58 protein-coding genes and 2 riboswitches (2 of these 60 running past the window's edge) are annotated in these 55,052 nt (G+C 60.6%); of the genes, 27 read left to right on the top strand and 31 right to left on the bottom strand.

The window, feature by feature from the left end; genetic code table 11:
- The 3 genes from metW to AC1DYR_RS17080 form a co-directional block, all read right to left on the bottom strand.
- Positions 1-400, bottom strand: partial view of a methionine biosynthesis protein MetW gene (gene metW, locus AC1DYR_RS17090; RefSeq protein ID WP_477706155.1) — the 5' portion only. It extends 212 nt beyond the left edge of the window; the window shows 400 of its 612 coding nt (coding positions 1-400); the start codon lies at positions 398-400; the stop codon falls past the left edge of the window.
- Complete coding sequence (gene metX / locus AC1DYR_RS17085; RefSeq protein ID WP_477706154.1) at positions 397-1,557, bottom strand: homoserine O-succinyltransferase MetX; 1,161 nt, start codon at positions 1,555-1,557, stop codon at positions 397-399. Before metX ends, metW begins: the two co-directional genes overlap by 4 nt.
- 251 nt (positions 1,558-1,808) lie before the next feature.
- Positions 1,809-2,366, bottom strand: coding sequence for a TMEM165/GDT1 family protein (locus AC1DYR_RS17080; protein ID WP_477706153.1), 558 nt, complete (start codon positions 2,364-2,366; stop codon positions 1,809-1,811).
- A gap of 4 nt (positions 2,367-2,370) precedes the next feature.
- Positions 2,371-2,545, bottom strand: a riboswitch (yybP-ykoY riboswitch).
- 159 nt (positions 2,546-2,704) lie between these two features.
- Here AC1DYR_RS17080 and AC1DYR_RS17075 point away from each other — a divergent pair.
- Positions 2,705-3,907: an ammonium transporter gene (locus tag AC1DYR_RS17075; RefSeq protein ID WP_477706152.1), complete on the top strand. Its 1,203-nt coding sequence runs from the start codon at positions 2,705-2,707 to the stop codon at positions 3,905-3,907.
- A 45-nt stretch (positions 3,908-3,952) separates the two neighbouring features.
- On the opposite strand, the gene AC1DYR_RS17070 is transcribed toward AC1DYR_RS17075, so the two are convergent.
- The 5 genes from AC1DYR_RS17070 to AC1DYR_RS17050 all read right to left on the bottom strand — a co-directional run bounded on the left by AC1DYR_RS17070 (position 3,953) and on the right by AC1DYR_RS17050 (position 7,423).
- Positions 3,953-4,441, bottom strand: a complete 489-nt coding sequence (locus AC1DYR_RS17070) for a DoxX family protein (RefSeq protein WP_477706151.1) — start codon at positions 4,439-4,441, stop codon at positions 3,953-3,955.
- Positions 4,438-5,340, bottom strand: a complete 903-nt coding sequence (locus AC1DYR_RS17065) for an HvfC/BufC family peptide modification chaperone (protein ID WP_477706150.1) — start codon at positions 5,338-5,340, stop codon at positions 4,438-4,440. Before AC1DYR_RS17065 ends, AC1DYR_RS17070 begins: the two co-directional genes overlap by 4 nt.
- Positions 5,337-6,221 (bottom strand): MNIO family bufferin maturase, encoded by an 885-nt coding sequence (gene bufB, locus AC1DYR_RS17060; protein ID WP_477706149.1) that lies wholly within the window; start codon positions 6,219-6,221, stop codon positions 5,337-5,339. The genes AC1DYR_RS17065 and bufB overlap by 4 nt, the downstream gene beginning before the upstream one ends.
- A 91-nt stretch (positions 6,222-6,312) precedes the next feature.
- Positions 6,313-6,594 carry a BufA1 family periplasmic bufferin-type metallophore gene (locus AC1DYR_RS17055; RefSeq protein WP_477706148.1) on the bottom strand — a complete coding sequence of 94 codons (282 nt, stop codon included), beginning with the start codon at positions 6,592-6,594 and terminating at the stop codon, positions 6,313-6,315.
- Between the two features lie 172 nt (positions 6,595-6,766).
- A complete protein-coding gene (locus AC1DYR_RS17050) occupies positions 6,767-7,423 on the bottom strand; it encodes a peroxiredoxin family protein (protein ID WP_477706147.1) in 657 nt (218 codons plus the stop codon).
- A 51-nt stretch (positions 7,424-7,474) separates the two neighbouring features.
- Between AC1DYR_RS17050 and AC1DYR_RS17045 the strand changes: the two genes are divergently transcribed.
- From AC1DYR_RS17045 to AC1DYR_RS17035, 3 genes are all read left to right on the top strand, one after another.
- A complete protein-coding gene (locus tag AC1DYR_RS17045) occupies positions 7,475-8,041 on the top strand; it encodes a sigma-70 family RNA polymerase sigma factor (RefSeq protein ID WP_477706146.1) in 567 nt (188 codons plus the stop codon).
- Positions 8,042-8,058: 17 nt separating this feature from the next.
- Positions 8,059-8,310 (top strand): zf-HC2 domain-containing protein, encoded by a 252-nt coding sequence (locus tag AC1DYR_RS17040; RefSeq protein ID WP_477706145.1) that lies wholly within the window; start codon positions 8,059-8,061, stop codon positions 8,308-8,310.
- A 639-nt stretch (positions 8,311-8,949) separates the two neighbouring features.
- The gene (locus AC1DYR_RS17035; RefSeq protein WP_477706144.1) at positions 8,950-9,426 is read left to right on the top strand and encodes an RNA recognition motif domain-containing protein; all 477 of its coding nucleotides are present in this window, start codon (positions 8,950-8,952) and stop codon (positions 9,424-9,426) included.
- Between the two features lie 148 nt (positions 9,427-9,574).
- Here the strand turns inward: AC1DYR_RS17035 and AC1DYR_RS17030 are convergent, their stop codons facing one another.
- From AC1DYR_RS17030 to AC1DYR_RS17015, 4 genes are all read right to left on the bottom strand, one after another.
- Positions 9,575-10,351 carry an SDR family oxidoreductase gene (locus tag AC1DYR_RS17030; RefSeq protein ID WP_477706143.1) on the bottom strand — a complete coding sequence of 259 codons (777 nt, stop codon included), beginning with the start codon at positions 10,349-10,351 and terminating at the stop codon, positions 9,575-9,577.
- A gap of 31 nt (positions 10,352-10,382) precedes the next feature.
- Entirely contained in the window at positions 10,383-11,060 is a 678-nt protein-coding gene (gene lptC, locus AC1DYR_RS17025) for an LPS export ABC transporter periplasmic protein LptC (protein ID WP_477706205.1), read from the bottom strand.
- Positions 11,061-11,137: 77 nt separating this feature from the next.
- A complete protein-coding gene (locus AC1DYR_RS17020) occupies positions 11,138-11,734 on the bottom strand; it encodes a KdsC family phosphatase (RefSeq protein WP_477706142.1) in 597 nt (198 codons plus the stop codon).
- Between the two features lie 38 nt (positions 11,735-11,772).
- The gene (locus AC1DYR_RS17015; protein ID WP_477706141.1) at positions 11,773-12,765 is read right to left on the bottom strand and encodes a KpsF/GutQ family sugar-phosphate isomerase; all 993 of its coding nucleotides are present in this window, start codon (positions 12,763-12,765) and stop codon (positions 11,773-11,775) included.
- A 95-nt stretch (positions 12,766-12,860) separates the two neighbouring features.
- Here AC1DYR_RS17015 and AC1DYR_RS17010 point away from each other — a divergent pair, with 95 nt between their 5' ends.
- Both AC1DYR_RS17010 and AC1DYR_RS17005 read left to right on the top strand, forming a co-directional pair.
- Positions 12,861-14,855: a cation:proton antiporter domain-containing protein gene (locus AC1DYR_RS17010; protein WP_477706140.1), complete on the top strand. Its 1,995-nt coding sequence runs from the start codon at positions 12,861-12,863 to the stop codon at positions 14,853-14,855.
- A gap of 128 nt (positions 14,856-14,983) precedes the next feature.
- Positions 14,984-15,556: an adenine phosphoribosyltransferase gene (locus AC1DYR_RS17005; protein ID WP_477688217.1), complete on the top strand. Its 573-nt coding sequence runs from the start codon at positions 14,984-14,986 to the stop codon at positions 15,554-15,556.
- Positions 15,557-15,680: 124 nt separating this feature from the next.
- On the opposite strand, the gene AC1DYR_RS17000 is transcribed toward AC1DYR_RS17005, so the two are convergent.
- From AC1DYR_RS17000 to rpmH, 7 genes are all read right to left on the bottom strand, one after another.
- Entirely contained in the window at positions 15,681-16,451 is a 771-nt protein-coding gene (locus AC1DYR_RS17000) for a hypothetical protein (protein WP_477706139.1), read from the bottom strand.
- A 246-nt stretch (positions 16,452-16,697) separates the two neighbouring features.
- A complete protein-coding gene (locus tag AC1DYR_RS16995) occupies positions 16,698-17,189 on the bottom strand; it encodes a Crp/Fnr family transcriptional regulator (RefSeq protein ID WP_122954706.1) in 492 nt (163 codons plus the stop codon).
- Between the two features lie 185 nt (positions 17,190-17,374).
- Positions 17,375-18,787, bottom strand: coding sequence for a tRNA uridine-5-carboxymethylaminomethyl(34) synthesis GTPase MnmE (gene mnmE / locus AC1DYR_RS16990; protein ID WP_477706138.1), 1,413 nt, complete (start codon positions 18,785-18,787; stop codon positions 17,375-17,377).
- A 119-nt stretch (positions 18,788-18,906) separates the two neighbouring features.
- Complete coding sequence (gene yidC / locus AC1DYR_RS16985) at positions 18,907-20,628, bottom strand: membrane protein insertase YidC (protein ID WP_477706137.1); 1,722 nt, start codon at positions 20,626-20,628, stop codon at positions 18,907-18,909.
- On the bottom strand, positions 20,625-20,903 hold the full coding sequence (gene yidD / locus AC1DYR_RS16980) for a membrane protein insertion efficiency factor YidD (RefSeq protein ID WP_477706204.1): 279 nt from the start codon (positions 20,901-20,903) through the stop codon (positions 20,625-20,627). Before yidD ends, yidC begins: the two co-directional genes overlap by 4 nt.
- 35 nt (positions 20,904-20,938) lie before the next feature.
- On the bottom strand, positions 20,939-21,358 hold the full coding sequence (locus tag AC1DYR_RS16975) for a ribonuclease P protein component (protein WP_477706136.1): 420 nt from the start codon (positions 21,356-21,358) through the stop codon (positions 20,939-20,941).
- A gap of 51 nt (positions 21,359-21,409) precedes the next feature.
- On the bottom strand, positions 21,410-21,544 hold the full coding sequence (rpmH, locus tag AC1DYR_RS16970; protein ID WP_007862708.1) for a 50S ribosomal protein L34: 135 nt from the start codon (positions 21,542-21,544) through the stop codon (positions 21,410-21,412).
- Positions 21,545-21,968: 424 nt separating this feature from the next.
- Between rpmH and dnaA the strand changes: the two genes are divergently transcribed.
- The 14 genes from dnaA (at position 21,969) to AC1DYR_RS16900 (ending at position 36,694) form a co-directional block, all read left to right on the top strand.
- The gene (dnaA, locus tag AC1DYR_RS16965) at positions 21,969-23,363 is read left to right on the top strand and encodes a chromosomal replication initiator protein DnaA (protein WP_457281893.1); all 1,395 of its coding nucleotides are present in this window, start codon (positions 21,969-21,971) and stop codon (positions 23,361-23,363) included.
- A 318-nt stretch (positions 23,364-23,681) separates the two neighbouring features.
- Positions 23,682-24,788, top strand: coding sequence for a DNA polymerase III subunit beta (dnaN, locus tag AC1DYR_RS16960; protein WP_457281892.1), 1,107 nt, complete (start codon positions 23,682-23,684; stop codon positions 24,786-24,788).
- A gap of 114 nt (positions 24,789-24,902) precedes the next feature.
- The gene (gyrB, locus tag AC1DYR_RS16955) at positions 24,903-27,527 is read left to right on the top strand and encodes a DNA topoisomerase (ATP-hydrolyzing) subunit B (protein WP_477706135.1); all 2,625 of its coding nucleotides are present in this window, start codon (positions 24,903-24,905) and stop codon (positions 27,525-27,527) included.
- A gap of 27 nt (positions 27,528-27,554) precedes the next feature.
- Positions 27,555-27,812, top strand: coding sequence for a DUF3297 family protein (locus tag AC1DYR_RS16950; RefSeq protein ID WP_457281890.1), 258 nt, complete (start codon positions 27,555-27,557; stop codon positions 27,810-27,812).
- A gap of 121 nt (positions 27,813-27,933) precedes the next feature.
- Positions 27,934-28,545 (top strand): 3'-5' exonuclease, encoded by a 612-nt coding sequence (locus tag AC1DYR_RS16945; protein WP_477706134.1) that lies wholly within the window; start codon positions 27,934-27,936, stop codon positions 28,543-28,545.
- Between the two features lie 278 nt (positions 28,546-28,823).
- The gene (locus AC1DYR_RS16940; protein ID WP_477706133.1) at positions 28,824-29,867 is read left to right on the top strand and encodes a DNA cytosine methyltransferase; all 1,044 of its coding nucleotides are present in this window, start codon (positions 28,824-28,826) and stop codon (positions 29,865-29,867) included.
- A 10-nt stretch (positions 29,868-29,877) separates the two neighbouring features.
- The gene (locus tag AC1DYR_RS16935; protein ID WP_477706132.1) at positions 29,878-31,833 is read left to right on the top strand and encodes an ATP-binding protein; all 1,956 of its coding nucleotides are present in this window, start codon (positions 29,878-29,880) and stop codon (positions 31,831-31,833) included.
- Positions 31,830-33,050, top strand: coding sequence for a PP_RS20740 family protein (locus tag AC1DYR_RS16930; RefSeq protein WP_477706131.1), 1,221 nt, complete (start codon positions 31,830-31,832; stop codon positions 33,048-33,050). Before AC1DYR_RS16935 ends, AC1DYR_RS16930 begins: the two co-directional genes overlap by 4 nt.
- Positions 33,040-33,477, top strand: a complete 438-nt coding sequence (locus AC1DYR_RS16925) for a very short patch repair endonuclease (RefSeq protein WP_477706130.1) — start codon at positions 33,040-33,042, stop codon at positions 33,475-33,477. Before AC1DYR_RS16930 ends, AC1DYR_RS16925 begins: the two co-directional genes overlap by 11 nt.
- A gap of 124 nt (positions 33,478-33,601) precedes the next feature.
- Positions 33,602-34,432 carry a protein NO VEIN domain-containing protein gene (locus tag AC1DYR_RS16920; RefSeq protein ID WP_477706129.1) on the top strand — a complete coding sequence of 277 codons (831 nt, stop codon included), beginning with the start codon at positions 33,602-33,604 and terminating at the stop codon, positions 34,430-34,432.
- A gap of 101 nt (positions 34,433-34,533) precedes the next feature.
- Positions 34,534-34,914: a VOC family protein gene (locus tag AC1DYR_RS16915; protein ID WP_477706128.1), complete on the top strand. Its 381-nt coding sequence runs from the start codon at positions 34,534-34,536 to the stop codon at positions 34,912-34,914.
- Positions 34,915-35,149: 235 nt separating this feature from the next.
- Entirely contained in the window at positions 35,150-35,422 is a 273-nt protein-coding gene (locus AC1DYR_RS16910) for a hypothetical protein (RefSeq protein ID WP_477706208.1), read from the top strand.
- A 1-nt stretch (position 35,423) separates the two neighbouring features.
- Positions 35,424-36,233 (top strand): alpha/beta fold hydrolase, encoded by an 810-nt coding sequence (locus AC1DYR_RS16905; RefSeq protein ID WP_477706127.1) that lies wholly within the window; start codon positions 35,424-35,426, stop codon positions 36,231-36,233.
- A gap of 245 nt (positions 36,234-36,478) precedes the next feature.
- The gene (locus AC1DYR_RS16900) at positions 36,479-36,694 is read left to right on the top strand and encodes a hypothetical protein (RefSeq protein WP_477648569.1); all 216 of its coding nucleotides are present in this window, start codon (positions 36,479-36,481) and stop codon (positions 36,692-36,694) included.
- 25 nt (positions 36,695-36,719) lie between these two features.
- On the opposite strand, the gene AC1DYR_RS16895 is transcribed toward AC1DYR_RS16900, so the two are convergent.
- Both AC1DYR_RS16895 and AC1DYR_RS16890 read right to left on the bottom strand, forming a co-directional pair.
- On the bottom strand, positions 36,720-37,562 hold the full coding sequence (locus AC1DYR_RS16895; RefSeq protein WP_477706126.1) for an alpha/beta hydrolase: 843 nt from the start codon (positions 37,560-37,562) through the stop codon (positions 36,720-36,722).
- A 128-nt stretch (positions 37,563-37,690) separates the two neighbouring features.
- Positions 37,691-38,515, bottom strand: a complete 825-nt coding sequence (locus tag AC1DYR_RS16890; protein ID WP_477706125.1) for an alpha/beta fold hydrolase — start codon at positions 38,513-38,515, stop codon at positions 37,691-37,693.
- Between the two features lie 114 nt (positions 38,516-38,629).
- Here AC1DYR_RS16890 and AC1DYR_RS16885 point away from each other — a divergent pair, with 114 nt between their 5' ends.
- Positions 38,630-39,466, top strand: coding sequence for an inositol oxygenase family protein (locus tag AC1DYR_RS16885; RefSeq protein ID WP_477706124.1), 837 nt, complete (start codon positions 38,630-38,632; stop codon positions 39,464-39,466).
- Positions 39,467-39,561: 95 nt separating this feature from the next.
- Here the strand turns inward: AC1DYR_RS16885 and AC1DYR_RS16880 are convergent, their stop codons facing one another.
- From AC1DYR_RS16880 to minC, 4 genes are all read right to left on the bottom strand, one after another.
- Positions 39,562-41,268, bottom strand: coding sequence for an ABC1 kinase family protein (locus tag AC1DYR_RS16880; RefSeq protein ID WP_477706123.1), 1,707 nt, complete (start codon positions 41,266-41,268; stop codon positions 39,562-39,564).
- 83 nt (positions 41,269-41,351) lie between these two features.
- Complete coding sequence (gene minE, locus AC1DYR_RS16875; protein WP_477670417.1) at positions 41,352-41,648, bottom strand: cell division topological specificity factor MinE; 297 nt, start codon at positions 41,646-41,648, stop codon at positions 41,352-41,354.
- A gap of 4 nt (positions 41,649-41,652) precedes the next feature.
- Positions 41,653-42,471, bottom strand: coding sequence for a septum site-determining protein MinD (gene minD, locus AC1DYR_RS16870; protein WP_348046637.1), 819 nt, complete (start codon positions 42,469-42,471; stop codon positions 41,653-41,655).
- A 142-nt stretch (positions 42,472-42,613) separates the two neighbouring features.
- On the bottom strand, positions 42,614-43,417 hold the full coding sequence (gene minC, locus AC1DYR_RS16865; protein WP_477706122.1) for a septum site-determining protein MinC: 804 nt from the start codon (positions 43,415-43,417) through the stop codon (positions 42,614-42,616).
- A 271-nt stretch (positions 43,418-43,688) separates the two neighbouring features.
- Here minC and AC1DYR_RS16860 point away from each other — a divergent pair, with 271 nt between their 5' ends.
- From AC1DYR_RS16860 to AC1DYR_RS16850, 3 genes are all read left to right on the top strand, one after another.
- Positions 43,689-44,849 (top strand): metallophosphoesterase, encoded by a 1,161-nt coding sequence (locus AC1DYR_RS16860; RefSeq protein ID WP_477706121.1) that lies wholly within the window; start codon positions 43,689-43,691, stop codon positions 44,847-44,849.
- A 661-nt stretch (positions 44,850-45,510) separates the two neighbouring features.
- The gene (locus AC1DYR_RS16855; protein ID WP_477706120.1) at positions 45,511-45,933 is read left to right on the top strand and encodes a PPC domain-containing DNA-binding protein; all 423 of its coding nucleotides are present in this window, start codon (positions 45,511-45,513) and stop codon (positions 45,931-45,933) included.
- Between the two features lie 116 nt (positions 45,934-46,049).
- Positions 46,050-46,376, top strand: a complete 327-nt coding sequence (locus tag AC1DYR_RS16850) for a hypothetical protein (protein WP_477706119.1) — start codon at positions 46,050-46,052, stop codon at positions 46,374-46,376.
- 103 nt (positions 46,377-46,479) lie between these two features.
- Here the strand turns inward: AC1DYR_RS16850 and AC1DYR_RS16845 are convergent, their stop codons facing one another.
- From AC1DYR_RS16845 to AC1DYR_RS16830, 4 genes are all read right to left on the bottom strand, one after another.
- Positions 46,480-47,418, bottom strand: coding sequence for a TIGR03915 family putative DNA repair protein (locus AC1DYR_RS16845; protein WP_477706118.1), 939 nt, complete (start codon positions 47,416-47,418; stop codon positions 46,480-46,482).
- Positions 47,419-47,722: 304 nt separating this feature from the next.
- Positions 47,723-48,748 carry a lysylphosphatidylglycerol synthase domain-containing protein gene (locus AC1DYR_RS16840; RefSeq protein WP_477706117.1) on the bottom strand — a complete coding sequence of 342 codons (1,026 nt, stop codon included), beginning with the start codon at positions 48,746-48,748 and terminating at the stop codon, positions 47,723-47,725.
- 7 nt (positions 48,749-48,755) lie between these two features.
- Positions 48,756-50,027: a cardiolipin synthase ClsB gene (gene clsB, locus AC1DYR_RS16835; RefSeq protein ID WP_477706116.1), complete on the bottom strand. Its 1,272-nt coding sequence runs from the start codon at positions 50,025-50,027 to the stop codon at positions 48,756-48,758.
- A gap of 2 nt (positions 50,028-50,029) precedes the next feature.
- Positions 50,030-50,833, bottom strand: coding sequence for an endonuclease/exonuclease/phosphatase family protein (locus AC1DYR_RS16830; protein ID WP_477647033.1), 804 nt, complete (start codon positions 50,831-50,833; stop codon positions 50,030-50,032).
- Between the two features lie 433 nt (positions 50,834-51,266).
- Between AC1DYR_RS16830 and AC1DYR_RS16825 the strand changes: the two genes are divergently transcribed.
- Positions 51,267-51,569, top strand: coding sequence for a hypothetical protein (locus AC1DYR_RS16825; protein ID WP_477706115.1), 303 nt, complete (start codon positions 51,267-51,269; stop codon positions 51,567-51,569).
- Between the two features lie 84 nt (positions 51,570-51,653).
- Positions 51,654-52,121, top strand: coding sequence for a hypothetical protein (locus AC1DYR_RS16820; protein WP_477706114.1), 468 nt, complete (start codon positions 51,654-51,656; stop codon positions 52,119-52,121).
- Between the two features lie 97 nt (positions 52,122-52,218).
- Here the strand turns inward: AC1DYR_RS16820 and AC1DYR_RS16815 are convergent, their stop codons facing one another.
- Positions 52,219-53,289, bottom strand: coding sequence for a flavodoxin family protein (locus tag AC1DYR_RS16815; RefSeq protein ID WP_477706113.1), 1,071 nt, complete (start codon positions 53,287-53,289; stop codon positions 52,219-52,221).
- A 251-nt stretch (positions 53,290-53,540) separates the two neighbouring features.
- Positions 53,541-54,098 (bottom strand): Spy/CpxP family protein refolding chaperone, encoded by a 558-nt coding sequence (locus AC1DYR_RS16810; RefSeq protein ID WP_477647021.1) that lies wholly within the window; start codon positions 54,096-54,098, stop codon positions 53,541-53,543.
- Between the two features lie 306 nt (positions 54,099-54,404).
- Positions 54,405-54,528, top strand: a riboswitch (TPP riboswitch).
- Positions 54,529-54,617: 89 nt separating this feature from the next.
- On the opposite strand from AC1DYR_RS16810, the gene thiC reads away from it, so the two are divergent.
- Positions 54,618-55,052, top strand: partial view of a phosphomethylpyrimidine synthase ThiC gene (thiC, locus tag AC1DYR_RS16805; RefSeq protein ID WP_477706112.1) — the 5' portion only. 1,485 nt of this gene lie beyond the right edge of the window; 435 of the gene's 1,920 nt are visible here — the first part of the coding sequence; the start codon lies at positions 54,618-54,620; its stop codon lies off the right edge, out of view.

The following is a 55,052-nucleotide window of genomic DNA, read 5'->3' as shown; positions in this document are numbered from 1 at the left end:
CAACCGCCAGGCGGTTGGGCCAGTGGCCGAAGTTGGGAAACACGACGACGCCGGCGCGGCCCACACGCGCGGTTTCGCGCAGCATGGTTTCGGCGTTGTGCAGGTGCTGCAGGGTGTCGATCTGCAGCACCACGTCGAACGAGCTGTCGCCGAACAGCGCCAGGCCTTCTTCGAGGTTGAGCTGGATCACATTGACGCCGCGCGCCACGCAGGCCTGGACGTTGGCATCGTTGATTTCGACGCCGTAGCCCGAGCAGCCGCGCTGGCGGATCAGGTGGTCCAGCATTTCGCCGGTGCCGCAGCCCAGGTCGAGCACGCGGGAGCCGGGCGGCACCAGGCGGGCGATGGACAGCAGGTCGGCCGAAGGCTGCACATTGAGGTCAACAGTCGTCGGGTTCATACGGCCACCTTGCTCTGGAAGTAGGAACGCACCACACCGAGATAGCGCTCATCCTCCAGCAAAAAAGCATCGTGGCCGTGCGGGGCGTCGATTTCGGCGTAACTCACGTCGCGCTGATTGTCGAGCAAGGCCTTGACGATTTCGCGGCTGCGCGCGGGGGAAAAGCGCCAGTCGGTGGTGAAGCTCACAAGCAGGAACCTGGCTGTCACATGGGCCAGAGCCTGGGTGAGGTTGCCGCCGTGCGCCCAGGCCGGGTCGAAGTAGTCGAGCGCCCGCGTGATCAGCAAATAGGTATTGGCGTCGAAGTACTCGCTGAATTTGTCGCCCTGGTAGCGCAGGTAGCTTTCGATTTCGAACTCGATGTCCTGCGTCGTGTATTTATAGGGGGCATCGGCATTCACCGTCTCGGCTACCGCCTGCCGTAACTGACGGCCGAACTTCTCGTTCATCACGTCGTCGCTCAGGTAAGTGATGTGGCCGATCATGCGGGCGATGCGCAGGCCGCGTTTGGGCAACACGCCGTGGCGATAGAAGTGGCCGCCGTGAAAATCGGGATCGGTCACGATGGCGCGGCGGGCGACTTCGTTGAAGGCGATGTTCTCGGCTGTGAGGTTGGGCGCGCTGGCCACCACCACGGCGTGGCGCACGCGGTCGGGGTATTGCAGCGTCCAGGCCAGCGCTTGCATGCCGCCCAGGCTGCCGCCCATCACGGCGGCCAGGGTCTGGATGCCCAGGCGGTCCAGCAGGCGGGCCTGTGCGCTGACCCAGTCCTGCACCGTGACAACGGGGAAGTCGGCGCCGTAGAGCTCCTGCGTGTCGGGGTTGGGCTGCATGGGCCCGGTGGAGCCGAAGCAGGAGCCCAGGTTGTTGACGCCGATCACGAAAAAGCGGTCGGTGTCCACCGGCTTGCCGGGGCCGATCATGGTGTCCCACCAGCCTTCGGATTTGGCTATCGGCTGGCCCTGCGCATCGAGGTACACACCCGCCACATGGTGCGAGGCATTGAGCGCGTGGCAGATCAGCACTGCGTTGGATTTGTCGGCGTTGAGCTCACCGTAGGTCTCATAGCTCAGGTCATAGGCGCGTATTAACGCACCGCTCTGCAGCGGCAGCGCCTCGACGAAATGCATGCTGAGCGGGGTGGCAATAAGAGTCAAAAAATCACCTGCAGAAAACAAAAAGCCCGGCATCGCTAAAGCGAGTCCGGGTTTCTGGATGTCGTCTTTAGCTGTACTTTTTAAGCGCCCGCAAGCTGAGCAAATCGGCGCTAAAACTAGTATACCCCCACGCTCCCCCACTTCGTGTGGGTCGCTGCCCCCCGAGGGGGCCGCCCGCCTGTGGCCCGGCAAAGCCGGTTCCACGGCTCATGCTGGGTTGAAGAATTCAGTTGGCACAACGGTTGGGGAGCTTAGATAAACAGCGCCGCCAGTCCCAAGCCTGCAAAGATCAGCGCCGAGACTATGTGCACCGCACGCAGCGGCACGAGACGCGTGACGCGCTCGCCGAGCCAGACCACCGGCGCGTTCGCCAGCATCATGCCCAGGGTGGTGCCGGCGACCACGCTGACGATGGCGTCATAGCGCGCGGCCAGCATCACGGTGGCGATCTGCGTTTTGTCGCCCATTTCCGCCAGGAAGAACACCAGCACGGTGGTGAAGAACACGCCGTAGCGCGGCGGTTTTTCCTTCTCGTCTCCGTCAAGCTTGTCGGGCACCAGCATCCAGGCGGCCATGACCAGAAACGAAGCGCCAAGGATCCAGCGCAGCATTTGCGGACCGATCAGCGTGGTGAGCCAAGAGCCGGCGGCGCCAGCCAAGGCGTGGTTGACCAAGGTTGCGACCAGGATGCCGGCAACGATGGGCCAGGGCTTTTTAAAGCGGGCGGCAAGGATGAGCGCGAGGAGTTGCGTCTTGTCGCCCATTTCGGCGAGGGCGACGATGCCCGTGGAGACGAGGAAAGCTTCCATTCAAAAGACTCCGGCCGAAAACCCATGACTGCACGGCATCCCCGGCCTGAAGCGGAGGCTGTGCAGTCAAAGGTCTCGCGTGATCCGAAGACCGCTTGCACCATGTTCCGAAGGAACAAGTCTGTTGACGCAAGCCCCTTTCAGGATTGAAAGGCTGGCTACTCCCCAATGACAGCCTTCATTATATCGGCGGGCGTCCAAGCCCTTTCAGACTGAAATGGTGCACGCAACCATTCACTCGCACACTCGAGGCGCATTTCTTGCTTGTATTTGGTGCGATTACGGGAATTTCTCTGAAATCGCACCAATAAATAGCAATTTCATCTGAAGAGGAACTTATGGAAGCACTAAAACAGGGCTCGGATGCCTTGTTCATCCTGCTGGGCGGCATCTTGGTGCTCGCCATGCACGCCGGTTTTGCCTTTCTGGAACTGGGCACGGTTCGCAAAAAGAACCAGGTCAATGCCCTGGTCAAGATCCTGGTGGACTTCTCGGTGTCCACCGTGGCGTATTTTGTGGTGGGCTATGGCGTGGCTTACGGCACCCATTTCTTCGTCGGCGCAGAGCAGTTGGCAGCCAAAAACGGTTATGAACTGGTCAAGTTCTTCTTCTTGCTGACCTTTGCCGCAGCCATTCCGGCGATTATTTCGGGCGGCATCGCCGAGCGGGCGCGTTTTTACCCGCAGCTCATCGCGACCGCCGTCATCGTCGGTTTTGTCTACCCCTTCTTCGAGGGCATCGTCTGGAACCAGCACTTCGGCGTGCAGGGCTGGATCAAATCGCTGACGGGTGCGGAGTTTCATGATTTTGCGGGCTCCATCGTGGTTCACGCGGTGGGCGGCTGGCTCGCCTTGCCGGCAGTGATTTTGCTGGGCGCGCGCAGCAACCGCTACCGCAAGGATGGCGCAGTGTCGGCCCATCCGCCTTCGAACATTCCTTTTCTGGCCCTGGGTGCCTGGATCCTCACTGTGGGCTGGTTCGGCTTTAACGTGATGAGCGCACAGACCATCGACAAAATCTCCGGCCTGGTCGCCGTTAACTCCCTGATGGCCATGGTCGGCGGCACACTGGCCGCACTGGTGTTTGGCAAGAATGACCCGGGGTTTGTGCACAACGGGCCGCTGGCCGGATTGGTGGCGGTATGCGCAGGCTCAGACCTGATGCATCCGCTGGGCGCGCTGGTGACGGGCGGCATCGCCGGTGGCCTGTTCGTCGTGATGTTCACGCTGACACAGAACAAATGGAAGATTGATGACGTACTGGGCGTCTGGCCACTGCATGGCCTGTGCGGCCTGTGGGGTGGCATCGCTGCCGGCATCTTCGGCAACCAGGCCCTGGGGGGGCTGGGCGGTGTGAGCTTTGGTGCCCAGTTGCTGGGCAGCGCCATGGGCGTGGCCTGGGCGCTGCTAGCCGGCTTTACTGTCTATGGCGCCCTCAAGTCCACGATGGGCCTCAGGCTAAGTCAGGAAGAGGAATTTGAAGGTGCGGATCTGTCCGTCCACCGCATTGGCGCCACACCGGATCGCGAAGTCAACTGGTGAGAGGATGAAGCTGGGATGGAGCCCTGCGAGAGTCCTATTTCATTATTAATGTCCGCGTTGAAGGCGTTGTACCAACCAGCGGTCCAGCGACCATGGGCCCAGACCGTAAATGGCCAGCCCCGCCAGCAGCGAGCCCCAGAAAACATGCTGCTGCAGGGCGGCCGGCGCGATCTCGCTGAGCGAGATCACCGCCACGGCATTCACCACGAACAGCCCCAGGGGCGAAAACCGCCCTCCCAGGCCCAGCACGAGCAGAACCGGCAAGGCGATCTCGCCTGCAGTACCCATGGATGCGGCCAAAGCGGGCGGCAGCAAAGGGACTTTGTACTCGTCGGTGAAGAGGGCTACGGTGATTTCCCAGTCCCTCAGCTTGGTCAGGCCCGAGAGAAAAAACACCTGCGCGATGTAAAGCCGGGCCAACAAAGCCGCGAAAGGCTGAAGCGAATCCAGCATGCGGGTCAACAGGCGCCAGAGGCCCAGGCCACGCTGCCAGAGGCCTGCCGGGTTCGTGGGTGCGGTGTGGATGGTGTTCATGGATGTTTCCCTGAGTTGCTATGAAGGTTGGGAGGATTGGGCGCGGCCGGACGGGATGCCTGGGAAGGTGAATGGGCCAACCGATGCGCGCCCGTGACAAGGCCGTCTTGCACGGCCCGGCCCAGCCAGTGTTCGAAGCTGAACGCCGGCGCGGACTCCGGCGTGCCCGCCGACTCGCTTTTTAGTGCGCACCCCAGAGCAGAGTCCAGCGAGCTCCCGCACCGAAGCGCTTCCAGCAGCGCGTGCTCCGCTGCGGTGATGGTGCACACACGAGGCTTGAAACCCTGCCGCCAGACCAGCGCATACTCCGCCGCACCGGCACGCAGCAACGCGGCCGCCTCAGCCAACGCAGGCGCGCCCAGCAAATGGGCGTTGACAATGCTGGCCACCGGATACGCGCTGGCCAGCAGAAAAACACCGGCGTCCAGCGTCAAAGTGATCTCTGCGGGATCGGCGGAAGAAAGCAGGGTAAAAGCGTTTGGATCGGGCCGGGCATCGGCGGCCGTGGCTGCCTGGTGCAGCGCCCACTCAACGCGGGCGACGTCGCCCAGGTAGGGTTCGTCCGCCAGTTGCGGGGCGGCCTCCAGGAAAGCCGCGAGCGCATCGCCCCAGCAAGCCATGTCGCCCCGGCTGGAAGGATGGCGCAGCCAGAAATGCCGCGCCAGCGCCGCAAAACTCTCGCCCCCGATCAGCTGCGCCAGCACCGGATAGGCCGCGCCCAGCGCCCGTTCCGCCAACGCCAGCCCGTTGGCCTGGTAGGCCTGCAAACCCCGGCGCGCCAGCGGTGCATGAGCCCCTCCAGGCTGAAGGTGAGACCAGAGGCCGCTGTCGTCGCGCTCGCCCAGCAGGGCGTGCAGCAATGCTTGCTGTTGCAGGGCCAGCATGTCGATTCCGTTCATGCGCTCACCGCCTGCGGAGCGCCTGCCGTGATGCTTCGCGCGTGTGCGGCTTCCTCCAACAGCACCTGCAACGGCGGAATGTCGGTGTCCCATTCCACCAGCGCCGGCACGCTGCCAAAGCGCTGCCGGGCGTGGCGATAGATCTGCCAGACGTCGGCGCACACGCGGCTGCCGTGATCGTCGATCACGATGTCACCGCCATCATGATGGCCGGCCAGGTGAAGTTCACCCACGCAGCCGGGCGGAATCTGCTCCAGCCAATTCAGGCAAGCGGCCAATGGGTCGGCCTCGTTGCCGGCAAGGCGGGCGTTGAGCGCATTGACATAGATATTGTTCACGTCGACCAGCAGGCCACAACCCGTGCGCGCCACCAGCTCACGAAGAAATGTGGTCTCCTCGCGATCCGAACTGTTGAAGTGCAGATAGGCCGACAGGTTTTCCACCAGCAGCGGCCGTTTCAGCCGGTCCTGCACGCGCTGCACGTTGGCGCAGATCACGTCCAGCGCCGCATTGTTGAAGGCAAGGGGCAGCAGGTCCGCGGCGTGAAGCTCGCGGCCCGCCGACGCGCCTCGCGCAAAACAGGCATGGTCGGAAACGCGGATTGGCTCGATGCGTGCCACCAGGCGGGCCAGCTGATCGAGATGCCAGGCATCGATGCCGCAGACCGAACCCAGGGCCAGCCCGACACCGTGCAGGCTGACAGGATAGTGTTCACGCGCTTGACTCAGCACGGCCAGCGCGGCACCACCTTCCGCAAAAAAATTCTCGGAATGGACCTCGATGAAATCCACATCAGGCAAGGACTCCAGCAGCTCGCCGTAATGGGGGTGCCGCCAGCCGATCCCGCAGGTGGCAGTGCCCGTGTGATGTGAGGGGGACATGGTGAATGCTGTGCTGGTCTGGCGGGAGCGATCTAGAGGGGCTGCCGGCTACACGGCATGCCCCACCTTTTGCCTTGGCAAGGATGCGTGCTCAGCTCTTCTTTTCCATCGCCTTCATCTTGGCCTGCTCTGCGGTCATGCCCTTCATGCTGGCGCAAGTGCCCTTGGCAACATATTTCCATTCGTTGGCATCGGCGCCGACCTTGGACTGGCCGGCGCAAGAGTGCGTGCCGCTCAGGTTGGCGCAGTCGTTCTGCCCGGCGGTAGTGATGCCGTAGCACTTTTCTTTTTCCTGGGCGGCGGCGGGCGCTGCGACGAGCATGGTGGACAGCAGGGAGGCTGCAGCGGCGGCAATCATGGCGCGTTGGTTCATGGTGAAAGCTCCTGTTAATTCGTGAAGTGTGAAAGTTGAATAAAACAACCACGGCAGAATTTTTTTGTTTTTCTGTGTGGTTGCGAATTAGTCTGGCCCGCTCCGGTTTTCTTACGCGCGCCAAAAAAATTTTTATGCGCCGGACCGGATCGGTCGCCCACGCCTGCTTTTGCTACAGCAAATCGGCGATGCGATCCCAGGCTTCGGGAGGGATGCGGCCCACATAGCGCTCGACCACAGTACCTGTCTTGTCGACGAGAAATGCGGCCGGCAGCTGCACGGGCTTGCCGATGTTGTCTTTGTAGCCGCCGTCACCTGTCCAGAGCTGTACAAACCGCTGCTTCATGGGAACGGTGCGGGAAATGATGCGTTCGTAATCGAGGAAATCCTGCATGCGCGAGTCGGTGTTGACGGCGACAAGTTCAAAAGGTTTGCCTGCCCAACCCTCGTAGTTGTTTCGCAGCTCAGGCATCTTGTCGCGGCACACAGCGCAGCCGGTTGACCAGAACATCACCAGCACCACCTTGCCCTTCAGCGAAGCCAGCCTGAAGGGTGCGCCCTCAATCGTCTTGCCCTCGATCTGCGGCACAGCGGCGGGCACCATCGCGGGGGCAGGTGCGCTTGCGGCCCTGGCAGCTGCCGGGACTTGGGCGATGGCTGATGCAATTGACATCAGGGACGCAAGAGACAGGAGCAAGGCCCGCCCGTAAATTCCGTTGGGCTGGCGGCTGGCGGTTTGGGAAAACGTGTGTTCGGTCGGGCTCATGGCGATGTCCTTGGCGGTGGTGTATTGGGTAGTAGTCGCAGCCCAGCCACGGTCCTTACGCATTTCGTCCGATTTTTTCTGGCAAGGCGGCCGCGTGCGGCTAGACTTCCGGCCATGCCTACTTTTGAAGAGCAGCTGGTCGAACACCGGCTCTACCTCCTTCGTTTTGCGCGCCTGCAGCTGCGCAACGATGAATGGGCCGAGGACGCCGTGTCGGAAACACTGCTGGCGGCTTTGTCCAAGCCACAGTCTTTCGGCAACCGCTCGCAGCTCAAGACCTGGCTGGTCGGCATCCTCAAGCACAAGGTTATTGACCTGATCCGCAGCAATGCGCGCATGGTGGCCGTGCCGGACGCCCGCGGCGATGAAGAGGGTGACGAGCTCGACCGGCTGTCTTTCCAGGCCGACGGGCATTTCACAGAGCCGCCCAATGACTGGGGCAATCCGGACCAGACCCTGCAGCAGGTGCAGTTCTTCCAGGTGCTGGACGCATGCATGGAACGCCTGCCACCGGCATTGGGGCGGCTGTTCCTGATGCGTGAGTGGCTGGAGCTTTCCTCGCAGGAAGTCTGTAAGGAACTCTCACTGACACCGACCAATCTGTATGTCCAGTTGCATCGAGCCCGCCTGCGCCTGCAGGAGTGCCTGAATATCCACTGGTTTGGCAAACTCAGCACCTGATACGGCCGGCCCTTGACGTGAAACCCAACATTACCCTGTTAAGACGCACCTGCCGCGAGGCTGCGGCATTGCTGATCGCGCGGGAAGACCGCGCACTCCGTTTGCCCGACCATATTGCGCTCAAGCTGCATCTTCTGGCCTGCGACGCCTGCCCGAAGTTTGAGAACCAGATTCTGACCATGCGCGCCGCGATGAAGCAGTGGCGCAACTATTCGAATCTTGCCGAGGCTGGCTCCACCGAATTGCCGCCCGATATTCGTCCCAAATAACGCGCCGCCGAACGGGTGCAGTCGATCGCCACCTCATCGAATAAATATGGCTTCGGATTGAATCATTGCAATTTTTTGTAACTATTTTCTTTCCGCGCGCGCGTCAACTGTCCTGCCTATGGCTTTTAACGGACACATCTTCGCTTCCCGCATCAAGGCAGTCCGGAGAGAACTTACGACTCTGATTTCTTCGCGCCGGTAGCCTCTATTCATTGGTAAATCCATAAACAGTAGGCGCTAACTTATTAAGCAGGGCCGTAAATTCGGGCCACTAATAGAGCTTTATTGCTAAACACCCGCGCAGCTGGGGCGAAAACCTCATCCCGGGCTTTTTGTTGCGCCATCTTCAATAGAAGTGCTTTGGGTTACCCGTTGCGGCCTTCGAATCAGCGGGCAGGTCGATACAAAAATCGTAAACAAGCCCGGGAAGCCCCTGTTTATGCGGGCTTGCGAGGCCCAGGCAGTAACGCCAGCTGGTTGTCTTTTTGATAACTGACGCATAATATGCCGGTGCGAGTGTCACTATTCGCACACGTTAGGTGATCGGTCAGTTTCGCGCGCTACAGCGGTACGTATCAAGATTTGTTGTGCTTTCGGGACCCCATCGCTTTTGTTTTTGTGTTTTAGAGGAGTCCCTTCATGGGCAACAAACTTTACGTCGGCAACCTGCCGTACTCGGTCCGCGACGAAGACCTGCAACAATCTTTTGGCCAATTTGGCGCTGTCACCAGCGCTAAAGTCATGATGGAACGCGACACCGGTCGCTCCAAAGGCTTTGGCTTTGTCGAAATGGGCAGCGATGCAGAAGCCCAGGCAGCTATCAACGGCATGAACGGCCAGCCTCTGGGCGGCCGTAGCGTTGTCGTGAACGAAGCTCGTCCCATGGAGGCACGTCCTCCACGTAGCGGCGGCTTCGGCGGCGGCGGTGGTGGCGGCTACGGTGGTGGTGGTGGTGGCGGCGGCGATCGTTCCGGCGGTGGTGGCTACGGCGGTGGCGGCGGTGGTCGTTCCGGCGGCGGCGGTAGCGACGGCGGTTTCCGCAGCCCCTACGGCGGCGGCGGTAGCGGCGGTGGCCGTTCCGGTGGCGGCGGTGGTGGTGGACGCGGCGGCTACTAAGCCCTGCAGAACCCCATCTTCAGCCTCTGGTTGAAGAGCGCTTAAAAGGCTTCAAGACTTCGGTTTTGAAGCCTTTTTGCTTTACAGCGCCCAACTTACGGGCGCGAGCTCCTGTTTTGATAGCGCAGCGCGCAAAAACGCCCGGATCTCAGCTCTCGCCCTGGCGATGCTTGCGCGCGCGGCCAAACAAGGCCTTGTCGAACACCGCATTGGGCAGCAGGCGCAACAGCTTGGCCACCACACCCATTTGCCAGGGGATCACCCGGTAGCTGCACCCCGCCTGGATGGTGGCAAACGCTTTTTCGGCAAATACCTCGGCCTTCATCAGAAACGGCATGGCATAGCGGTTTTCGCGGGTAAGCGGCGTGTCGATGTAGCCCGGGCAAATCGTCACCACCTTCACGCCACTGGGGCGCAGTTCCCCGCGCAGGCTCTCACAATAGTTGATGACTGCAGCCTTGCTTGCGCAGTAGGCGCCATGGCCCGGAAGGCCGCGTATGCCGGCCACGCTGCCAATACCAACCAGTGTTCCTGTGCCTCGCGAAACCATGCCGGAGATGAACGGGTGAAAGGTGGCTGCAACACCGATATTGTTGGTCGCAAAAGTCCGGGCCATGACCTCAAGGTCGGCACGCACGGCAGAGTCCATGCCGATGCTGATACCGGCATTGGCAATCACCACATCGGGCACGCCCTGCGCCGCGATGCAAGCCTCGCCGGCGGACACAATGCTGTCGATGTCGGATACGTCTGCGCCGTAGACCTGGTAGCGGCTCGCACTGATGGCATGGGTCTCCGCCCAGGCCTGGACCTCGGCGGTTCTGCGGGCAGCCAGCGCCAGCCGATAGCCCGCAGAATAGAAACGCAGTGCCAATGCCTGCCCGATACCGCTGGAAGCACCGGTGATGAATACGAGTCTGGACATGGTGGGCAGTCGTTGATTGAAGAGCGTCGCGTTAGCGGGTCGCCGGTGCGTTGCTTGACGGATTGACAGCTGGTGCGGGCGTGAGAGTGGGCGTGAGAATGGGCAAGTTACCAGCACCTGCAGCGCTGGCCGCGGAACGCGGGACGAGAATGCCGCGGACACGTCCCTTGAGATCTGCCACCTGGTCGAGGTTGTCGTAGGCAAAGGTGTCACCGGTGAACTGGTCGGTGCCGCGAATCAGCAGCACCGGTTTGTGCGACTTCACGCGCTCGTCATTCAGGAAGGCATGAAGAAACTCTCCGCGAAATTCCATGCGCGGCGTTTCCTTTCCGTTCGCATCCTGGCTCGCCTCCCTGACCACCACCGCATTGCCCGTCAACTGCACTTCCGATCCATCACCGTTGGTGTAGGCCCGGTTGGCGGTAGCCGTCGTGATGCGCTTTTCCACATTAATGCTGCGGATACGCACCTGGTCAATTTCCAGGATATCGGTATCGGCGAAATGCCGGGCCTCTGTCCCATAAATTTCGCTTTTGAGCTTGCCCCCTTCGTCAAACGTCTTGACGGTGAACTTGCGCATGAAATAGTCCACGTCGTGGCGCGCCTCCCTGGCCACTTCCGGCGTGCTGAAGATCGGGGTGTTGCGCACAAGCCAGTAGGTACCCAGCGCCAGCACCCCCATCATCACCAGCGGCATGTAAATGGCCATGCTGTCCCAGACGCGCAGAAAGCGTCGCCACACCTTTTTCAGGTGCAGCAGGGCGCCGCGGTTCTTCGCCCCGGTGCTCACTGGCTGTACTCCTGAAGCAGCCCGGCATAGCGTCCGCTGGCAACCAGCAGCACATCACAGAACTCGCGTGCGGCGCCATGGCCACCTGGCGCTTGCGTCACATGATGGACCATCGCGCGAACCTCCGCGTGCGCGTTGATCGGCGCGCAGCTCAATGCCACACGGGACAGCACAGGCAGGTCGGGCCAGTCGTCACCCATGGCTGCGGCTGCGCTCCAGTCCAGCCCCAGGGCCTGCAGCGTGAGCTCGGCGGCCGGGCGTTTGTCCTCCGTACCGAAATGGGCATGGGTGATGCCGAGTGCCTGTAAACGTGCGCGCAGCACGTGGCTGTCGCGCCCGGTGATGACTGCGGGAGTAATGCCGGCCTTCTGGAGCAGCTTGAGGCCATGGCCGTCCAGCGTGTTGAACCGTTTGACAATCTCGCCCGAAGCGCGGTAACCGCCGGACGCCACAGCCAGTTCGTGGCCGTCGGGGTATTCGGAAAAATACAGGCCACCGTCGGTGAGTACTCCGTCGACGTCAAAAAAGGCCACCTTGATGCCTTGCGCGCGCAGCAGCAGTTCAGGCGGAAAGCTCAGTGTTGGAGTAAGCATCTATCGTTTCACCGCAAGCCAAATAACGGGTGCGGATGTCATATCACTTTTGCGCGCATCAGGTCGTTGGTATTCAGCGCCCCGCACAACACCCCTGCGTCGTCCACAACCAGCACGCTGGTGATCCGGTGCTGCTCCATCAAAGCCACAGCCTCAACGGCCAGCGAATCCGGCTGTATCGTGCGCGGATTGGCGCGCATCACGTCGCCTGCCTTGCTGGTACGCAGGTCCACACCTTTTTCGACCAGCCGGCGTAAGTCGCCGTCGGTGAATATACCGAGCACCCGCCGGCTGCCATCCACCACCGCAGAAGCTCCAAGTCCCTTGGCGCTCATTTCACGCATGAGATCGGTGAAGCTGGTGTCAGCCAGCACTTGCGGCACTGCATCGCCGCTGCGCATCACGTCACTGACATGCGTCAGCAGCTTCCGGCCGAGCGCACCGCCCGGGTGGGAGCGGGCAAAGTCTTCTTCCTTGAAGCCGCGCGCATCCAGCAGGGCGACGGCCAGCGCGTCACCCAGGGCGAGCTGCGCAGTCGTGCTGGCAGTCGGCGCCAGGTTGAGCGGACAGGCTTCCTGCGCCACGCTGCTGTCAAGCGTCACCCGTGCATGCCGGGCAAGCGTGGACTGTGCGCCCCCGGTAATTGCCACCATCGGTACGCCCTGGCGGCTCAACACCGGCAGGATCATCGTCAGCTCGGCGCTCTCGCCGCTGTTGGAAATTGCGAGCACCACGTCGATGGCCTTGATCATGCCCAGGTCGCCGTGGCTGGCTTCAGCCGGGTGCACAAACATGGCAGGTGTTCCGGTGGAGGCGAGTGTGGCGGCAATCTTGCGGCCTATGTGGCCGCTTTTTCCCATGCCCATGACAACCACGCGGCCGCGGCACTGCAGCATCAACTCCACGGCCTGGGCAAACTCGTCGCCCAGCCGTCCCACCAGGCCCAGCACAGCGGCGGCTTCTATTTCAAAAGTCTTCCTGGCAAGGCTTAGCACCTGTTCGGCATCAAAATTCACGGCGTCAAGGCTCATGGCTGCATTCTATAGAGGCGGGCAGGCCCCATCCTGCCGGCAGGCCCCCGCGCAAATCGTCAAGGCTGTGCAATATCCTCGGCTACCATCAACGCATGAGCGCGCTTGAACTGACCTTGCTGTACCTGCTGGCTGCTGTGCTGGGTGTGGTGGCATGCCGTTCGCTCAAGCTGCCGCCCATGCTGGGTTACCTGGCGGTCGGCGTGGTCATCGGGCCCAACGCGCTGGCGCTGGCGCAAAATTCCGACGGCGTCCGGCATTTGGGCGAGTTCGGCGTGGTGTTTCTGATGTTCGTGATCGGGCTTGAGTTCAACTTGCCCAAGCTGCGCTCCATGCGGCGTCACGTCTTTGGCCTGGGCCTGCTGCAGGTCACGCTGACCATCGTGCTGGCCACGGTGGGCTCGCTGTTCCTTGCCAGCATGGCCCCCGGTCTCTGGAAGATGGGCTGGCAGACCGCGCTGGCGCTGTCCGGTGCCATCGCCATGAGCAGCACCGCCATTGTGGTCAAGCTGCTGTCGGAGCGACTTGAACTCGAATCCGAACACGGCAAGCGCGTCATGGGCGTGCTGTTGTTCCAGGACTTGGCCGTTGTACCGTTGCTGGTGCTGATTCCGGCATTGGGGGCGCCCGCCGATGCGCTCCTGACGGCACTGGCGATCGCGGGGTTGAAGGCGGCCGTGCTGGTTGGCCTGCTGCTCACCGGCGGGCAACGCATCATGCGCTGGTGGCTCACCATCGTGGCGCGGCGCAAAAGCGAAGAACTGTTCGTGCTCAACCTGCTGCTGGTCACACTGGCGCTGGCCTGGCTGACCGAGCGCGCCGGGTTGAGCCTGGCACTCGGCGCCTTTATTGCCGGCATGCTGATCTCCGAGACGGAATACAAACATCAGGTCGAAACCGACATTCGGCCCTTCCACGATGTTTTGCTGGGTCTTTTCTTCATCAGCATCGGCATGCTGCTGGACTGGCGGCCGGTGCTGGAACGATGGCCACTGGTGCTGTTGCTGACGACGTTGCCTGTTCTCTTCAAGCTGGTACTGGTTACCGCGCTGGCGCGCTCGCTGGGTGCCACAGCCGGCGTATCGCTGCGCACCGGCCTGTACCTTGCCCAGGCGGGCGAATTCGGCTTTGTGCTGCTCACGCTGGCCCAGCAGAGCAACCTGGTGCCACCCGCACTGTTAAACCCCATTTTGGCCAGCATGGTGCTGTCCATGCTGGCGACGCCCTTCATCATCATGTACAGCAACCGCATTGTGATGAAGCTGGTTTCCAGCGAGTGGCTGCAGCAATCGCTGCAGATGACCACCATCGCGCGCAAATCCATCAATGCCAACAAACACGTGATCATCTGCGGCTATGGCCGCTGCGGCCAGAACCTGGGTCACATGCTGGAGCGCGAAGGCATCCAGTACATGGCGCTCGACCTCGACCCCGACCGGGTACGGCAGGCCGCAGCCGCAGGCGATTCGGTGGTGTTCGGCGATGCGGTGCGGCTCCAGGCCCTGATGGCAGCCGGGCTGGCCCGGGCCAGCGCCGTGGTGGTAACTTATCTCGACACAGCCAGCGCCCTCAAGGTGCTGGCCAACACGCGCGCCCACGCGCCGACCGTGCCGGTGATTGTGCGGACGGTGGACGACCACGACCTGGAAAAACTCCAGGCTGCCGGCGCTACAGAGGTCGTACCTGAGGCCATTGAAGGCAGCCTGATGCTGGCCAGCCATGCGCTGGCGCTGGTGGGGGTGCCCATGCGCCGTGTGATCCGCGTCGTGCAGGATCAACGTGACGCCCGCTACAACCTGCTGCGAGGCTACTTTCGCGGCGCCGACGACGACACCGTCAACGAGCTCGAGCAGGAGCGCCTGTCAAACGTCACATTGCCGCTGGGCACCAGGTCTGCCGGAAAACCCCTGGGTGCAGTGGCACTGGGCGCCGGCGGCGTACGCGTGGTCAGCCTGCGCCGCAGCAATGGCAAGGCAGTGGCCGCGCATGACGAAACATTGCTGGAGGGCGGGGACACGCTGGTGCTGTCAGGCAAGCCCGAGGCATTGGCCATGGCCGAAGAGAAGCTCCTGCGCGGCCGTATCAACTGAGCAGCGGGCCGCCCGTAGCAAAGAAGGGCTTCCGGGGAAACATCTCACCGCTTTGTTCGCGCCCGCAGCAGGTCGTTGTTCTTTGACACTGACGGCACAATATGGGCGCCACTCACCTTGGACACGCCATGCCTGACCTTCACAGCCTCACTCACCAGACCGTCGGCCAGTACCTGAAGAACCATATCCGCACCGTGCCCGACTGGCCGGCCCCCGGCGTGCAGTTTCGCGACATCACGCCGCTGCTGCAGAACCCCAAGGTCTTTCGCGTGCTGATCGACGCTTTTGTGCACCGCTACATGGACGGCAAGCTCCGTCCCGACATCGTGGCAGGGCTGGATGCGCGCGGGTTCATCCTCGGCGCCGTCATCGCCTACGAGTTGAATGTTGGCTTTGTGCCGATACGCAAAAAAGGCAAACTGCCCTTCACAACCGTGCAGGAAACCTATGAGCTCGAATATGGAAGCGCCACCGTGGAGCTGCATACCGATGCGGTCAAATCCGGCGACCGGGTGCTGCTGATCGACGACCTGATTGCCACGGGCGGCACCATGATGGCCGGCAAGAAACTGCTGGAGAAGTTGGGCGCCACCGTCACCGAAGGTGCGGCGATTGTTGACCTGCCCGAACTCGGTGGGTCAGAAAAATTGCGGGCAGCAGGGCTGCCGCTGTTCACCTTGATTGACTTTTCGGGGCATTGAACGACGGGATGCCGTTCTGAAAACTGCCCGGGGAGAACGAGTTCAGCTACGAAAATAGTAGCTGCTTGCGCCCGCCCTCATTGGGTTGGAAGCCAATTTGTCTTAAATCTGAAGCCGGCTCGACCTAGTTGAGATCGCCGTACTGCGTGCTGCTCAGCGCTGGTGACGTGCTGAATTCCGGTGGCATTTCGGTGTCTTCAAAGCCCGTCAACAGGGTGTATGAACGTGAGCGCGGGCCGCTTTGCACTTTGACCCCTTTTTCCGGCGCAACTGCCGTGCCTTGCGCGGACGCAGCAACCAAAGCTTGTTTGAAGGCGGCAACCTCGTCGGCCTGGATAGGCTCATAGCGCGGTGTTGCGGGTTTAACGGGTGCGCGGGTTTCTACATTGGCTTCGGCGTGTACTACAGCGGGTGCCTGTACAACAGGTGCTTGCACGGCCTGCGGAGGCGTCGGGGCCTGTTTGACCGCGACCGCCATTTCCTCCAGGCGCCAGTACACAGCGGGTACCGTGATCTCAAAGCGCGCTTTGGCGTGCTGTGTGATCGATGCCTCAATTCCACTCAATTGCTCGGACGTACCGCCAAATGCTTTTGCCAGGTCCATCATGACCAGGAATTCATTGCCGCTCTGGTCGAGCGAAAGAACTTTGAATTTGTAGCTGGCCGAGAGCACGCCGGAGCGGGTCATGGCCTCACGAATTGCTACGTACAACTGCTCGCGGCGGGCGTGACGCTTGAGCTTGCCGGAATCGGCGGGAGCAGGTTGTTCGGGGGAGAGTCGCTGGGGTACGGACGTAGCGCCTTTGTCACGTGCGGCGGACGCGCGTTTTTGTTCGTCATTCGCAGCCGCACCGGCTTGCTGCGGTTTGTCGGAAAACCAGTTTAAAAAAGACATGGCAATGTTCTCGTGATGAATCTTGATTTTCCGTCAATGCGCGGAGTGAATCTGTAAGCAATAGCGCAAACGGTTCAGCTGTTGTTTAGCAGCAAATCCTGTGGCCGACTTTATCGAAACACCCATGCAACTGTCTGGTAAAAAATCACGCCCGTCACGTTTTTGAGAACGCCTGTGACGCCCGAAAGTATTACGGCAGGAGTCAGTTGTCTGATGATGCCGGTGCACCCGACAGAGGTGTGATGCTCAGGTCACGGCGACGCGCTTGGGACGGTTATAAAGTCGTTTGGCCATGACCGACCCCATTGCCATGGTCAGCTCCAGTGCAATGGGGCTGTGACGGTTTGCCAGTTCGAGGAACCGCATCGGGGTGAGGCACCACAGCTTGCAGGGCGTCGACGCATGCACCGTGGCACTGCGCGGCATGTGCGAGAAGAACGCGCCTTCACCGAGCACGGTACCTGCACCCACCAGTGCCATTCGCACGCGGGCCTTTTCATCTTCGTAATGAACGCTGAGTGTGCCGCTTTCCACAAAATACAGCGTGCGGTCCAGCGCACCCTGTTCCATCAGCACCTGGCCACTGTTGAGGGCGAAGGGCTGCATGTAGCTGGCCAGGATGTCCCAATGCGGCTGGTTGAATTGACAGCGCAATGCGTCACTGGCGTGGCAGTGAAGAATGGCCTGGGCAAGGCCCTGGATGTCAAAACGAATGGCGGCAGGTAGTGGAGCGTTCATAGTGGGACGGAAGATACCTTCGCACTACATAGCCCGCAAGAGACGTTAACGGCCCCTTACACCTGATACAGGAAATCCGGAGTTGTAATTTCCCCTCGACAGAACCCCATTTTTGACTGTTTTGGTGCGTTTTTCGCGGCTCGGCGCCGCTTGTCCCCAGACGGGGCCCGCCTGTCGTCGGTTTACTACTTTCCAATACAGAATCTGGAGAAAATTTCGCCCAACAAGTCATTTGGCGTGAATGCACCGGTGATCTCGCTGAGGTGAAGTTGCGCCTGGCGCAAATCTTCGGCCAGCAGGTCCAGGGCAGGGTGCCCCGCGCGAATCTGCGCATGGGCTCTCCCGAGTTGTTCTGCGACCTGGTGCAGGGCACGCACATGGCGTTCGCGGGCCATGAACACACCTTCGGGTGCGGATTGCCAGCCCACGACCTGCAGCAGTTGCCCGCGCAGCGCCTGCAGGCCGTCGCCGGTTTTGGCGGAGATCAGAACGCCGCCGCTGATTGTGCCCAGCACGTCCGCGGCAGCCGCGTCCGACTTGTTCCAGACGTCGATGATGGGCGTGTTGCGCGGCAGCTCGCGGCTCAATACTTCTGCGATGTGTGCGTCGGCGGCCAGGTAATCGGCGGCATGCCGGGTCAGGTCATGCAGGAAGAGCACCGCGTCGGCACTGGCGATTTCAGCCCACGCGCGTTCGACGCCGATTTTTTCCACTTCATCGAGCGCGTCGCGCAGGCCAGCGGTGTCCACCACGTGCAGCGGAACGCCTTCAATCTGGATCAGCTGCGAAACCTTGTCGCGTGTGGTGCCGGCAATCGGCGTGACGATGGCGAGTTCGGCACCGGCCAGCGCATTGAGCAGCGAACTTTTGCCGGCGTTCGGCTGGCCAGCGATCACCACCTTGATGCCTTCGCGCAGCAAGGCGCCCTGCACCGCGCGCTGCATCACGCCGGCCAGCGTCACCTGCAAGCGCTCAAGCTGGCCCTGCGCGTCTGCCTTCTGCAGGAAGTCGATGTCTTCCTCGGGGAAGTCCAGCGTGGCTTCGACCAGCATGCGCAGATGGATCAGCTGCTCCAGCAACGTGTTGACCGCCAGCGAGAATTCACCCGACATTGAACGCGCGGCAGATCGCGCGGCGGTTTCGGTGCTCGCGTCGATGAGGTCCGCAATCGCCTCGGCCTGCGCCAGGTCGATCTTGTCGTTGAGGAAGGCACGCTCGGTGAACTCGCCCGGCTGCGCCACGCGCAGCCCCGGTACCGCCGCCGAGCCTGTCATCGGGTTGAGTGCCGCACCGGCCTCAAGGCATCGCGCCAGCAACAGCTGCAGCACGACAGGGCCGCCGTGCGCTTGCAGCTCCAGCACGTCTTCGCCGGTATAGGAATGAGGCGCCGGGAAATGCAGGGCGAGGCCCTGGTCGATGGCGATCCCTTGCGCATCCCTGAAGGGAAGATAGGTCGCCTGGCGCGGCTGCAGCTGGCGACCGCAAATCGCTTCCACAACGGGCGCGATGTGCTTGCCGGACACCCGCACTATGCCCACCGCACCGCGCCCGGGCGCGGTGGCGATGGCAACGATGGGGTCGTGGTGTCGGGCCAGCATGGTGGTAGATGTTAAGGGGCAAACCGGATATTGGCGCTATGGCAGAGAGCGCCGCAGCCAAAGTCGGTTTCCCAAGAAAAAGGGCCGCGAAGCGGCCCAGTTTTTATTCCGTGTCCGCCTTATTTGAACTTCGGCAGATTGAACTGAGGCGGCACACCCATACGGGTATTGATGATCCACTGCTGGGTGATGGACAGAATGTTGTTGGTAATCCAGTACAGCACCAGGCCGGCCGGGAAGAAGAAGAACATCACGCTGAAGATCAGCGGCATGAACCACATCAGCTTGGCCTGCATCGGATCCGGCGGAGCGGGATTCAGCGCCGTTTGCAGCATGGTAGTCAAGGTCATCAGGACGGGCAGGATGAAGAACGGATCCGGCGCCGAGAGGTCATGGATCCACAAGACCCAGGGTGCATTGCGCATTTCAACGCTGGACAGCAGCACCCAGTACAGCGCGATGAACACGGGGATCTGGATCATGATCGGGAAGCAGCCGCCCATCGGGTTGACTTTTTCTTCCTTGTAGATTTTCATCATCGCCTGCTGCATTTCCTGCGGCTTGTCTTTCAGGCGCTCACGCATTTCCATGATCTTCGGATTGATCGCCTTCATCTTGGCCATGCTGGCATACGCCTTCGCATTGAGCCAGTAGAACGCGATTTTCAGCAGCAGTACCAGCGCCACGATGGACCAGCCCCAGTTATGGATGAAGCCGTGCAGCTTGTCGAGCAGCCAGTACAGCGGCTTGGCCAGGATGGTCAACCAGCCGTAGTCCTTCACCAGCTCCAGGCCTGGTGCAATGGCTTCCAGTGTTTTTTCTTCCTGCGGGCCGACGAAAAATCTCGCCTCGACCGACTTGGTCGTGCCTGCTGCGATGGTGTCCAGCGGCGTGATCAGGCCCACGGCATACAGGTTGTTGTCTACCTTGCGGAAAAACAGGTCGCGCTTGAGTCCGTCAGGCACGATCCACGCCGTTGCAAAGTAATGCTGCACCATGGCCACATACCCATTGGTCGCCTGCTTTTCAACGTCGACCTTGTTGTTCTCAATGTCCTTGAATTCAACCTTCTGGTATTTTTTCGCTTCGGTGTAAATCGCCGGACCGGTAAAGGTGGAATAGAACGAAGACTCGCCCGGCGGCTTGTTGCCGTCACGCACGAGTTGCATGTACAACTGCGGAGACACCGCTGCAGTGCCGGCGTTGACAATGTCATGGCGTACGGCGATGTCGTAAGCGCCGCGTTTGAGTGTGTAGGTTTTGACCAGCTTGACGCCGCCGACTTCCGCCGACTCAAATTTGACCTGAAGCTCGTCCTGGCCGTCTTTCAAAGCCCGGTCGCCAGCAACCACTGCCATGGGCGTTTTGTGGGTCGGCAGCGCATTGCTGCCAATCAACCCGGTTTGCGCCACATAAACGCGGTTTGCGCTTTCATCCATCAGGACAAAGCCTTCATCCTTGTGCACCTGGTCCTTGTATTTGACGAATGCCGAGTGCACCAGGGTGCCGCCCTCGCTGTCAAAGGTCAGCGTGAGCACATCGGTGTTCACAACGAAGCGTTCTTTGGCGGTCGACGGGGCTATAGATGGAGCGCCTGCAGGCACAACACCAGGCGCGCCTGGCGTTGCATTCGCGGCCTGCGGTGTGGGCACAGAAGAAGCCGTCGAGCTGGCAGCAACAGGTGCGGAGGCGGCAGAACCCGCAGCTGGCGCCTTGGCGCTTTGCGTCGCAGACGGGAAAAAGGTCGCCTTGTGGCCGTTGTAAACCTGCCATTGGTCCCATAAAAGGACCATGGAAAAACCAAAAATCACCCACAGGATGGTGCGGCGGATGTCGTTCATGACGGCGTCTTTTTAGAAGGGGTGGAGGCCACGGGGGTGGCCAGGCGGGAAAAGAGGGGAGCGGGCGGCACCGGGTCGTGCCCGCCATCGCACCAGGGATGGCAGCGTACCAGCCGGCGCAAAGTGAGGTAGCTGCCGACTGTTGCGCCGTGCTGCTGCAGGGCCTGCAGTGAATAGGCCGAACAGGTCGGCTCAAACCGGCAGGCAGAGCCCAGCCATGGGCTGAGCAACAAACGATAGCCCTTGACCAGGCCAATCAACAGGGTTTGCGGCAAACGGAAAAGACGTGCCAGCGCGGCAAAAACAGGGCTCATGGCGCCTTGGCTCCTGCCTGCATCAGCGCCAGCACTTCGGTGCGTACCGCCAGCTTGAGCTGTTCGGACGTCGCGCTGATGAATTCCTTGCGCGAAAAATCACGCCGCAAGCGGACCACAAAAGCAGCCTGAGGATACTGATGCGAAAAATCAGCGCTCACGGTGTAGATCTGTCGTTTGATGGCGTTACGTGTGACGGCGCGTTTGGCCCAGCGTTTGGGAACCATGGCCCCAAGCCAGACATCCTGTACGGGAAACAGCGGCTTTGCCGCGATCACATCAGCCAGCTTGCCTGGCTCAGCTTGCACGGGCTTTGCGTCCAGCGCATTGCGGTGCAATGCGAAGTGCGTTGTCTTTGCAACAATGGAGCCGGCAAGAACTGCCTGGAACTGGGGTCGGGTTTGAAGCCGTTGCACGAGCGCCAGGCGTCAGTTTAAAAAACTGCGAATGGCCAGCAGAAAACAGGCTTATACAGCCAGGCGCTTGCGGCCTTTGGCGCGGCGTGCAGCAATCACTGCGCGGCCGCCACGCGTTTTCATGCGGGTCAGGAAGCCGTGCGTACGAGCGCGTTTGACTTTGGATGGTTGGTATGTGCGTTTCATGATTGAGTCCTACTAGCCGGTCAGCTACAAAGCTTTCCCCTTTGCCGTTACCTTGCCTTAGTTATAAGACACACTGCTTTGGGCGATTCGAATGATCTTGGTGGCCGTACAACACAACCATCTCTGCAAGTCTTCAAGGCAGGCAAAACCCGCCGCGAATCAGGGAAACCCATGATTATCGCAGATTTCCTAACGCTGGCAACAAGTTAGCCTGCCCATTTGGGGTAAAGGCTGAGATGCGGAGAACCGGGTCGCTACATACCCCAAACCAGTGCCGAAAATAGGTTGAAACCCGGATCAATTTTTTTGTGGATAACTCCCCGCCCGGACTACAATTGCCGGTGCTCAAAATTAACAATATCCACAAGCAGCTCACCGCTGCCGGGCGCCTCTTGCCAGGCCAGCAACCCAGCCAAAACCAGCCATGAGTGAGGCATCCGTCCAAAATCTGAACCAGGACTTGTGGCAGAGCTGCGTCGACCACCTGGCCCAGGAATTACCTGAACAACAGTTCAATACCTGGATCCGCCCCCTGCTGGTCGAGGTCGCTCCCGACCTCACCAAAGTCACCGTTTTGGTGGGTAACCGGTTCAAACTGGACTGGGTTCGCGCCCAATATGCCGGCCGTATTTCGGCCCTGCTTGAGAAAATTTCCGGGCAAAGCATACCCCTTGAGTTAGCACTTGCTCCGCGCGAAGCGCCCGCCAAATCTTCATCTCTGGTTCGCAGCTTTGAAGGCTCCGGTGTTCCTGAGCCCGTCGGCCTGGGTGTTCCCGAAGAAGCCGCCGGCGCGCCGTTCAAGAATCGGCTCAACAGCGCGCTGACCTTCGACACCCTGATTGAAGGCACGGCCAACCGCATGGGCCGGGCCGCCGCGCTGCATGTTTCCAGCAGTCTGGGCCAGCTTTACAACCCGCTTTTTATCTACGGCGGCGTCGGTTTGGGCAAGACCCATTTGATGCACGCCATCGGCAATAAATTGCTGTCGGACAACCCCGCCGCCAAAGTTCTCTACATCCATGCTGAACAATTTGTTTCAGATGTGGTTAAAGCTTACCAACGCAAGACTTTTGATGAATTCAAGGAGCGTTATCACTCCCTGGATTTATTGCTGATTGACGACGTCCAGTTCTTCGCCAACAAAGACCGCACCCAGGAAGAGTTTTTCAACGCTTTCGAGGCCTTGCTGACCAAAAAGTCGCACATCGTGATGACCAGCGACACTTATCCCAAGGGCCTGACGGATATCCACGAACGCCTGGTGTCGCGCTTTGATTCCGGCCTCACCGTCGCCATCGAACCGCCCGAGCTCGAAATGCGCGTCGCCATCCTGATCCGCAAGGCCGAAGCCGAAGGCGCCTCCATGCCCGAAGAAGTCGCCTTCTTCGTCGCCAAGAACGTCCGCTCCAACGTGCGTGAGCTCGAAGGCGCCCTGCGCAAGATCCTGGCGTACTCACGCTTCAATCTCAAGGAAATCTCCATCCAGCTGGCCCGTGAGGCCCTGCGTGACCTGCTTTCCATCCAGAACCGGCAGATCAGCGTCGAGAACATCCAGAAGACTGTCGCCGACTATTACAAGATCAAGGTCGCTGACATGTATTCCAAGAAGCGGCCAGCCAGCATTGCGCGGCCGCGGCAGATTGCCATGTACCTGGCCAAGGAACTCACGCAAAAGAGCCTCCCGGAGATCGGTGAGCTCTTTGGCGGGCGTGACCACACCACCGTGCTGCACGCCGTGCGCAAGATGTCTGCCGAGCGCCAGCAAATGACAGAGCTCAACCAGCAGCTGCATGTGCTTGAACAGACCCTGAAAGGCTGAGGAACAGCATCCATGCGCCCCATTAACTCCATGAACCCTCTTGCGCCCGGTTTTCACGGTGTTTTACAGAGCCCAGCCACCCTCACAATAACTTTGGGGACAACTTTTGAACAACCCATGGCTTATCCACAGAAGCAGATGACAATCGAAAGTTGTTCATATTCAGCAGTGCAGTTCAGGGGCGTCTGAACACATGGTTAAACAAACGCCAAGTGGTTGATCAAAAAGGGGAAAATGGCACTATCCACAGATGGGCGCCACCCTTATCTACTACTACTAATTTGAATTAAAGAATTAAAGATATATACAGAGGAAGTCATGATCGTTCTGAAAGCAACCCAGGATAAAGTTTTGTCGGTACTGCAGTCGGTGGCCGGCATCGTTGAGCGCAGGCACACCTTGCCCATTCTTGCCAACGTGCTGATCCGCAAAACTGGCGCCCAGCTGCAGCTCACCACGAGCGATCTTGAAATCCAGATCCGCACCACCGCCGAGCTCGACGGCGACGCCGGCAACTTCACCACCACCGTGGGTGCCCGCAAGCTCATCGACATCCTGCGTTCCATGCCCAGCGACCAGACCGTCTCGCTCGAGTCGTCGCAGAACAAGCTGATCCTCAAGGGCGGCAAAAGCCGCTTCACCCTGCAAACCCTGCCGGCTGAAGACTTTCCCCTGGTGCAGGAAGCCGCCAATTTCGGCCCCAGCTTCTCGGTGCCGCAAAAGGTTTTGAAAGAGCTGCTCAACCAGGTCTCGTTTGCCATGGCGGTGCACGACATCCGCTACTACCTCAACGGCATCCTCTTCGTCGCCGAAGGCAAGCAGCTGAGCCTGGTCGCCACCGACGGCCACCGCCTGGCCTTCTCATCCGCCACGCTCGACGTTGAAGTGCCCAAGCAGGAAGTGATTCTTCCGCGCAAGACCGTTCTGGAAATGCAGCGCCTGCTCAGCGACAAGGAAGGCGCCATCGAAATGCAATTCGCCGGCAACCAGGCCAAGTTCAGCTTTGAAGGCATGGAGTTCGTTACCAAGCTGGTCGAAGGCAAGTTCCCCGACTACAACCGCGTGATTCCCAAGAACCACAAAAACATCATCACCCTGGGCCGCGTGCCCCTGCTGGCCAGCCTGCAGCGCACCGCCATCCTGACCAGCGAGAAGTTCAAGGGCGTGCGCCTGAACATCGAACCCGGCACCCTGCGCGTGGCTTCCAACAATGCCGAGCAGGAAGAAGCCGTCGACGAGCTCGACATCGACTACGGCGGTGACGCCATCGAAATCGGCTTCAACGTCACCTACCTGATCGACGCGCTGGCCAACATGGACCAGGACATGGTGAAGATCGAACTGGCTGACTCCAACAGCTCCGCGCTGCTGACTATTCCTGACGACGCAGCCTTTAAATACGTTGTGATGCCGATGCGCATTTAACGCGCTGACCACACGCTAACCAACAACCAGACCCGCGACTCTCCGCGGGTTTGGTCATTCAAGAGATTGAAGAAATCGAAGCAATTCGAGAAAAGATCGGAAATAAAGCTGGCTATGACTGAAGAAAACACACCGAACGAAGCCGATCAGGTAAACGTCAACGACGGCGCTGCAGGCGAGGGAAGCTCCAATTTCCAGCCCAAGATCGACACCAACCAGGCCGGCGCGTCCGAAGCCTATGGCGAAGGCTCCATCCAGATCCTGGAAGGCCTGGAGGCCGTGCGCAAGCGCCCCGGCATGTACATCGGCGATACGTCTGACGGCACCGGCCTGCACCACCTGGTGTTCGAAGTGGTCGACAACTCGATTGATGAAGCACTGGCCGGCCATTGCGACGACATCGTTGTCACCATCCACACCGACAACTCCGTCAGCGTCACCGACAACGGCCGCGGTATCCCGACTGGTATCAAGATGGACGACAAGCACGAGCCCAAGCGCTCGGCTGCCGAGATCGCCCTGACCGAGCTGCACGCCGGCGGCAAGTTCAACCAGAACAGCTACAAGGTTTCTGGCGGCCTGCACGGCGTGGGTGTGAGCTGCGTCAACGCGCTTAGCAAAATGCTGCGCCTGACGATTCGCCGTGACGGCAAAGTGCACGTCATGGAGTTCTCACGCGGCTTTGTGCAAAACCGCATCATCGAACAAGTCAATGGTGTTGATGTGTCGCCAATGAAAGTCATGGACGACACCGACAAGCGCGGTACTGAAGTCCACTTCCTGCCCGACACCGACATCTTCAAAGAGAACAACGATTTCCACTACGAAATCCTGAGCAAGCGCCTGCGCGAGCTGAGCTTCCTCAACAACGGCGTGCGCATTCGCCTCAAAGACGAACGCAGCGGCAAGGAAGACGACTTTGCCGGCGCCGGCGGTGTGAAGGGTTTCGTTGAGTTCATCAACAAAGGCAAAACCGTTCTGCACCCCAACGTGTTTGCCGCCATGGGCGACCGCCAGAGCGACCAGGGCACCAACATTGGTGTTGAAGTTGCTATGCAATGGAACAGCGGTTATAGCGAACAGGTGCTCTGCTTCACTAACAACATTCCCCAGCGCGACGGCGGTACCCACCTGACGGGCCTGCGCGCCGCCATGACCCGCGTCATCAACAAATACATCGACGACAGCGAGCTGGCCAAGAAAGCGAAAGTTGAAGTCACCGGCGACGACATGCGCGAAGGCCTGTGCTGTGTGTTGAGCGTGAAGGTGCCTGAGCCAAAATTCAGCAGCCAGACCAAAGACAAACTGGTTTCCAGCGAAGTGCGTGGCCCGGTGGAAGACATCGTGAGCCGCCTGCTGCACGACTATTTGCAAGAGCGCCCGAACGACGCAAAAATCATCGTCGGCAAGATCATTGAAGCCGCCCGCGCCCGTGAAGCCGCTCGCAAGGCACGCGACATGACACGCCGCAAAGGCGTGCTCGACGGTATGGGCCTACCCGGCAAGCTCGCCGATTGCCAGGAAAAAGACCCCGCCATGTGCGAGATCTACCTGGTCGAGGGTGACTCCGCCGGCGGTTCTGCCAAACAGGGCCGCGACCGTAAGTTCCAGGCCATCCTGCCCCTGCGCGGCAAGATCCTGAACGTCGAAAAAGCCCGCTACGAAAAGCTTTTGACCAGCAATGAAATTTTGACGCTGATCACCGCGCTCGGCACCGGCATCGGCAAGGCCGGCGGCATTGGCGGCACGCCAGGCACCGACGACTTCAACGTCGCCAAGCTGCGCTACCACCGCATCATCATCATGACCGACGCCGACGTTGACGGCGCCCACATCCGCACGCTGCTGCTCACCTTCTTCTACCGCCAGATGCCCGAGCTTGTGGAGCGCGGCCACATCTACATTGCACAGCCACCGCTGTACAAGGTCAAGGCCGGCAAGGAAGAGCAGTACCTCAAAGACACCGCAGCGCTAGACGGCTTCCTGCTGCGCATTGCGCTCAAAGACGCGTCTGTGCAAACCGGCGCTGAAGGCAGTACGGTATTGACGGGTGAGACGTTGGCCGAACTGGCCCGCAAGCACCAGCTGGCTGAATCCGTGATTGCCCGCCTGCGCGGCTTCATGGACGCAGAAGCCTTGCGCGCCATTGCCGACGGCGTAAGCCTGAACCTGGATACCGTGGCCGACGCCGAAGTGTCGGCCGTGACGTTGCAGGCCAAGCTGCGCGAGCTCAACACCACCGGCGCCCCCGCCGAAGTGGCCGGCGAGTTTGACACCCGCACCGACAAACCCATTTTGCGCATCAGCAGGCGCCACCACGGCAACGTCAAGAGCAGCGTGCTGACACAAGACTTTGTGCACGGCGCCGACTATTCCACCCTGGCCGATGCAGCCGCCACCTTCCGCGGCTTGATCAGCGAAGGCGCGAAAGTCATGCGCGGTGAAGGCGAACGCCAGAAGGAAGAAAAGATCGGCGACTTCCGCCAGGCCATGGCCTGGTTGATTGGCCAGGCTGAAAACGCCACCGCGCGCCAGCGTTACAAAGGCCTGGGCGAGATGAACCCCGCCCAGCTGTGGGAAACCACCATGGACCCAACCGTGCGCCGCCTGCTGCGCGTACAGATCGACGACGCCATCGAAGCCGATCACGTCTTCACCATGCTGATGGGCGACGAAGTGGAGCCACGCCGTGAGTTCATTGAACAGAACGCCCTGCGCGCCGCCAACATCGACGTCTAAGCGACCACCCAGTTCTTACTTGACACCATGACTGAAGAAATCAAAACAGCAGAGCGCCCAGCGCTGCCCGACCACCTCTCTACCGACGAGCGCAGCCCGCACTTCGTCAGAGCGATCTTTGAGCACGACATCGGCATCCGCTTCAACGACAAAGAGCGCAACGACGTTGCCGAGTACTGCATCAGCGAAGGCTGGATCAAGGTGCCCGTGGGCAACAAGGTCGACCGCAAGGGCAACCCGCTGATGATCAAACTCAAAGGCAAGGTTGAGTCGTTCTACAAGTGAGCAAGCCGCCCGGTCCGGGTCAATGCATTGACTAACCGGACATTGATCAACACCATGAAATTTGAACCTCTGCAGGTCCATTTCATGGTGTTTTTATTTTGGTAATCACATTACCTGAGCCATGAGCCGCATCGCCGTCATCGACTTTGAAACCACAGGCCTGTCGCCCGCGATGGGCGACCGCGCGACCGAAGTGGCCATCGTGCTGGTCGAACACGGCCAGGTGGTGGACCGGTTTCAAAGCCTCATGAACGCAGGGCGCTACATCCCGTCCTTCATCGAAAGCCTGACGGGCATCAGCAACGCGATGATCGCCGCCGCGCCCGCAGCCGAGAAAGTCATGGCCGAAGCCAACCGCTTTGTCGGCAACGCGCCTATGGTGGCGCATAACGCCTCGTTTGACCGCAGGTTTTGGGAAGCTGAACTCAACCGCGCGGGCGAGAAGGCCACTCAGCCCTTTGCCTGCACCATGCTGGTCRCCAGAAGGCTTTATCCCCATGCACCCAGCCACAAGCTCGGCGTACTGATCGACTACCACCGCCTGCCCAAAGCTGGCCGGGCTCACAGGGCTATGGCTGATGCGGAGATGGCGGCGTCCTTGTTGGGCCGGATTCAGGACGACCTGCGCAGCCGCCACCGCGTGACTCAGCCCGATCATGCTTTGTTATTGGCGTTGCAGCGTTGTGCCAAGCCGGCTGTGTCGGCGCTGATGTCGAAGTACGCTGAGCCCTGAAGGATGGCGCTTGGGATTTGCATTAGCTTGTGACCTGCAGGGGCCATCGATTACCATGCCTGGGTGCGTGGAGGCGCGCTTTCCTTCTGAACCACCAAAGTGGACCACGGAGCAACTCGCTAATGATCAAACTCAAAAGGCGGGGGAGTCATTTGTATATTTTTGGGAGTGGAGATGATTTGRTTTGTTAAGAGGCCCCAGATGAGCTTTCTAGAAATTGCTGGCTTCTCTGGCGAACTATGTTGTATGTGGGCCAATACACTTACGGCGACAGATTGATGAGTGATATGGAAAAAAAGAACTTGAGTCAGATGCCAGGTTCAACCACAGGTACCCCAGATCGAGCGGTAATTAGTTTATTTTGTGGTGCGGGCGGGCTTGACAGAGGTTTCCACGAAGCTGGTTTTCGGAGCATTCTGGCCCTTGATAACGATGGACCGTCCGTTCAATCCTTTAATCAAAATTTTCCGGGTAGTCCAGCGAGTTCAGTCGATCTTTTGAAGCTGCAGACCAAAAAGTTTCTGACGATGGTGAGCGATTCGGTAATCGCAAATGGAGTAAAACCAGTTGGTTTAATAGGAGGTCCTCCTTGCCAGGGTGTGTCGAGGGCGAATAGCAACGCAGGCCCAGATGATCCGAGAAATTCGTTGATGTCCACGTACCTTCGATTGCTTGATGCACTCGAAAGCAGTTATCCCATTGATTTCTTTGTTTTTGAAAACGTCCCGGGACTTCTAAGTCCTCGTAATAAAAATCGCTTGTCGCTACTAAAACGGAAGCTTTCGAAGAAGTTTCATGTTTCTATTCAGAACGTAGATGCTGCAGATTTTGGGGTGCCGCAGCATAGGAACCGCGTGCTAATAGTTGGTTTGCATAAAGACAAGTTTGTTTTACCTCTGCAAATTCAAAGCGAGGCTCATAAAGAGAAGAAAACTGTACGAGAAACAATTGAGGGTTTTCCGGAACCGACGTTTTTTCTCCGGAATGCAGATGCCTCTAAGTTTGCCAGACATCCTAATCATTGGACGATGAATCCAAAGTCGCCGAAATTTACGCAACCAGCGACAGGAAGCGGGCGGTCGTTTCGTAGGCTTGAGTGGGATTTACCAAGTAGAACGGTGGCTTATGGACATAGAGAAATTCATGTCCATCCCAATGGGCATAGGCGCCTTAGCGTTTTCGAAGCTATGTTGCTTCAGGGATTTCCGGCGGAGTTTGTTCTTAAAGGTACATTGAGCGCACAAGTCCAGCAAGTTTCAAATGCAGTTCCACCACCACTTGCAAAGTCAGTTGCAGAGCAGATTTTGAAATATCTCAAGTAAAGGGGCGCAAATGGAAGAGCCAAAAATTCTTGTTGATACGGAGCAGTTGCTCCTTGATATTCAAGAAAAAGAAGGAACCGATGGGCATTCCAAAACGAGTATCCGCACAGATGATCGAGTCATTGCGCGAATCACCGATGGAATCTATCGTCAACCCGGCTCTGCGATTAGAGAACTGTTAGCGAATGCGTACGATGCAGATGCCACCGAAGTCATCATCGAAACAGATGCCCCGAGATTTAACACAATCAGAGTAAGAGATAACGGTCAAGGGCTTGCCAAGGAAACTCTCGCACACATCTTGCACCATATAGGGGGCAGTTCTAAGCGAACTAAGCGAGGTGCTGCGCTAAATGTTACTAGTTCTTCTGATGCAAATCTTAGTCCTGGAGGGCGTCGACTCATCGGAAAAATAGGTGTGGGACTGTTTTCGATTTCCCAACTGACCCCTCATTTCCAAATCATTTCCAAAGTCAGAGGAGAGAAGTTTCGACGTGTGGCCGATGTTCTTCTAACTACTTACACCGAAGATGACTTGGCAAAAAGAGATGGCGGAGATAAGACATTCGAAGCTGGAACAGTTACTGTTTGGAGTGTTCCAGCAGATGATCTGGATGCGCATGGCACAGATATAGTCCTAATGGATCTGAAAATGCAAGCGAAGGAGTTACTCCGAAGCAAAGATCGTTGGGATTCATTGGAGCATCCAATTGACGTCAAGGTCGCAACACAAACCTCTCGGCCCCCAGTGTTTCATATCGGTGAAGTCGACCCAGTATTAGGAGATCGAATTACTCGCACCGCAAACCTTCCGTGGAGCGAGACCGACGCAGTAGATAAGCGGTTTCGAATACTCGTCCGCGAGGTTATGGCGCAGACGAGTGACCGGACAACGCCAGATCTCGCGGACACACTCGACAACTATCTTCAGATGTTGTGGTCGCTCGGGCTGGCCATGCCTTTGGAATATTCTGGCGCCCATCCGTTGGATCAGGCCCGACCAGAGGACGTTCGAGTTTTTCGCCTTTCAAATCAAAAAAGAGGCCAGGCGGTCGAGGAGAGCTTAGCGGTCGGAGAGAACATCGCAGAGAAGCTCGGACTCGAAGTTAGCAAAAGATCTCTTACGCCATTCCGTGTCATTGTTGATGGCGTCGAAATCTTTCGACCAATCGACCTTAGTGGCCTGCCTGAAACGAGTCACGCACTTAAGGATCGCTTGCTCTTTGTTGGGCAATGCAGTCCAGACTTATCCCGCATTCCTGATAAGTTCAGGGGAGGGAGTTTGAGTTTTGAAGCGTATTTTTATTGGGCACCGAAGATTGCGCCGAAAGACCATAACGGAGTACTGATTCGAATAAATGGGGCGAGCGGAACGCTATTTGATGAAACCTTTATGAAGTATCAGGTTTCGGAGCAGACGCGATTGCGTCAGATCATTGCTGAGGTATATGTGATTCAGGGGTTGGACGCTGCTCTTAATATCGACAGGGAGTCGTTCAATTACGCACACCCTCATTATCTTTTCATTCAGAGATGGGTTCATGAGGCACTCCGTCAGCTTACGAATCAACATAAAAAACTCGCTACAAACATACGACAAACGAAATTGGAGAAGAAAGGCGAGGCAAGTATTTCGGAGATACATACCGTCGTCTTAGAAGAATGGCAGGAAGCCACAGACGAGCTAGAGGAGCCGCCCACAGTCGTATTTTCCAGCGGTAGCGAGACGCCGAGAGCTACAAGTTCAGAATTAGTTGTTGATCGAAATGTCGTATTTGCTGCCATTGAGGCGAAGAAAAGGAAGACCGTTAAAAGCGTGCTTCAGAAAAAAAGCTTAGAAGAAAAGATCTCGGGAATCGCGCAAATACTGGTTGCCTATGGCCTTCTAGATGGAATGTCCCGTGAACGACAAAGCGCATTGCTTCGAGCAATAGCCCGGATCGTGGACAGTGGAGATATTGAATGAGTGGCGGAGCCGATGGAAGCGATTTTTTCGACATTCCGACCGCCCCGACTGAAAACCTTGTCCCTCGGAAAATTAGATTCAAACCTTGGCACAAACCGAGAAAACATTGGATTCGGCTCTACCAATGGAACGAGCAGATTGGTACGTTGCTCACTGAGCTCAAGGGCGCTAATCGCAGGGACCTCAGATATCTGAGTTTGCCGGGAACGGAACTCCTAGATGTTCGTTCTGTGTACGAGTTATGTGCACGTGAGCAGATGCACTTGTGCTTCATTGGTTTTAATGACCCGGTTCTAGAGAATGGTGACGACGTGACTGCGCTTAACCTAGCCATTGCGGAGCTGCGCCAAAGGCAGTGGGTTCATGAGCGGTCCRCGGTCGTAGCTGACAAGCTTGAGCAATTAGCAATCGACGGATCTGTGGCGAAGCAGCGGCTGATCGAGTTTGGCAGCCTTGATGTAATTAATTTAGATCTATGCAATTGCATTGCTGAGGAACTGCCGAATCGGATCCAGGCAAACTACTACAACGCAGTGCATGCATTGATCGAGCACCAGCGCAGAACGCGAATTGAGCCGTTCCTTCTATTCATCACAACAAGAGTCGATGAGGAAAGGATTGATCATGTAGCTTTTAAGATGCTGTTGGGAGCACTGGCCGACAACATTCGCCGGCATCCGGCTTTTGCGGAAAAGCTGGAAGAGACCTTTGGCATTACACGTACTCATATTGAGGCGGCACAAGCAGGTAAAAATCCCAGCCCCCTCCGAAATTGCATTCTTCATGCGTTCTCGACTGCCTTGGGCAAGTGGATGCTTAAGCTGCTATTCGAGGGCTCGCCTTCATGGTCTTTAACGATGCTTGAGAGCTGCTCGTATGCAGTGAAAGCCGATTCAGATGTTGATATGTGCTCGTATGCATTTCTATGCCGCCCGATTGCAAAGCCCAGCACGGATCGCGTCGGCTTATCTACTCTGAATCCGATACGAGTTCCACAAGCGGAAGAGCGATACGCTATCCAGGTCGTTGGCGCTGTGGGGGAGATATTTGATCTCGATACGTATCTTGATGAAGATGACGCGTTAAGGCAAAAAATTGTTGAAGGCGCTGTGGAGCTGATGCGACAAGCAAACTTCGGCGCGGGAGAGTATCGGACATTTGCAGAAAATCATCTAAAGCAAATGAGGCAAAGGCTTAAGCAACGAAATGTCGGCTGATGAATTAAGTATTGTGGAGACGCGCTCTCGAAATATGCGAGCAATTAAATCTGCGAATACTAAGCCCGAAATGGCGGTACGTAGGGCGTTGCATAAAAGGGGTATTCGTTTCCGGCTTAATGCGAAGGAGCTACCTGGATCGCCGGACCTTTTGTTTCCCAAATATTTGGCCGTCGTGGAAGTGCGAGGATGCTTCTGGCACGGGCACGACTGTGCAGATGGACACCTACCGCATACTAATTTGGACTACTGGGTTCCTAAATTGGTTGGTAATCAGTTGCGAGATACATTAAATATTCGGCGCATTAGAAAATTAGGTTATCGCGTAAAAGTTATCTGGGAATGTGAGCTATCGAGCGAAAAAGAAGTTTCGTTGGTTGCAGAACAAATCATTCAGTGGTTAAGGCTGCCCCAGAGATGGTCTTGATTGGATGATTGGATTGATGACTCGTGCGTATAGCCCTTCTTACGAAATGTGCTGATACCTAAAGTGTTATTGCCTGTCCCACGTCAACGGCTTATTGTTCGAGAATTCATAAAGGACGAGACCGATGGACTGGACTCGCGAAGAAGTAGAAGCAATCGTCGCCGACTATTTGAAAATGCTCATCCTCGAGCTTTTGGGGCAACGATTTAATAAAGCAGAGCATAGGAGGCATTTGCAGCTCAAGCTGCAGGATAGGTCGGAGGGTTCCATTGAGTTTAAGCATTGCAATATCAGTGCAGCCATGATTGATTTGGGATTCCCTAATCTTCGGGGCTATCAACCCCGGTCAAATTATCAAGAGCTCTTGGCCGAAGTCCTGATTGCCCAAGTCAAGCAGCATCCTGTTCTGGATCAAGCCGCACTTATAACTGTGCAGCAATTGGCGGTCACCCCAACCCTATCGGATTTTTCCAACGTGAAGACCGAGGCACCCGTTAAAAAGAATGAGGTGAGAGAAAGGACGCCCCCTGCGTTTCATGCGGTGAAGCGCGACTATTTAGAGCGAGAAGCGCTTAATCAATCCTTGGGATTTGCTGGCGAAGAATTTGTACTCCAGTTCGAGCACTGGAGGCTCGTGCAACTAGGTGAGAAAAAATTGGCTGAGCGTGTCGAACATGTGTCGAAGTCCAAAGGGGATGGACTTGGGTATGACGTGCTCTCTTTTGACGGTGGAGGGAAAGAACGCTTTATTGAAGTGAAGACCACTACTTTCGGTCGAGAAACTCCGTTCTTTGTCTCACATGGGGAGCTGGCGCTGTCTAAGACAGTGCAAAGCCAATTTCATCTCTATCGGTTATTTGAGTTTCGCAAAGCGCCCAGATTGTTTGACCTTCCTGGCGCATTGGATGGTCATTGTTTGTTAGATCCAGTTTCTTACAGAGCCAGTTTTTCGTAGAGTCTTAATTGCCATCCGGCCGCTGGCTGGCTAAGCTGTCTTCATCTTCAAAACCGTCGAGAACGACCGTGCCCAACACCCCATCCCTCCCCGAAAGCATCATGTCCCACGTCTCCATCGGCACCAACGACTTCGAGCGTGCCAAGGCGTTCTATACCGCTGTGTTGGGTGCGATGGAGATCAAGGTGATCATGGAGCACCCTGGGGCCATCGCTTTCGGGCGGGCGTATCCGGAGTTCTGGGTGGGTGTGCCGCACGACGGAGGCAAGGCGCACGTGGGCAACGGCTCGCACTTTGGCTTCTTGGCTCTGTCGAAAGCGCAGGTGGATGCGTTTTATGCCAAGGCGCTGGAGCTGGGTGGGCAGGGTGACGGCGCACCGGGCCCTCGGCCTATGTATGGGCCGCAGTATTACGGCTGTTTTGTGCGGGACCTGGATGGGCACAAGATTGAGGCACAGTTTTCGGATACATCTGCAGGTTGATGTAACGCTGGCTTTAAGCCAAATGGGCTATTTGACCAGGCAGAACGTGCGCGAGCAGCTATTTAATTCATAGCAAGCCGGGCTGCTTTCCCTTCGCCTTGTCGCGCTTGGGTACGGGGCGCTGTCTGACATGGGTGGGCATTCTGGGTTTTCAGAATGGTTGTTACGCGGGTTGGTGTTGCATTCATTGTTTGCACGCTGGCCCTTGTTCAACCCCCTTATCTGGAGACACACCATGCCGAACAAACAGAACGCCAAAAACAAGCAGAGCAAACAACTTGCACCGGAGGACGCACGCAACCAGGCCGGCGACGCGATGGAGCAAGACGGCACACCCAAAGCATCGGGCCACGGCGGCAAGGTGGAAAACGACTTCAACCAGATGGGTGAGCAAAAGCCCACGCAAAAGAACGAAGGCCAGCGCACGGCCAACAGCCGCAGCGACCGGGAGTCGCATGTGGGCGGCAGCAACCAGCTGCAGTCGCGCCGCGGCAGCACGGGGCGTTGACGTGGCTGCCGGCACGTTCAGCCGCGCGGCGGGGGTGAAGGCCGGCCAGTTTGACCACCGCAGCGGCGACCACCTGACGCTGGACAGCGCGAAGATTTACTTTGAGGTTCACGGTGATAGCGCCGACCCGCCGCTGCTGTTTTTGCACGGCGGGCTGGGCACGATGAAGGACTTCAACACTGTCTTGCCGCTGCTGCAGAAACGCTTCCGGGTGATCGGCATCGACAGCCGGGGCCACGGCAAGTCAACCCTGGGCACGGCGGGCGTGACTTACCAGCGGCTGGCGCTAGACGCGGCTGCTGTGCTGCAGCATCTGGGCATTGAGCGCTGCAGCGTGGTGGGTTTCAGCGATGGCGGCATCACGGCGCTGCGCATGGCCGCGCAGACTGCGTCGCCGATCGACAAACTGGTGGCCATTGGCACCGACAAAATGCTCAAGGCCGACGACCCGGTGCGCAAGCTGCTGGGCGGCGTTACGGCGCAAAGCTGGGCCCAGAAATTCCCCGAGTCGGTGGCGCTGTACAACGCGGTCAACCCGCAGCCCGACTTTGCGGCGCTGATCGACGCCGTCGTGCCGATGTGGCTGGACGACGGCCCCAGCGGTTACCCGGGCGAGTGCGTCAGGCAGATCCGTTGCCCGTTGTTGACGATTCGCGGTGATGAAGACCACCTGGTGTCGCGTGTCAGTGTGTTTGAGCTGGCGGAGCAGGTGCCCGGCGCGAAGTTGCTGAACATTCCGTTTGCCGGCCATGAGGCGCACAAGGACCAGGCCGAAGGGGTGATGGCGTGCGTGAACCGGTTTCTGGAATGAAATAACGGCCATTTTCATCACGAAAAGTGGCTGCAGCCCAGGTAGAACGTGCGCGAGCAGCTATCAATACCATAGCGCCTGGCACTCTCGGCACCGGCGCCGTGCGCGTCTTTACCTGCCGCTGAGGCATTTCCTTACAAACCGCAACGTGGCAGACGCATGGTTCTAAGTTTGGCGGCGCAGGATGAACGCTTGTTTTTTTTCTGCGGGGCAACCACCTGCAGACATCGCCAAGAAAGGCCGCCATGAAAAAGATCGCCGACTTCCTGTTTCACCCGCGCTATTTGCGGGCCATTCCTTCGCTGGTGGTGCTGACCACCGCCATGGCCTGGAGCGTGGCGCCTGACCCGGATGCGGTAGACACCGTGCAGAAGCGGGCGGGCGTGAGCTTGTCACTCAACCACACCGCCGCGGGCAACAGCCCGAACGACAAGCTGCTGGACAAGCCCGAACAGGCTTGAGCGCGGCCCGGGCGGTCGTAGCGCGCTAGGGCTTGGCCGCGGCCATCCAGCGGCTGATCTTGCCGACCACCTCGGCCTCGATGCCGTTATAGCCGTGGTACGCCATGGCCTCACAGGGGTCGCCCCGGCTTTGGCCGCCGGTGAAGGTCAGCAGCTCGGCCTTCGGCGTCTTGGCCAGTTTTTCCATCAGCTGCGGCATGTCACTGAAGGCGCAGAGTTTGCAGCCGTCTTGTTCGTGGTGCACCACCAGCACCGGAATCGTCAGTTTCTCCATCGGCATTTTGGGCACGGCGCGGCCGTTGGGGTCGGTCAGGATGGTGGACGTGAGCACGATGCCGTCGGGGCCGCCCTGCGCCGGCGCTGCCTCGGTGGCGATGTAGCCGGCTGACTGGGTGCCGCGGCTGGTGCCTACCAGCCACACGGGCACCGGCGACTGCTGTTTGAGCCAGGCGATGACGGCCAGCACGTCGGCGGTGTGTTCGGGCTTTTGCCGGTTGCCCGACAGAAACGGCGGCGACTGTTTGTCTGACGGCGCGTCAATCACCGCCACCGCAAAACCGGCGTCGGCAAACTGCTGGCGCGTGCGCACGACGAAGTTGCCGCCGCCCCAACCGTAGCCGCCGCTGTCGTTAACCTGCAGCCCGCCATGGCCGCCGGCCAGCAGGATGACGGAGGCCTTGGGCGTGGCGTTTGGGGCGGTGGGCGCGATGTAGACAAAGCGCTGGGTGACGCCGGGTCGGGTGGGAATGTCGACCACCCGGGGCGCACCTTGCGCCTGGGCGTTGCCGGCCATAGTCATGCTCAGCAACAGGAAGGCCGGCAATGCGTAGCGCAGCCATAGGCGCCGTGCGGAGGAATGCGGTGTCATGGTGGGGTTCCAGTGAGGACGTTCCGGGATTTGTTTAAAGAAAACAGGACTGAAACCCAATCAGGCCGTGTGCGAGCAGCTATCAAAATAATAGCGTTGGCGGTGGGCGCTGCTGGCATGCCGGTGCTTCATGGTGCCGTCGCGGTTTTGATCCACTGCACCATCGCCTCGCTGGCCACGATGGGGGTGGTGAGGTGGTTGGCCTTGACCTCGAGGTACTGGCTTTTGGGGTTGGCGGGCAGCTTGTCGACGAAGTAGGGCCGGGCGTATTTGCTGATGCCGTCTTCGTCGCCCACCACCGTCAGCACCGGCGTGGCCGCGGGAATGCGCGGGGCGGTGACGCCCATGTCGGCGTCGGACTCGGGGTCGAAGTAGCTGAGGTAGTCTTTCGCAGTGGCCGTCACGTTCAGCTGCTTGCCCTGGTTGATGTCGGAAAAGCGTTCACGCGAATCGCCCTTGCCGGCGGCAACCAGTGCGCGGGCTTCGTCGACGCTTTCGCGCACGATCTTGTTTTGCATCGATGCGTAGTAGCGCGCCGGCACGTGGCCGGGCGCCAGCAGCACCAGCGCCTGTACGTCGCCGCCGCGCGCGGCAAAGCCCATGGCGGCGGGCACGCCCATGCTGTGGCCGGCAATGACGATTTTCGTGGCGCCCTGGCTGCGCAGGGTTTTGACGTGCCCGGCCATTTCGGCCATGGCCTTGTCCCAGTTGCCGTCCAGATAGCGGCCGCGCGACCAGGGCATGTCGGGGTAAAGCACCAGCATGCCCGCACCTTCCAGCACGGGCTTGATGCGGCTCATGTTGGGGTCGTTGTTGCTGCCCGGGTTTTTGCCGTGCAGCATGAGCACGCCGATCTTGGGGTTGGCGTCTTGCGCGTGGACGGCGCTGGCCAGCAAGGCTGACGCGAAAAGAAGGCCAGTGGCCACAAGGTGCTGGAAATGTCTGCGGCGCATAAAGCCTTTCGGGCGGTGGCTGGCGGGGGATCGAGGCCGGGCCCAATATAACCCCGGCAAACCGCGGCGACAGCCGGGTTTGCACGCAGGGGCAGGGCTTCCTACAATGGCACGATGAACGCCGTCATGCCGCAAACCACCCCCAACGCCCCGGCAACCCCCTTGCTGGCCAGTGAACCTGACCGCGCGGCCTACCGCGACTACGCACAGCCCGGCCTGGACCGGGTGCGCACGTTCTACCGCAACAACCACCAGAACCAGACCTACGATTTTGTGCAGCGCAAGAAAGCCGAGTGGCTGGCGTTTTCGCAGCGCGAGATGACGCCCTGGGCCGCGCTGGAGTTCCTCAACACGCTGGTCGATGAGTCGGACCCGGACATCGAGCTGCCGCAGATCAGCCACCTGCTGCAAACCGCCGAGGCGATTCGCGCCGACGGCCACCCCGACTGGTTTGTGCTGACGGGTTTTATCCACGACCTGGGCAAGGTGCTGTGCCTGTTCGGCGAGCCGCAGTGGGCCGTGGTGGGCGACACCTTTCCGGTGGGCTGCAAATTTTCAGACCGCATCGTCTACCCCGAATACTTTGACCTGAACCCCGACAGCAGGGATGCGCGCTACAACAGCGAGTACGGTGTGTATGCCCCCAACTGCGGGCTGGACGCGGTGCACATGTCCTGGGGGCATGACGAATACCTGTACCAGCTGTTGAAAGCGCACCTGCCGATGCCGGCGCTGTACATGATTCGCTACCACTCGTTCTACGCCTGGCACCGCGAGGGTCAGTACGGGCACCTGGCGGATGCGCAGGACGCGGCGCATATGGAGTGGGTGCAGAAGTTCAACCCCTACGACCTCTATTCCAAGAACGACAGGCCGCCGGTGCTGGCCGAGCTCAAACCGTATTACGACGATTTGATGGCGAAGTACCTGCCGGCGCAGCTCAAGCTGTAGCTTCCCCGCGGGCGGCAAGGCGCATTTTCTTGAGTAAAAAAGGCCTGAAATCCTTTAACAACGGGCGCAAGCAGCTCCTGAAAAGATAGCGCTGCTCAGTTCTCGTCGTCGCTGTTGCGGCCGCGGCTGCTGCGCCAGATGGCCCGCACCAGCCACAGGCCGCCGGCCATGGCGCCCATAAAACCCACGAACCCGAACGCCGGCAAACCAAACAGCGTGGGGCCGCCCTTGACGGTCATGACGATGGACGAGCCGATGATGAGCGCCGAAATCACCAGGGCCATGGCCAGCCGGTTGGCGGCGCGGTCGAGCTGGTCGCCCACGCGTTTGAGGTGGGCCAGCTCAATACCCACCTGCACGCGGCCGCGGCGCGCGTTGCGCAGCAGGCGCGTCAAGTCGTGCGGCAGCTGGCCGGCCAGCGCCATCGCGCGGCTCAGCGTTTGCCAGCCGCGGCTGGCAAGTGCCGCGGGCTCGTAACGCGCGCGCACCATCTGCTGCAGCAGCGGCGTGGCTTCGGTGGCCATGTGAAAGCCCGGGTCCAGCCCGCGGCCCATGCCTTCGAGCGAGATAAAAGCCTTGATCAGCAGCGCCAGGTCGGGCGGCAGGCCGAGGTGGTGGTCGCGCAGGATGGCGGTGACGTCGGACAGCATTTGCCCCAGGCTGAGCTGCGCCAGCGGCGTGCTGTGGTACTGGTCGACAAAGGCTTCAATCTCGGCCTCGAGCTGTGAGAGGTTGGTGCCGTGCTCGTCGCTCGTCCAGTCGAGCAGTACGTCGGCCACGGCTTGCGGCTGGCGTTCGACCAGGCCCAGCAGCAACTGCAGCAGCTCTTCGCGCCGCCGCTCGGTCAGGTGGCCGATCATGCCGAAATCAATGAAGGCGATGCCGTTGCCGGGCAGGTAAAACACGTTGCCGGGGTGCGGGTCTGCGTGGAAAAGGCCGTCTTCCACAATCATCTTCAGCACGGCGTGGGCGCCGCGGCGGGCAAGTTCACTGCGGTCAAAGCCGGCTTCGGGTGTGAGCTGGTCCAGCGCGCTGCCGGGCACGCCGTCGACCAGGTCCTGCACGTTGATGCGCAGGCCGGTGTGGGCCCAGTGCACGCGCGGGATCACGATGTAGGGCAGCGATGCCATGTTGAGGGCGATGCGCTCGGCATGGCGGCATTCGGCGGCTAAATCGAGCTCGCGGCGCAGCGATTTGGCGAGCTCGCGCACGATCTGCCGCGGGTGGTAGGGCTTGAGCGCGGACAGCTCGGCTTCGGCCAGCGAGGCCAGCCGGTCCATCAGGCGCAGGTCGGCGTCGATGACTTCGGTGATGCCGGGGCGGCGGATCTTGACGATGACTTCAGTGCCGTCATGCAGCTGCGCACGGTGCACCTGCGCAATCGAGGCGGCGGCCAGCGGCGTGGTGTCAAAGCGGGCAAAGACGGCCTTGGGCTCGCCACCCAGGTCTTCGCGCAGCTGCGGCAGCAACAGCGCTAGCGGCACGGGCGGAACATGGCTGTGGAGTTTCTCGAACTCGGTGATCCATTCGGGGCCGAACAGGTCGGCACGGCCGGCAAGCACCTGCCCGAGCTTGACGAAGGTGGGGCCAAGTTCTTCCAGCGCCAGGCGCACCTGTTCGGGCGGGTTGATGCGGGCGAGGTCGGCCACGTGGCCCCAGTTCAGCGCATGGCCGGCGCGCTCGAGCTTGTCGGCCAGGCCGAGCCGCCGCACGCTGTCGCCAAAGCCGTGGCGAATCAGCACACCGGCAATTTCCGCCAGGCGTGCCATGTCGCGCGCAGCACCAAAGGTCTCGATCAACATCAAATGATGATAGCCCTGAGTTGTGTTGGCGGGCTTGCCTTTTGTCAATTGCGGGGCAGGCGCCGCGGGTTTTCTGGCGTGCTCTATTTACGGGCTGCGGCGGCTGAGGCGCCGGATTTTTCCTTCTTGTCGGGCAGCTCGATCTTCACTTCCAGCACGTCCAGGTTGTCCTGCCGCTCCAGGTGCAGCTTGATGTCGTGGGGGTCGATGCGGATGTACTTGGCGATCACGGCGATGAGGTCGCGCTGCAGCGCGGGCAGGTAGTCGGGCTCGTGGCCGCGCCCCGTGCGCTCGTGCGCCAGGATGATCTGCAGCCGCTCCTTGGCGACGTTGGCAGTTTTTTTCTTTTCGCCGAGAAAAAAGGACAGGAAGGACGCCATCGTTTTATTTCCCCCCGAACCAGCGCTTGAAGAGGCCGGGTTTTTGCGCGTCGATGAAGCGCATGGGCTTGTCCTTGTCGCCGAGGAAACGGTCGACCACGTCCTTGTAGGCTTCCGACACATCGCTGCCGTTCATGTGCACGGCCGGCACGCCCTGGTTGGAGGCCTGCAGCACGGATTCGGATTCGGGGATCACGCCGATGAGCTTGATGCGCAGGATGTCCTGGATGTCTTCGAGCGACAGCATCTGGCCCTGGTCGACGCGGCCGGGGTTGTAGCGCGTGATGAGCAGGTGTTCCTTGATGGCGTCACCGCCGTCGATGGCGCGTTTGGTCTTGCTTGAAAGCATGCCAAGGATGCGGTCGGAGTCGCGCACCGAAGAGACCTCGGGGTTGGTGACGATGAGCGCTTCATCGGCAAAGTGCATGGCCATGAGCGCGCCGGTTTCAATGCCGGCGGGGGAGTCGCAGACGATGTACTCGAAGTCCATCTCGCCCAGGTCTTTCAGCACTTTCTCCACGCCGGCTTTTGTCAGCGCGTCCTTGTCGCGCGTTTGCGAGGCGGCCAGCACAAAGAGGTTGTGGCACTGCTTGTCTTTGATGAGCGCCTGGTTGAGCGTGGCTTCACCCTGGATGACATTGATGAGGTCGTACACCACGCGGCGCTCGCAACCCATGATGAGGTCGAGGTTGCGCAGGCCGACGTCGAAGTCGATGACCGCGGTTTTGTGCCCGCGCAAGGCGAGGCCGGTTGCAAAGCTGGCACTGGTGGTGGTTTTGCCCACGCCGCCCTTGCCGGAGGTGACCACAATGATTTTTGCCATCAGATAAAAGTCCTTTTGAAAGCGATAGATATTTCAGCCGGGGCCGCGGAACCGGCTTTGCCGGGCCGCAGGCGCAGCGCCCCCGAGGGGGGCAGCGCATTACACGGAGCCGAAGGCGAAGTGAAAAGCGTGGGGGCCATGTCTATGCGGCCAGCACATTCATGACGAGCCTGTCGCCTTCCTGGCCTTCTTCTGGGGGGACCAGCCGCACCTGCGTGGGCTGGCCTGCCAGGCCTTCGGGCAACGGGTGCTCTGCGGTGCGGTACACGCCGGCAATCGAAATCAGCTCGGCTTCCAGTGCCAGCGAAAAAATGCGTGCCTCGGTGTTGCCGCGCGCGCCGGCCATGGCCTTGCCGCGCAGTGGTGCATACACGTGGATGTGGCCGTCGGCAATGACTTCTGCGCCGGCGTTGACCATGGCCAGCACCACCAGGTCGCGGCCGCGTGCATACACCTGCTGGCCCGAGCGCAGGGGTTTGTCGACTACCAGGGCGCCCAGCGGGGCGGCGGCGGCGGGCGCGGCCACCACCACGGGCGGTGCCGGCTGTTGCTGCTGCGCCGGTACTGCCGCAGCGGGGCGGTCAGGCAGCAGGTGGGCGTCGGGCACGGGCAGCAGCCCGGCCTGCAGGGCGGCCGCCATTTGCGCAGGGTTGCCGCCTTTCACGGAAAGCGGTACCAGCTGGTAGCTGCCCAGCAGGGTGATGAGGGCGGGGAAGTCGATGTCGCCCACCGCGCGGCCGCTGCGCACGGCGGCGGACTGCAGGGGCGAGAGGTCGATCATCAGCGCGTCCTGGTCGAAAAAGTCGGGAATGTCGCCAAAGCGGGCCTGCAGCTCTTGCGCCAGGGCAACGAGGTCGGTGGACTTGAGCAGCAAGGCCACCAGGGGCAGGTTGGCGCTTTTGATTTCGAAGGTGGCGGGGGTGGTGGCCTGTATGGCAACAGTCATGGGCTAAGGACAACGGGCGACCGGTGCGGAAAATGAGGGCGAAGAAAGATGGCCGAGGGTAGCGTGCGAAGGGGCTGATTCGCGCGCACGCTTTGTCGCACTTGTGAGCGTATGAAACGCTGGCCCGTGGCTTGTGGCTCGCTGGTGGCGGTGTTAGCGCGGCGCGGCAGCCCCGTTTTAAAGCGGCTCCCGGCATTGAATGCGCGCGGCCCGTACCCATGTGCAGGGCTCGTTACCCTGGCATTCTTCCCGTCATTACCCTGGACATTTCATGAACTTCCTGCCGCTGGCGCTTGTAACCGCGCTGCTCCATGTTTACATTGGCGCACGCCTTCTACCCGGGCTGGGGGCGTATCCCGCAGGGCAATGGTTGTTTGCCGCGGTGCTTTTGGTGTCAGCCTTCGTCATGCCGCTGGGGCTGATGGCCGGCCGTGTGGCCAAACAGCCGTTGGCCGATGTGCTGACCTGGGCGGGCCTGCTTTTCATGGGCCTGTTTTCGTCGCTGCTGGTGTTGACGGTGGCGCGTGACGTGGCACTGCTGGTGCTGTGGCTGGCCGATGCAGTGGCGCCCGGCCGGCTGCCGCTGGCGTGGCTGCGCACGGTGTCGGCCGAGGCGGTGCCGCTGCTGGGCGGGCTGATCACCGTGCTGGGTTTTTTGAATGCGCGCCGCACCGCTGCCGTGGTGAAGGTGGACGTGCCCATCAAGGGCCTGCCCGCCGCGCTGCAGGGGTTTACCGTGGCACAGATCAGCGACATCCATGTGGGGCCGACCATCAAGCAGGCGTATTTGCGCCGCATTGTCGACAAGGTCAATGCACTGGACGCCGATGTGGTGGCCATTACCGGCGACCTGGTGGACGGCAAGGTGAGCGAGCTGGCCTCGCACGTCGCGCCGCTGGCGGAGCTGCAGTCGCGCCATGGCACGTATTTTGTGACGGGCAACCACGAGTACTACTCGGGCGCGCATGCGTGGATTGACGAGCTGCGCCGCCTGGGCCTGACGGTGCTGCTGAACCAGCACGTGGTGATTCGCCCGCCGCTTCTTGCTGCGGGCCAGGACGCCACGCCGCTGGTGCTGGCGGGGGTGACGGACTACAGCGGCGGGCATTTTGACCCAGCCCATCGCAGCGACCCGGAGGCGGCTCTGCGTGGTGCGCCGGTGGAAGCGGTGCGCGTATTGCTGGCGCACCAGCCGCGCAGTGCGGCGGCCGCGGCCAAGGCGGGGTTTGACCTGCAGTTGTCGGGCCATACGCATGGCGGGCAGTTTTATCCGTGGAATTTGTTTGTGCGGTTTCAGCAGCCGTTTACGGCGGGCTTGCACAAGCTGCAGAACCTGTGGGTTTATACGAGCCGCGGGACGGGGTACTGGGGGCCGCCCAAACGGTTTGGGGCGCCTTCGGAGATTACTTTTTTGAGGTTGGTGGTGGGGTGAGGTTGTGTTGATTTTTAAGGCGTGCTCTTTGCTGGGTGTTGCTGGCCGGGGGTAGCCCGGCGGCTACTCACTTTTCTTTTGCTTCGCCAAAAGAAAAGTAAGCAAAAGAAAAGGCGACCCTGCTGTCTGCGTCCCTTCGCTGCGCTACGGGCAACCTGCGGTGCTCGGTTCAGGCGGGGTCTCGCTCGAACTCGCTACGTTGCACTTCGCTCAGACAATCGCGATCCCTGATCCGCCTGAACCTGCGCTCCTCGGCGCAGACAGAAGGGCTAATCGGGAGCGGGGACTGAAGACAAATACCAACTCCAATACCAATACCAATACCGACAAGGACACGCCATGGCGTGTCCTTGTTTCTTCTGGTGTTTGGTATTCCTCTCCCACCCCCTTGTGGATGCGCCGAGGAGCGCAGGGCCAGACGGATCAGGGCAAAAACTTGTTTGAGCGAAGCGAGTTGTTTTTGACCCCGGCTGGACCGAGCACCACAGGTTGCCCGCAGCGAAGCGCAGGGACGCAGGAACCAGGGTCGCCTTTCTTTTGCTTACTTTTCTTTGGCGAAGCAAAGAAAAGTGAGTTGCATGCCGGGCAACCCCCGGCCAGCAGCACTAAGACGAGCGCGCACCGCTTGAACAACAACAGCAACATCGTCTACCCTCCACCCATGCCCCAAACCCTAACCCTCCGCCTGAACCCAGGCGACGACCTGCGAACAGCCCTGGACGCAGCATTTGCCCAGCTGCAGGCCGAGCAGAACACCCGCGCGGCCTGCATCATCTCTGCGGTGGGAAGCCTGTCTCGCGCCGTGCTGCGCTACGCGGCCGAGCCGCAGGGAACGGTGCTGGTGGAGCCGCTGGAGTTGATCACGTTGTCGGGCACGTTGAGCGCTGACGGTGCGCACCTGCATGCCAGTGTGGCCAATGCGCGGGGAGAGATGTGTGGCGGCCATGTGATGCCGGGTTGCATTGTGCGGACGACCGCTGAAATTGTGCTGGTGTCGCTGCAGGGCTGGGTGTATGCGCGTGAGCATGACGCGCGGACCGGCTTCAAGGAACTGGTGGCGAAGCCGGCAACGCCCTGGTCTTGAAAGCAGGGCCGCGCCTGTAGGCCCGCCCTGACAGTTGCCTGGCGTGATGGCCAATGGCGGGCATGAAAGACAGGCGTAGAGTGGTGTTAATGCACCACCTTCAAGGAGGCATGTTCATGTTGAAACAACCACCCTTTTCCACCCTGCCAGGCGCTGTATTTGCACTGACCTTGGCGGTCTTTGCCGGGCCGCAGGCGGTAGCGCAGACATCGCAAACCACACAGCCGGCTGCGGCACCCGATGCCACGACGCCGACGGTGCCCCTGAGGAATCCGCTGAACCGCAACCCGGCACGCCGTGCGTCTGAACCTGAAGCGCCTCCCCCGGCGCCGGATCCGCGTGACTCGACCACCCGCCCGGTGATGCCGCCTGGCAGCGACAGCCGCGACACGGTATTGCCCCAGCCAGATGAGCCAACGCGGCCGCCTCTTGCCAAGCCCTGAGGTGAAGTTGCTTTCTGTTTATAGCCTGTGAGCGGTATGGTGTGGCATCAAGGATGAATGCCAAATGCCGCCAAAGCCGACCAGGGACGGGCGCGAGCAGCTATTAAATTGATAGTGACTGGCCGTTGGCGGCCTTGGGCGTGCGTGCCTTGCGGGCGCCGGCCTGGCCTCGGCTTTTTCGGTAGTAACGCTGCGGCGAATCTTTCTGCATCATCCGGCGGCGCAGGCGCGCGGGGTGAAAGACCTGTTCGTATTGCGTGAGCCAGCGCTGTTCGCTGGCGTCGGGTGAAGGGGCGGTCTGCCTGTCGGCGGCGGGGCCAAAGCGCAGTGAGGCCGGGGCGTCGACCGGCTTTTGGCCCGGTCGTACTTCTTCCTGGGGCAACACCGGCGCAGCGTGCCGGCCGTGGCCGGAAGCCTGCGGGCCCAGGTAGTCGGACTCGACGCTGCATTGGGGCGTGAGGATGGCCCAGCGCATGTGGGCGAAGCGGCGGGCAAACAGCGGCGCCACGGCTTCAACGATGTGGTGTTCCGGCTCGAACCAGGCCACATGCAGCGGGCCGCCTTGCGGGCGGGTTTTGAAGGTGTCGTCCTGCACCGAGTGAAAGCGCAGCTGGGCTTTCATTTTCTGCATGTCGTGGCGCACCTCTTCGGCCATTTGCCGGGCCAGCGCCATGTCGGTGTCGAGCTGGTTGTGCCGCAGTTCGGGCTCATGCACCAGGCGCCACAGCAGGCGGTAGAGCAGGCTGAAGCGCTGCGGGTTGTTGTGCAGGATGACGGCCTGGCACAGGGTGAGAAATTCGGGTGGGACGGCGACGGTGGGTGCGTCGCTGAGTGCGGGGCTCTGCGCCGTGCCGGCGGGCGGCACGCCTTCAACGGGCGTGGTGCTGCAATGCCAGATGACTTGCCCGGGCAGGATGTTCTGTGCCAGCAGGCCGCGTGCGGCACGGCGAAAGCCCTCGAGGTCCGTCTGCCCCTGCAGCGTGACAGGCAGCATGGCTTGTGGAAAGAGGTCGTTCGTCAGCAGGTCATTCATCACGCCCATGGACACATCCTTTCTTCTTTCTTCACGGTTCAGACCCTATGGTGCGGCGATGGGTTCCGCCGCGGGTGTAGGTAAAAGAGCCGACTTCCTGGGTGCGGGCGGCGCATTGCCAGGACAGAAAGCCGGAATTCACTGTATTAATATACAGTGTTTTGGTGATTCAGGTGTGAAAGCGGGGTGAAAATCCCCAGCCCTTTGTAGCTTTGTCGCCTAAATCAGCTTGAAACCAGGCCAAAAGGGCCTGCTTGACGGCAACAGCGCCAAACCTGCCAAGGTGTGGTTTTTGACCCGTGTGGGTCGGCTGTCAGCGCTTTTTGTGGGCCCGCCGCAGCTTTTTGGCGTGGGTTTCCATGGCGAGATACGCCACAACGGCCACCGTCAGCGGCACCAGGTAATAGATCACGCGGTAAGCCACCAGCGCGGCCAGCAGTTCGTACTGCGGCATCTCGTGCGACAGCAGGGCGACGAACACGGCCTCCAGCACGCCGAGGCCGGCCGGCACGTGGGTGATCACGCCGGCGATGGCCGCCAGCAGCAGCACGCTGACGACGGCGGAAAACTCGATGCGGTGCTGCAGCAGGATGAAAATAATGCCGGACATGATGAGCCAGTTGCTGGCGCCCATCAGCAGCTGCAGGCCGGCCAGCCGCACAGAGGGCAACACCACCTCATGGCCGCGCAGCCGCAGCATGCGCCGGCGGGAAAACGCGCAAATGCCGAGGTAGCCCGCGACAACGGCCAGCAGCACCGCACCGATCAGGCGCAGGGAGTTGGTAGTGACGGGCCAGTCCGGGGGCAGGGTGGGCGGCTGCAAGGCAAACACTGCGCCGGCGAGCAGCAGGTAACCCATCCAGTTGGTCAGCATGCTCAGCGACATGATGCGGGTGATGGCGCCGTTGCCCAGGCCCAGGCGTGAATAGAGGCGGTAGCGAAAGGCCACGCCGCCCACGAGGGAGCCGAGGTTGAGGTTGAAGGCGTAGCTCACGAAGGTCACCGCCATCACGGTGGGGGCGCGCAACGGGTGGCGGGTGTAGTGGCGGCCCAGCAGGTCGAAGGTGCTGTAAAGCGTGAAGCTGGCCACGGCTAAAAGCACGGCGCCCCAGGCGGCGGTGAGGGGGTAGTCTTCCAGCGCGGTGAGGACCTGGGACCATTCAATCTTGCGGGCCTGCGAGAACAGCAGGCTGGCGATGAGCAGAAAGAACGCGGCGGTGGCGCCGTGCCTGAGCCATGGCCACCAGGCCTTTTTTTTCGGCGCGGCGGGCTGGGCCTTGCCGTGCCGCCCGGGCGGGCGGGGAGGATGGGGCGTGGGCAAGGTGCGGCTTTCGGCCATCACGCGCTCAAATGGGTTTGGCCTGGCGCGGCGGCTCGCGTTCTTCTGGCGCAGCTGCTTGGGCGGGCGTGATGCGCGGCGCGTGCGCCGGCAGCCAGCCGGCCCAGGCGGGGTAGCGGCGCAGCAGGTGAAAGACGAAGTAGCTGCGCACGCTGCGCCACCAGGTGGGCTTCACCAGGTCCTGGCGGCCTATCTCTTTGCAGCTGTGCTGCATCAGCTGGTCCAGCCGCGTGCCCAGGTCGTTGTTGAAGGTGCGGTCGCGGATCATGACGTTGGCCTCGAGGTTGAGCGCCAGGCTCAGCGGGTCCAGGTTGCTGGAGCCCACGGTGGCCCATTCGTCGTCGATCACGGCCACCTTGCCGTGCAAGGGGCGGTCGCAGTATTCGTAAATGCGCACACCCGCGTCCAGCAGGTGGTGGTAGAGCATGCTGGCGGCGGTCTTCACGATCGCCATGTCGGGCTCGCCCTGCAGGATGAGGTGCACGTCCACACCGCGCCGCGCGGCGTGGCGCATTTCCCTGAGCAGCCGGTAACCGGGAAAGAAATACGCGTTGGCGATCACGACACGCTGGCGCGCCGTGCGGATGGCGGCGCGGTAGTGGCGCTCGATGTCGTTGGTGTGTTTGCGGTTGTCGCGCGTGACAAAAAGCGCCGCGGCGTCGCCCGCCGGCGCGGGCACGTCGTCCCTGCGCCAGGTGCCGGCCACGGAACGGGCGCGTTCGGAAAACCGTTCACGCAAGCCGGTGGACGGCTCGGCGCCGGCATTGCGCTGGCCCGCCGCCAGGGCCCTGCGCACAAAGCTGTGGATGTCGGCGACAAGGGGGCCTTCGATCTCGACGGCATAGTCCTGCTTGGCTTGCGGGCCGAAGTCGGCCAGGTGGTCCGCCGAATAGTTGATACCGCCGACGAAAGCACGTTCGCCGTCGACGACCACAATCTTTCGGTGCATGCGGCGAAACAGGTTGGTGCGCCAGCCCCACAGCCTGGGCCCCGGGTCGAACACATGCACACGTACGCCGGCCCGCGTCAGGGTGGAAATGAATTCAGGTGACAGGTCCGGCGAGCCGTAGCCGTCAATCGTCAGGTCGATCTGCACGCCGCGCCGCGCCGCCTGGTGCAGGGCTGCGTGCAACTCTTCACCGACCTTGTCTTCAAACAGGATGAAGGTTTCCACCACCACCTCGCGTTTGGCCGCGGCAATGCACTCAAAGACGCGCGGGAAAAACTCCTCGCCGTTTTCAAGCAGCTGAAACTGGTTGCCGCTTACCCAACGACTCATGTTCAGAGCTCGATTTCTGCCGCGAGAGGCGCGTGATCTGACAAATGCGACCAGGGCCGCAGCGGCAGCACCACCGGCGCATGGCCGATGGCGTTGCGCACATAGATGCGGTCCAGCCGCAGCAGGGGCAGGCGTGCGGGAAAGGTGCGCGCCGCCTTGCCGTTGGCTTGCACAAACACCTCATGCAGCTCGGCGCCTTTTTCGAGCCGGGCATGGGCGCGGTGCCGCCAGTCGTTGAAGTCCCCGGCCACCACGACGGGCGCGTGCGGCGGAATGTTGTTGCGCACCAGTTCGCACAGCATGTCCATTTGCTGCTCGCGGTGCGCTTCCATGAGGCCCAGGTGCACGCAGACGGCGTGCACGTTCACGCTGCGGCCGGGTATCTGCAGTTCGCAGTGCAGCAGCCCGCGGCGCTCAGGCCCGCTGATGGAGACGTCGAGGTTTTCAAAACGCACGATGGGGAACTTGGACAGCACGGCATTGCCATGGTGCCCGTTGGTGTAGACCGCGTTGCGGCCGTAGGCGAACTGCGGCCAGATGGTGTCGGCCAGGAATTCGTAGTGCGGGGTTTCCGGGTAGTTGTCGAACTTGTCCTGGTGCTTGACGTGGTTGCCCGTCACTTCCTGCAAAAACACCACGTCCGCCCCGACGCCGCGAACCGCCTCGCGCAGCTCGGGCAGGATGAATTTGCGGTTGAAAAAGGTAAAGCCCTTGTGGATGTTGACCGTGAGCACCTTGAACGAGAACGACGAGTCGGCGCTGACTGCTGCAAGCGCCGTCTGCGTGTCGGCCTCGACGGCTTCCATATCGATCGGCGTGACGGCTTCGGGAGAGCGGGTGGGCACGGCGACAGACAGGGCATCCGGCCCGCGGCGCGAAGCTGAGGAAGGCGATGGCGAAGGGGATTCGGGTGTGGAAGTCGGCATAGGAAAGATAAGCGAGTAGGCCCAGACAGGCAGGCGGAAAGGGCGCAGGACAGGCCTTGGCACCCATTGTTATTCTGCGCCCGGGGTGTGACTGTAGGACAGTAACTTATTTGCGGCGGGGCGCTGCGCACGCAAGCCTTGGGACGTGCCTTTGGCCACAGCCCGCGGGCGCAGTGTCCTACATGGCGCGGGGGGCCTCTCCGATAAGGCAGGCGGGCCCGGCCCGCTAGATTGAATTCAACGTTAGCCCCGATGAAGTGGCAGGCGTGTTTTTTCAACCCAGCCTACGAGCTCAACCCAAGGAATTACTCCCATGTTCAAAACCCCCTCTTCCATGAAGACCCTCTCGCTTGCAGCTGCCATCTCGGCCGCACTGATGTTTGGCGCAGCTGCACACGCGCAGACCGATCCTGCGGGCAAACCAGGCGACAGCTCGGGCTCGGTCTCCACCGGTGCAACCGCCAAGACGCCTGAGCAGCGTGACGCCGCCAAATCCGAAAAACAGGCAGCGAAATCCGACAAGAAGCAGGTCAAGGCCGCCAAACGCGCTGCACGCAAGAGCAAGGCCGCCACTGCAGGCGCTGCCCCCACGGATTCGGGCGGTACCAGCAAGTAAGGCCAGGCGCTCCCTGGCGCCATGACAGTTTCGGGGTGAAGGTGCGCTGACGCGTTGCCGCCACCCTTTTTGAAGGAGTTTGATATGTCCAAGTACTTTATGCGTTCCATTCCTGCGGCCGCTGCGTTGACCGCAGCCACGTTGTTCGGCTCAGCTGGTGCCTTTGCACAGGGCCTTGGTGTGGGTGTCGGCACCGGTGTAGGGGTCGGCGTCTCGGCCGGCCAGAACACCCATATCGACGCCGGTGTTCGCGCGAATGCCATGGCGGGCGCCACCACGGACTCCGGCGCGCCCTCGGGATCTTCCAGCGGCAGGCTCGGTGCCGGCGCCAATGTCTCGGGCTCAGCCCAGGGTGATACCTCCGCTGGCAGCAGGGCCGCGGCCGCGGTGGACAACACCGCCCGCAGCACCGGACGGGCTGTAGCCCGCACCGGTAATGCCGTGAAGAGCGGCGCCAGGCGCACCTATAACAAGCTGGATAACGCTGCGGGCAGTGCCCGTGTCCAGGGCAGTGTTCAGGGTGATGCGGCCGTCGGTGGCACTTCGAAGTAAAGGCAGGCAAGGTGCGCGTGTAATTGCCGCAAGGTAGTTGCACCCCCCACAAAGCCGGGCACAGGTTTCTACCTGCCCGGCTTTTTCACGCCTGCATTTATTTGGGCCGGGGTTTGCGCAATCCTTTATCGGGCTGGGACAGCCTGCCGGCCCGGAGTTCCGTGACGGCGGTGGCAACCGCGCTGGCCACGTTGCGCACTTCTTCCACGAGGGCCTTGTCCGCATCCAGCGTGTCGTGGCTGGTGGCATAGGGTTCGTAGTAGCCGATGTAGCGGTCCAGCCGGGCCTGGCTGCCGGCATCGATCAGGCCCATCCAGTCGAGCCAGTCGCACAGGCTGCGGCGTGCGCCTTCAATTCCGGCCACGTCGCCGTGCACCACGACGCCATACGCACGGCCGGCCAGGTGCTTGGGATAGTCCCAGCCTTTCATCTCCAGCGCCTTGGCTTCCTCGGGCTTTTTGCCGTGGGTGGTGGTGGGGTCGGGGTTGCCGCCGTCGGCGCACACCAGGCGGTCGATCATGAGCTTGAGCGGGCTGGGTGATTGGTACCAGTAGACGGGCGTGAGGATGATGACGGCATGCGCGGCCGTCCAGCGTTCGTAGATCTCGGCCATCCAGTCGCTGGTTTGCCCCAATGAATGGTTGGGGTAGCAGCTGCAGGGCCAGTGGCACAGCGGCATGGCGGTAGAGACACAGCCTTTGCAGGGGTGGATGTTGAGGTTGTAGCTGGAGGTGAGCAGGCTGAGGTCCAGCACGTCGGGATGCATGCCTGCCTCCTGGAGCGAGGTCTTCGCGGTATTGAGCAGGCGCCAGGTCTTGGAGATTTCACCGGGGCAGGTGCCGTCGTTGCGGGCGGAGCCGCACACCAGCAGCACGCGGGAGGGCGTGGCCGGGTCTTTCCAGGCCGCCTGCGCTTTGGCCAGGCGTTCGCGGGTTTCCAGCCATTCGACGGACAGGTCGTAGTCGGGGTCGGAGAACTCCTCGCCGGCCTTGCGCGTGTGGGGCGCCTTGCGGCCTTCCTGGTAGGCGTCCCAGGCTACGCTTTCGATCCGGGCCAGGGCTTCGTCTTCCTGCCGGAAGGCCGGGTCGACAAAAGATTGCATGAAGCGTTCGTGGAACGCGTCGCGTGAGAGGGTGGCCGGTGCCTGGCCTTTGCGTACCGTGGTCATCTGCCGAGTCTAGTGACGCTGCATGGCCTGAACGGGCGGTTTCGATGCCGTCCTACGCTGGCTTTCGGTACCGTCCGGCGCGTGGAAATTTTGATGAAATTGGCGGTTGAGGCATAGATGACGGGCGCAAGCAGCTATCAAATTAGTAGCGAATGCGCGGTGCGGATTGGCCATAAAAAAGCCCGCACGCAGCCGTTGGGGCTGCTGTGCGGGCCTGACGCCGCTTCAGTTCAGCGTGCCGCCGTCAGGGCTCAACCCTTTTGCGGGGCGGGGCCACCCTGGCCGCGAGGACCGCCATGGCGCATGCCGTGCTTTTTGTGCTCGGCGTCAAAGGTTTTTTGCTGCTCGGGTGTGAGCGCCGCATAGAAGGTCTTGGTGGCTTCGCCGCGCTTGTCCATCGCCGTGTTCATCTCGGCCATGCGCTGGGTGCGCATTTCCTTCATCTTGTCGATGCGCTGGGGCGTGGTCAGCTTGTCGAACTCGGCGCGTTGCTCCGGCGTGGGGCGTGCACCGTGTGCGGGCGGTTGCATGGAAGCCGTGTAGCTGGTCCACGCGCCTTCCTGGGCGGGCGTGATCTTGAGCTTGGCCTTGAGCTCGGCCTGGTGCTTGGCGATCATGGCCTGCATCTTGGCGGGGTCGCGGTGGCCCATGCGGCCTTCGTGGGGGCCGGCAGGCTTGCCTGCGGCGGGCGGCGATCCGGCGGGTGGTGCGGGAGGCGTTTGTGCCATGGCACCGGCGCCGACGGTTGCCAGCAGGCCGGCCAGTACGAGGCTGTTGAGGGAAGCAGGGCGGTTGAATGCGAATTTCATGAGGAACTTCCTTTCAGGAGAAGATGCCTGAGTTCCATCGAGTCGTGACATACGGCTTTTGGCTTCAGGTTGAAAGCAAGTGTGCGGGCCGTCTGTTTCCCCGCCGTTGCCGAAAGGTAAAGTTTCACCCCTATCGGCACTCACTTCGTGTAGTGCCTTTTCCCCTTCCAGGGGACGGCGCCTGCGGCCTGGCGAAGCCAGTTCCGCGGCCCCCGCTTGAAGGGGAGAGGAGTTGGAGAGGGCGACGAAATTGCAGCGAATTGACCGGGGTCATTTGCCATGGCCGTTTGGCTTGCCTACAATGGCCTCAGCTTGTCGGGGTGCCAAGGATGTTTCTGTGAGGAAGCTTTCGAGGCTGAGATCGCAGTATGCGAGACCCGCTGAACCTGATCGGGATTATCCCCGCGTAGGGAACAACGCAATTGGCTCCGGAACTCCGCAGCGGCACACCAGGTGCCACCGATGGACCCCCGGCTCCCCAGCAGGCACCCCACCTCTGGAATTCAGGAGAACAAAGCCATGGCCAAAACCCGTCTCACCGTTGACACCCAAGACCTCACCAGTCGCATCACGCGCGCGCCTTTTCCGGGCTCCGCAAAAATCTATATTGAAGGCTCGCGCCCCGACATCCGCGTGCCTTTTCGCGAAGTTACGCTGACAGACACACTGGTGCACGAAGGCGCCGGTGAGCCGCGCCGCGAAGCCAACCCGCCGCTGCGTTTGTATGACGCCTCGGGTGTCTACACCGACCCGGCTTCGCCCATCGACATAACGCGCGGCCTGCCGCCGCTTCGGGGCGCGTGGATCAACGAGCGCCAGGACACCGAAGCCCTGCCCGGCATCAGCAGCGCCTATGGCCGCGAACGCCTGAACGACCCGGCCCTGGCCGCGCTGCGCATGGCGCATGCGCCCGTGCCGCGCCGCGCCAAGGCGGGCGCCAATGTGTCGCAGATG

This window comes from Polaromonas sp. P1_F9, assembly GCF_056405615.1.
This window is presented reverse-complemented; position numbering and strand designations above follow the sequence as displayed.

Excerpts from the sequence above, each read along its gene's own strand:
- AC1DYR_RS17080 (WP_477706153.1), bottom strand. The coding sequence starts at position 2,366 with ATGGAAGCTTTCCTCGTCTCCACGGGCATCGTCGCCCTCGCCGAAATG.
- AC1DYR_RS17075 (WP_477706152.1), top strand. The coding sequence starts at position 2,705 with ATGGAAGCACTAAAACAGGGCTCGGATGCCTTGTTCATCCTGCTGGGC.
- AC1DYR_RS17070 (WP_477706151.1), bottom strand. The coding sequence starts at position 4,441 with ATGAACACCATCCACACCGCACCCACGAACCCGGCAGGCCTCTGGCAG.
- AC1DYR_RS17065 (WP_477706150.1), bottom strand. The coding sequence starts at position 5,340 with ATGAACGGAATCGACATGCTGGCCCTGCAACAGCAAGCATTGCTGCAC.
- bufB (WP_477706149.1), bottom strand. The coding sequence starts at position 6,221 with ATGTCCCCCTCACATCACACGGGCACTGCCACCTGCGGGATCGGCTGG.
- AC1DYR_RS17055 (WP_477706148.1), bottom strand. The coding sequence starts at position 6,594 with ATGAACCAACGCGCCATGATTGCCGCCGCTGCAGCCTCCCTGCTGTCC.
- AC1DYR_RS17050 (WP_477706147.1), bottom strand. The coding sequence starts at position 7,423 with ATGCGTAAGGACCGTGGCTGGGCTGCGACTACTACCCAATACACCACC.
- AC1DYR_RS17045 (WP_477706146.1), top strand. The coding sequence starts at position 7,475 with ATGCCTACTTTTGAAGAGCAGCTGGTCGAACACCGGCTCTACCTCCTT.
- AC1DYR_RS17035 (WP_477706144.1), top strand. The coding sequence starts at position 8,950 with ATGGGCAACAAACTTTACGTCGGCAACCTGCCGTACTCGGTCCGCGAC.
- AC1DYR_RS17030 (WP_477706143.1), bottom strand. The coding sequence starts at position 10,351 with ATGTCCAGACTCGTATTCATCACCGGTGCTTCCAGCGGTATCGGGCAG.
- lptC (WP_477706205.1), bottom strand. The coding sequence starts at position 11,060 with ATGGCCATTTACATGCCGCTGGTGATGATGGGGGTGCTGGCGCTGGGT.
- AC1DYR_RS17020 (WP_477706142.1), bottom strand. The coding sequence starts at position 11,734 with ATGCTTACTCCAACACTGAGCTTTCCGCCTGAACTGCTGCTGCGCGCG.
- AC1DYR_RS17015 (WP_477706141.1), bottom strand. The coding sequence starts at position 12,765 with ATGAGCCTTGACGCCGTGAATTTTGATGCCGAACAGGTGCTAAGCCTT.
- AC1DYR_RS17010 (WP_477706140.1), top strand. The coding sequence starts at position 12,861 with ATGAGCGCGCTTGAACTGACCTTGCTGTACCTGCTGGCTGCTGTGCTG.
- AC1DYR_RS17005 (WP_477688217.1), top strand. The coding sequence starts at position 14,984 with ATGCCTGACCTTCACAGCCTCACTCACCAGACCGTCGGCCAGTACCTG.
- AC1DYR_RS17000 (WP_477706139.1), bottom strand. The coding sequence starts at position 16,451 with ATGTCTTTTTTAAACTGGTTTTCCGACAAACCGCAGCAAGCCGGTGCG.
- AC1DYR_RS16995 (WP_122954706.1), bottom strand. The coding sequence starts at position 17,189 with ATGAACGCTCCACTACCTGCCGCCATTCGTTTTGACATCCAGGGCCTT.
- mnmE (WP_477706138.1), bottom strand. The coding sequence starts at position 18,787 with ATGCTGGCCCGACACCACGACCCCATCGTTGCCATCGCCACCGCGCCC.
- yidC (WP_477706137.1), bottom strand. The coding sequence starts at position 20,628 with ATGAACGACATCCGCCGCACCATCCTGTGGGTGATTTTTGGTTTTTCC.
- rpmH (WP_007862708.1), bottom strand. The coding sequence starts at position 21,544 with ATGAAACGCACATACCAACCATCCAAAGTCAAACGCGCTCGTACGCAC.
- dnaA (WP_457281893.1), top strand. The coding sequence starts at position 21,969 with ATGAGTGAGGCATCCGTCCAAAATCTGAACCAGGACTTGTGGCAGAGC.
- dnaN (WP_457281892.1), top strand. The coding sequence starts at position 23,682 with ATGATCGTTCTGAAAGCAACCCAGGATAAAGTTTTGTCGGTACTGCAG.
- gyrB (WP_477706135.1), top strand. The coding sequence starts at position 24,903 with ATGACTGAAGAAAACACACCGAACGAAGCCGATCAGGTAAACGTCAAC.
- AC1DYR_RS16950 (WP_457281890.1), top strand. The coding sequence starts at position 27,555 with ATGACTGAAGAAATCAAAACAGCAGAGCGCCCAGCGCTGCCCGACCAC.
- AC1DYR_RS16940 (WP_477706133.1), top strand. The coding sequence starts at position 28,824 with ATGAGTGATATGGAAAAAAAGAACTTGAGTCAGATGCCAGGTTCAACC.
- AC1DYR_RS16935 (WP_477706132.1), top strand. The coding sequence starts at position 29,878 with ATGGAAGAGCCAAAAATTCTTGTTGATACGGAGCAGTTGCTCCTTGAT.
- AC1DYR_RS16925 (WP_477706130.1), top strand. The coding sequence starts at position 33,040 with ATGTCGGCTGATGAATTAAGTATTGTGGAGACGCGCTCTCGAAATATG.
- AC1DYR_RS16920 (WP_477706129.1), top strand. The coding sequence starts at position 33,602 with ATGGACTGGACTCGCGAAGAAGTAGAAGCAATCGTCGCCGACTATTTG.
- AC1DYR_RS16915 (WP_477706128.1), top strand. The coding sequence starts at position 34,534 with ATGTCCCACGTCTCCATCGGCACCAACGACTTCGAGCGTGCCAAGGCG.
- AC1DYR_RS16910 (WP_477706208.1), top strand. The coding sequence starts at position 35,150 with ATGCCGAACAAACAGAACGCCAAAAACAAGCAGAGCAAACAACTTGCA.
- AC1DYR_RS16900 (WP_477648569.1), top strand. The coding sequence starts at position 36,479 with ATGAAAAAGATCGCCGACTTCCTGTTTCACCCGCGCTATTTGCGGGCC.
- AC1DYR_RS16895 (WP_477706126.1), bottom strand. The coding sequence starts at position 37,562 with ATGACACCGCATTCCTCCGCACGGCGCCTATGGCTGCGCTACGCATTG.
- AC1DYR_RS16890 (WP_477706125.1), bottom strand. The coding sequence starts at position 38,515 with ATGCGCCGCAGACATTTCCAGCACCTTGTGGCCACTGGCCTTCTTTTC.
- AC1DYR_RS16885 (WP_477706124.1), top strand. The coding sequence starts at position 38,630 with ATGAACGCCGTCATGCCGCAAACCACCCCCAACGCCCCGGCAACCCCC.
- AC1DYR_RS16880 (WP_477706123.1), bottom strand. The coding sequence starts at position 41,268 with ATGTTGATCGAGACCTTTGGTGCTGCGCGCGACATGGCACGCCTGGCG.
- minE (WP_477670417.1), bottom strand. The coding sequence starts at position 41,648 with ATGGCGTCCTTCCTGTCCTTTTTTCTCGGCGAAAAGAAAAAAACTGCC.
- minD (WP_348046637.1), bottom strand. The coding sequence starts at position 42,471 with ATGGCAAAAATCATTGTGGTCACCTCCGGCAAGGGCGGCGTGGGCAAA.
- minC (WP_477706122.1), bottom strand. The coding sequence starts at position 43,417 with ATGACTGTTGCCATACAGGCCACCACCCCCGCCACCTTCGAAATCAAA.
- AC1DYR_RS16860 (WP_477706121.1), top strand. The coding sequence starts at position 43,689 with ATGAACTTCCTGCCGCTGGCGCTTGTAACCGCGCTGCTCCATGTTTAC.
- AC1DYR_RS16855 (WP_477706120.1), top strand. The coding sequence starts at position 45,511 with ATGCCCCAAACCCTAACCCTCCGCCTGAACCCAGGCGACGACCTGCGA.
- AC1DYR_RS16850 (WP_477706119.1), top strand. The coding sequence starts at position 46,050 with ATGTTGAAACAACCACCCTTTTCCACCCTGCCAGGCGCTGTATTTGCA.
- AC1DYR_RS16845 (WP_477706118.1), bottom strand. The coding sequence starts at position 47,418 with ATGGGCGTGATGAATGACCTGCTGACGAACGACCTCTTTCCACAAGCC.
- AC1DYR_RS16840 (WP_477706117.1), bottom strand. The coding sequence starts at position 48,748 with ATGGCCGAAAGCCGCACCTTGCCCACGCCCCATCCTCCCCGCCCGCCC.
- clsB (WP_477706116.1), bottom strand. The coding sequence starts at position 50,027 with ATGAGTCGTTGGGTAAGCGGCAACCAGTTTCAGCTGCTTGAAAACGGC.
- AC1DYR_RS16830 (WP_477647033.1), bottom strand. The coding sequence starts at position 50,833 with ATGGAAGCCGTCGAGGCCGACACGCAGACGGCGCTTGCAGCAGTCAGC.
- AC1DYR_RS16825 (WP_477706115.1), top strand. The coding sequence starts at position 51,267 with ATGTTCAAAACCCCCTCTTCCATGAAGACCCTCTCGCTTGCAGCTGCC.
- AC1DYR_RS16820 (WP_477706114.1), top strand. The coding sequence starts at position 51,654 with ATGTCCAAGTACTTTATGCGTTCCATTCCTGCGGCCGCTGCGTTGACC.
- AC1DYR_RS16815 (WP_477706113.1), bottom strand. The coding sequence starts at position 53,289 with ATGACCACGGTACGCAAAGGCCAGGCACCGGCCACCCTCTCACGCGAC.
- AC1DYR_RS16810 (WP_477647021.1), bottom strand. The coding sequence starts at position 54,098 with ATGAAATTCGCATTCAACCGCCCTGCTTCCCTCAACAGCCTCGTACTG.